General features: G+C 53.9%; 55 protein-coding genes (2 of these 55 running past the window's edge). 26 read left to right on the forward strand and 29 right to left on the reverse strand.

Going from position 1 to position 56,740, the window contains the following annotated elements; all coding sequences use genetic code 11:
- The 4 genes from HNV11_RS17325 to HNV11_RS17340 form a co-directional block, all read left to right on the forward strand.
- Positions 1 to 858, forward strand: partial view of a FecR family protein gene (locus HNV11_RS17325; protein ID WP_171740854.1) — the 3' portion only. Its footprint begins 195 nt before the window's first position; the window shows 858 of its 1,053 coding nt (coding positions 196–1,053); its start codon lies off the left edge, out of view; its stop codon occupies positions 856 to 858.
- 65 nt (positions 859 to 923) lie between these two features.
- A complete protein-coding gene (locus tag HNV11_RS17330) occupies positions 924 to 4,379 on the forward strand; it encodes a SusC/RagA family TonB-linked outer membrane protein (protein ID WP_171740855.1) in 3,456 nt (1,151 codons plus the stop codon).
- 45 nt (positions 4,380 to 4,424) lie between these two features.
- Positions 4,425 to 6,005: a RagB/SusD family nutrient uptake outer membrane protein gene (locus HNV11_RS17335; RefSeq protein WP_171740856.1), complete on the forward strand. Its 1,581-nt coding sequence runs from the start codon at positions 4,425 to 4,427 to the stop codon at positions 6,003 to 6,005.
- Between the two features lie 102 nt (positions 6,006 to 6,107).
- Positions 6,108 to 7,181, forward strand: coding sequence for a glycoside hydrolase family 43 protein (locus HNV11_RS17340; RefSeq protein WP_171740857.1), 1,074 nt, complete (start codon positions 6,108 to 6,110; stop codon positions 7,179 to 7,181).
- Positions 7,182 to 7,251: 70 nt separating this feature from the next.
- Here the strand turns inward: HNV11_RS17340 and HNV11_RS17345 are convergent, their stop codons facing one another.
- From HNV11_RS17345 to bshA, 3 genes are all read right to left on the reverse strand, one after another.
- The gene (locus tag HNV11_RS17345; protein WP_171740858.1) at positions 7,252 to 7,899 is read right to left on the reverse strand and encodes a sterol desaturase family protein; all 648 of its coding nucleotides are present in this window, start codon (positions 7,897 to 7,899) and stop codon (positions 7,252 to 7,254) included.
- 93 nt (positions 7,900 to 7,992) lie between these two features.
- Positions 7,993 to 9,330: an NAD(P)/FAD-dependent oxidoreductase gene (locus tag HNV11_RS17350; RefSeq protein WP_171740859.1), complete on the reverse strand. Its 1,338-nt coding sequence runs from the start codon at positions 9,328 to 9,330 to the stop codon at positions 7,993 to 7,995.
- Positions 9,331 to 9,449: 119 nt separating this feature from the next.
- Entirely contained in the window at positions 9,450 to 10,589 is a 1,140-nt protein-coding gene (gene bshA, locus HNV11_RS17355; protein WP_171740860.1) for an N-acetyl-alpha-D-glucosaminyl L-malate synthase BshA, read from the reverse strand.
- A gap of 245 nt (positions 10,590 to 10,834) precedes the next feature.
- Here bshA and HNV11_RS17360 point away from each other — a divergent pair, with 245 nt between their 5' ends.
- The 3 genes from HNV11_RS17360 to HNV11_RS17370 all read left to right on the forward strand — a co-directional run bounded on the left by HNV11_RS17360 (position 10,835) and on the right by HNV11_RS17370 (position 13,609).
- Entirely contained in the window at positions 10,835 to 12,094 is a 1,260-nt protein-coding gene (locus HNV11_RS17360) for a DUF6786 family protein (RefSeq protein ID WP_171740861.1), read from the forward strand.
- A 109-nt stretch (positions 12,095 to 12,203) separates the two neighbouring features.
- Positions 12,204 to 13,079: a geranylgeranylglycerol-phosphate geranylgeranyltransferase gene (locus HNV11_RS17365; protein WP_171742226.1), complete on the forward strand. Its 876-nt coding sequence runs from the start codon at positions 12,204 to 12,206 to the stop codon at positions 13,077 to 13,079.
- Positions 13,080 to 13,228: 149 nt separating this feature from the next.
- Positions 13,229 to 13,609: a MerC domain-containing protein gene (locus tag HNV11_RS17370; RefSeq protein ID WP_171740862.1), complete on the forward strand. Its 381-nt coding sequence runs from the start codon at positions 13,229 to 13,231 to the stop codon at positions 13,607 to 13,609.
- Positions 13,610 to 13,614: 5 nt separating this feature from the next.
- On the opposite strand, the gene HNV11_RS17375 is transcribed toward HNV11_RS17370, so the two are convergent.
- From HNV11_RS17375 to HNV11_RS17400, 6 genes are all read right to left on the reverse strand, one after another.
- Positions 13,615 to 14,706 (reverse strand): cytochrome-c peroxidase, encoded by a 1,092-nt coding sequence (locus HNV11_RS17375; protein WP_171740863.1) that lies wholly within the window; start codon positions 14,704 to 14,706, stop codon positions 13,615 to 13,617.
- 3 nt (positions 14,707 to 14,709) lie between these two features.
- A complete protein-coding gene (locus tag HNV11_RS17380) occupies positions 14,710 to 15,549 on the reverse strand; it encodes an MbnP family protein (RefSeq protein ID WP_171740864.1) in 840 nt (279 codons plus the stop codon).
- A 27-nt stretch (positions 15,550 to 15,576) separates the two neighbouring features.
- A complete protein-coding gene (locus HNV11_RS17385) occupies positions 15,577 to 15,780 on the reverse strand; it encodes a hypothetical protein (protein WP_171740865.1) in 204 nt (67 codons plus the stop codon).
- Positions 15,781 to 15,855: 75 nt separating this feature from the next.
- On the reverse strand, positions 15,856 to 17,088 hold the full coding sequence (locus HNV11_RS17390) for an exo-alpha-sialidase (RefSeq protein ID WP_171740866.1): 1,233 nt from the start codon (positions 17,086 to 17,088) through the stop codon (positions 15,856 to 15,858).
- 4 nt (positions 17,089 to 17,092) lie between these two features.
- Positions 17,093 to 19,465 carry a TonB-dependent receptor gene (locus tag HNV11_RS17395; RefSeq protein ID WP_171740867.1) on the reverse strand — a complete coding sequence of 791 codons (2,373 nt, stop codon included), beginning with the start codon at positions 19,463 to 19,465 and terminating at the stop codon, positions 17,093 to 17,095.
- A gap of 141 nt (positions 19,466 to 19,606) precedes the next feature.
- On the reverse strand, positions 19,607 to 19,984 hold the full coding sequence (locus HNV11_RS17400; RefSeq protein ID WP_171740868.1) for a hypothetical protein: 378 nt from the start codon (positions 19,982 to 19,984) through the stop codon (positions 19,607 to 19,609).
- Positions 19,985 to 20,052: 68 nt separating this feature from the next.
- On the opposite strand from HNV11_RS17400, the gene HNV11_RS17405 reads away from it, so the two are divergent.
- Positions 20,053 to 21,003, forward strand: coding sequence for a cation diffusion facilitator family transporter (locus HNV11_RS17405; RefSeq protein WP_171740869.1), 951 nt, complete (start codon positions 20,053 to 20,055; stop codon positions 21,001 to 21,003).
- Between the two features lie 31 nt (positions 21,004 to 21,034).
- On the opposite strand, the gene HNV11_RS17410 is transcribed toward HNV11_RS17405, so the two are convergent.
- Both HNV11_RS17410 and HNV11_RS17415 read right to left on the reverse strand, forming a co-directional pair.
- A complete protein-coding gene (locus tag HNV11_RS17410; RefSeq protein ID WP_171740870.1) occupies positions 21,035 to 21,355 on the reverse strand; it encodes an antibiotic biosynthesis monooxygenase family protein in 321 nt (106 codons plus the stop codon).
- Between the two features lie 65 nt (positions 21,356 to 21,420).
- A complete protein-coding gene (locus HNV11_RS17415) occupies positions 21,421 to 22,218 on the reverse strand; it encodes an SDR family oxidoreductase (protein ID WP_171740871.1) in 798 nt (265 codons plus the stop codon).
- A 121-nt stretch (positions 22,219 to 22,339) separates the two neighbouring features.
- On the opposite strand from HNV11_RS17415, the gene HNV11_RS17420 reads away from it, so the two are divergent.
- The 4 genes from HNV11_RS17420 (at position 22,340) to HNV11_RS17435 (ending at position 26,552) form a co-directional block, all read left to right on the forward strand.
- Complete coding sequence (locus HNV11_RS17420; RefSeq protein ID WP_171740872.1) at positions 22,340 to 24,127, forward strand: family 43 glycosylhydrolase; 1,788 nt, start codon at positions 22,340 to 22,342, stop codon at positions 24,125 to 24,127.
- Between the two features lie 12 nt (positions 24,128 to 24,139).
- Positions 24,140 to 24,631 (forward strand): GNAT family N-acetyltransferase, encoded by a 492-nt coding sequence (locus HNV11_RS17425; RefSeq protein WP_171740873.1) that lies wholly within the window; start codon positions 24,140 to 24,142, stop codon positions 24,629 to 24,631.
- A gap of 63 nt (positions 24,632 to 24,694) precedes the next feature.
- Positions 24,695 to 25,936 (forward strand): MFS transporter, encoded by a 1,242-nt coding sequence (locus tag HNV11_RS17430; RefSeq protein ID WP_171740874.1) that lies wholly within the window; start codon positions 24,695 to 24,697, stop codon positions 25,934 to 25,936.
- Between the two features lie 82 nt (positions 25,937 to 26,018).
- The gene (locus tag HNV11_RS17435) at positions 26,019 to 26,552 is read left to right on the forward strand and encodes a hypothetical protein (RefSeq protein ID WP_171740875.1); all 534 of its coding nucleotides are present in this window, start codon (positions 26,019 to 26,021) and stop codon (positions 26,550 to 26,552) included.
- 4 nt (positions 26,553 to 26,556) lie between these two features.
- Here the strand turns inward: HNV11_RS17435 and HNV11_RS17440 are convergent, their stop codons facing one another.
- The 3 genes from HNV11_RS17440 to HNV11_RS17445 all read right to left on the reverse strand — a co-directional run bounded on the left by HNV11_RS17440 (position 26,557) and on the right by HNV11_RS17445 (position 30,802).
- Positions 26,557 to 30,078: a carboxypeptidase regulatory-like domain-containing protein gene (locus tag HNV11_RS17440; RefSeq protein WP_240163528.1), complete on the reverse strand. Its 3,522-nt coding sequence runs from the start codon at positions 30,076 to 30,078 to the stop codon at positions 26,557 to 26,559.
- A gap of 250 nt (positions 30,079 to 30,328) precedes the next feature.
- Entirely contained in the window at positions 30,329 to 30,457 is a 129-nt protein-coding gene (locus HNV11_RS24095) for a hypothetical protein (protein ID WP_262889948.1), read from the reverse strand.
- A gap of 51 nt (positions 30,458 to 30,508) precedes the next feature.
- Positions 30,509 to 30,802, reverse strand: coding sequence for a putative quinol monooxygenase (locus HNV11_RS17445; protein ID WP_171740877.1), 294 nt, complete (start codon positions 30,800 to 30,802; stop codon positions 30,509 to 30,511).
- 109 nt (positions 30,803 to 30,911) lie between these two features.
- Here HNV11_RS17445 and HNV11_RS17450 point away from each other — a divergent pair, with 109 nt between their 5' ends.
- Positions 30,912 to 31,883 carry an aldo/keto reductase gene (locus tag HNV11_RS17450; RefSeq protein WP_171740878.1) on the forward strand — a complete coding sequence of 324 codons (972 nt, stop codon included), beginning with the start codon at positions 30,912 to 30,914 and terminating at the stop codon, positions 31,881 to 31,883.
- Here HNV11_RS17450 and HNV11_RS17455 read toward each other — a convergent pair.
- Positions 31,795 to 32,661, reverse strand: coding sequence for a sterol desaturase family protein (locus HNV11_RS17455; RefSeq protein WP_171740879.1), 867 nt, complete (start codon positions 32,659 to 32,661; stop codon positions 31,795 to 31,797). The two genes, HNV11_RS17450 and HNV11_RS17455, sit on opposite strands and share 89 nt — an antisense overlap.
- Positions 32,662 to 32,880: 219 nt before the next feature.
- Positions 32,881 to 33,588, reverse strand: coding sequence for an SDR family oxidoreductase (locus HNV11_RS17460; RefSeq protein ID WP_171740880.1), 708 nt, complete (start codon positions 33,586 to 33,588; stop codon positions 32,881 to 32,883).
- A gap of 93 nt (positions 33,589 to 33,681) precedes the next feature.
- Between HNV11_RS17460 and HNV11_RS17465 the strand changes: the two genes are divergently transcribed.
- Together HNV11_RS17465 and HNV11_RS17470 are read left to right on the forward strand one after the other, a co-directional pair.
- On the forward strand, positions 33,682 to 34,629 hold the full coding sequence (locus HNV11_RS17465; protein WP_240163530.1) for a tryptophan 2,3-dioxygenase family protein: 948 nt from the start codon (positions 33,682 to 33,684) through the stop codon (positions 34,627 to 34,629).
- A 57-nt stretch (positions 34,630 to 34,686) separates the two neighbouring features.
- Positions 34,687 to 35,874: an ATP-binding protein gene (locus HNV11_RS17470; RefSeq protein ID WP_171740881.1), complete on the forward strand. Its 1,188-nt coding sequence runs from the start codon at positions 34,687 to 34,689 to the stop codon at positions 35,872 to 35,874.
- Between the two features lie 13 nt (positions 35,875 to 35,887).
- Here HNV11_RS17470 and HNV11_RS17475 read toward each other — a convergent pair whose 3' ends face one another.
- Both HNV11_RS17475 and HNV11_RS17480 read right to left on the reverse strand, forming a co-directional pair.
- Complete coding sequence (locus tag HNV11_RS17475; protein ID WP_171740882.1) at positions 35,888 to 36,412, reverse strand: YdeI/OmpD-associated family protein; 525 nt, start codon at positions 36,410 to 36,412, stop codon at positions 35,888 to 35,890.
- Positions 36,413 to 36,427: 15 nt separating this feature from the next.
- Entirely contained in the window at positions 36,428 to 37,453 is a 1,026-nt protein-coding gene (locus HNV11_RS17480; protein WP_171740883.1) for a helix-turn-helix transcriptional regulator, read from the reverse strand.
- A 140-nt stretch (positions 37,454 to 37,593) separates the two neighbouring features.
- On the opposite strand from HNV11_RS17480, the gene HNV11_RS17485 reads away from it, so the two are divergent.
- The 7 genes from HNV11_RS17485 (at position 37,594) to HNV11_RS17515 (ending at position 41,961) form a co-directional block, all read left to right on the forward strand.
- The gene (locus tag HNV11_RS17485; protein ID WP_171740884.1) at positions 37,594 to 38,025 is read left to right on the forward strand and encodes a pPIWI_RE_Z domain-containing protein; all 432 of its coding nucleotides are present in this window, start codon (positions 37,594 to 37,596) and stop codon (positions 38,023 to 38,025) included.
- A gap of 300 nt (positions 38,026 to 38,325) precedes the next feature.
- A complete protein-coding gene (locus HNV11_RS17490; RefSeq protein ID WP_240163532.1) occupies positions 38,326 to 38,577 on the forward strand; it encodes a hypothetical protein in 252 nt (83 codons plus the stop codon).
- A 125-nt stretch (positions 38,578 to 38,702) separates the two neighbouring features.
- Entirely contained in the window at positions 38,703 to 39,164 is a 462-nt protein-coding gene (locus HNV11_RS17495) for a pPIWI_RE_Z domain-containing protein (protein WP_171740885.1), read from the forward strand.
- A gap of 25 nt (positions 39,165 to 39,189) precedes the next feature.
- A complete protein-coding gene (locus tag HNV11_RS17500) occupies positions 39,190 to 39,540 on the forward strand; it encodes a VOC family protein (RefSeq protein WP_171740886.1) in 351 nt (116 codons plus the stop codon).
- A gap of 111 nt (positions 39,541 to 39,651) precedes the next feature.
- Entirely contained in the window at positions 39,652 to 39,900 is a 249-nt protein-coding gene (locus HNV11_RS17505; protein ID WP_171740887.1) for a DUF433 domain-containing protein, read from the forward strand.
- Complete coding sequence (locus tag HNV11_RS17510; protein ID WP_171740888.1) at positions 39,897 to 40,253, forward strand: DUF5615 family PIN-like protein; 357 nt, start codon at positions 39,897 to 39,899, stop codon at positions 40,251 to 40,253. The genes HNV11_RS17505 and HNV11_RS17510 overlap by 4 nt, the downstream gene beginning before the upstream one ends.
- An 85-nt stretch (positions 40,254 to 40,338) precedes the next feature.
- Positions 40,339 to 41,961 carry an amidase gene (locus HNV11_RS17515; protein ID WP_171740889.1) on the forward strand — a complete coding sequence of 541 codons (1,623 nt, stop codon included), beginning with the start codon at positions 40,339 to 40,341 and terminating at the stop codon, positions 41,959 to 41,961.
- Between the two features lie 90 nt (positions 41,962 to 42,051).
- Here the strand turns inward: HNV11_RS17515 and HNV11_RS17520 are convergent, their stop codons facing one another.
- A complete protein-coding gene (locus HNV11_RS17520) occupies positions 42,052 to 42,378 on the reverse strand; it encodes a type II toxin-antitoxin system VapC family toxin (RefSeq protein ID WP_240163534.1) in 327 nt (108 codons plus the stop codon).
- Positions 42,379 to 42,387: 9 nt separating this feature from the next.
- Positions 42,388 to 42,606: a hypothetical protein gene (locus tag HNV11_RS17525; protein ID WP_171740890.1), complete on the reverse strand. Its 219-nt coding sequence runs from the start codon at positions 42,604 to 42,606 to the stop codon at positions 42,388 to 42,390.
- A 271-nt stretch (positions 42,607 to 42,877) separates the two neighbouring features.
- On the opposite strand from HNV11_RS17525, the gene HNV11_RS17530 reads away from it, so the two are divergent.
- Both HNV11_RS17530 and HNV11_RS17535 read left to right on the forward strand, forming a co-directional pair.
- Positions 42,878 to 43,810: an HNH endonuclease gene (locus HNV11_RS17530; protein WP_171740891.1), complete on the forward strand. Its 933-nt coding sequence runs from the start codon at positions 42,878 to 42,880 to the stop codon at positions 43,808 to 43,810.
- A 273-nt stretch (positions 43,811 to 44,083) separates the two neighbouring features.
- Entirely contained in the window at positions 44,084 to 44,419 is a 336-nt protein-coding gene (locus HNV11_RS17535; RefSeq protein WP_171740892.1) for a nucleotidyltransferase domain-containing protein, read from the forward strand.
- Between the two features lie 98 nt (positions 44,420 to 44,517).
- On the opposite strand, the gene HNV11_RS17540 is transcribed toward HNV11_RS17535, so the two are convergent.
- From HNV11_RS17540 to HNV11_RS17560, 5 genes are all read right to left on the reverse strand, one after another.
- Positions 44,518 to 45,057 carry a Uma2 family endonuclease gene (locus tag HNV11_RS17540; RefSeq protein WP_240163537.1) on the reverse strand — a complete coding sequence of 180 codons (540 nt, stop codon included), beginning with the start codon at positions 45,055 to 45,057 and terminating at the stop codon, positions 44,518 to 44,520.
- A 59-nt stretch (positions 45,058 to 45,116) separates the two neighbouring features.
- Positions 45,117 to 46,985, reverse strand: coding sequence for an SLC5 family protein (locus tag HNV11_RS17545; RefSeq protein ID WP_171740894.1), 1,869 nt, complete (start codon positions 46,983 to 46,985; stop codon positions 45,117 to 45,119).
- 19 nt (positions 46,986 to 47,004) lie between these two features.
- A complete protein-coding gene (locus tag HNV11_RS17550) occupies positions 47,005 to 47,343 on the reverse strand; it encodes a YrdB family protein (protein ID WP_171740895.1) in 339 nt (112 codons plus the stop codon).
- Positions 47,344 to 47,351: 8 nt separating this feature from the next.
- Positions 47,352 to 48,521 (reverse strand): LLM class flavin-dependent oxidoreductase, encoded by a 1,170-nt coding sequence (locus HNV11_RS17555; RefSeq protein WP_171740896.1) that lies wholly within the window; start codon positions 48,519 to 48,521, stop codon positions 47,352 to 47,354.
- 80 nt (positions 48,522 to 48,601) lie between these two features.
- Positions 48,602 to 49,438 (reverse strand): fumarylacetoacetate hydrolase family protein, encoded by an 837-nt coding sequence (locus tag HNV11_RS17560; protein WP_171740897.1) that lies wholly within the window; start codon positions 49,436 to 49,438, stop codon positions 48,602 to 48,604.
- Between the two features lie 94 nt (positions 49,439 to 49,532).
- Between HNV11_RS17560 and recO the strand changes: the two genes are divergently transcribed.
- Positions 49,533 to 50,225, forward strand: a complete 693-nt coding sequence (gene recO / locus HNV11_RS17565; protein ID WP_171740898.1) for a DNA repair protein RecO — start codon at positions 49,533 to 49,535, stop codon at positions 50,223 to 50,225.
- Positions 50,226 to 50,288: 63 nt separating this feature from the next.
- Here the strand turns inward: recO and HNV11_RS17570 are convergent, their stop codons facing one another.
- Both HNV11_RS17570 and HNV11_RS17575 read right to left on the reverse strand, forming a co-directional pair.
- Positions 50,289 to 51,506 (reverse strand): S8 family serine peptidase, encoded by a 1,218-nt coding sequence (locus HNV11_RS17570; RefSeq protein ID WP_171740899.1) that lies wholly within the window; start codon positions 51,504 to 51,506, stop codon positions 50,289 to 50,291.
- Positions 51,507 to 51,743: 237 nt separating this feature from the next.
- Positions 51,744 to 52,955, reverse strand: coding sequence for a S8 family peptidase (locus tag HNV11_RS17575; protein WP_171740900.1), 1,212 nt, complete (start codon positions 52,953 to 52,955; stop codon positions 51,744 to 51,746).
- 419 nt (positions 52,956 to 53,374) lie between these two features.
- Between HNV11_RS17575 and HNV11_RS17580 the strand changes: the two genes are divergently transcribed.
- Positions 53,375 to 54,127 (forward strand): LytR/AlgR family response regulator transcription factor, encoded by a 753-nt coding sequence (locus HNV11_RS17580; RefSeq protein ID WP_171740901.1) that lies wholly within the window; start codon positions 53,375 to 53,377, stop codon positions 54,125 to 54,127.
- 92 nt (positions 54,128 to 54,219) lie between these two features.
- Here HNV11_RS17580 and lptB read toward each other — a convergent pair whose 3' ends face one another.
- Both lptB and recJ read right to left on the reverse strand, forming a co-directional pair.
- On the reverse strand, positions 54,220 to 54,951 hold the full coding sequence (gene lptB, locus HNV11_RS17585; protein ID WP_171740902.1) for an LPS export ABC transporter ATP-binding protein: 732 nt from the start codon (positions 54,949 to 54,951) through the stop codon (positions 54,220 to 54,222).
- A gap of 68 nt (positions 54,952 to 55,019) precedes the next feature.
- Positions 55,020 to 56,740, reverse strand: the 3' portion of a protein-coding gene (recJ, locus tag HNV11_RS17590; protein WP_171740903.1) for a single-stranded-DNA-specific exonuclease RecJ. 22 nt of this gene lie beyond the right edge of the window; 1,721 of the gene's 1,743 nt are visible here — the last part of the coding sequence; its start codon lies beyond the right edge, outside the window; its stop codon occupies positions 55,020 to 55,022.

A 56,740-nucleotide genomic window follows, 5' to 3' on the forward strand; every position in this document is an offset into this window, starting at 1 on the left:
ACCGACGCCAGTCAGCAGCGCATTCAGCAGGTTTTGATGCAGGCTTTCGACGAACGTAACGCTTCGGCAACGCCCGTTCGACCAATGGTTACCCGTCAAGGCTGGCTTGGGCAGCGCTTGTACCGGCGCGTTGCCGCATCGGCAGCGGTCGTGCTGCTGGTTACGGCCGGACTAATCTGGTTTAAATTTTCACCCCATCAGGAACGCGTTCATACGGCTTTTGGCGAAACCCGCACCGTACAACTTCCTGATGGCTCAACGGTCGTGCTGAATGGCAATTCGACGCTCACCTTTGCCAGCAACTGGCCCAGCGATAAACCGCGCGAAGTCTGGCTGGATGGCGAAGCCTTTTTCAACGTCGCCAAAAAACCGCATCGTCGGGGGCACGTAAAGTTCGTTACGCACGCGTCGGGTCTGGACATTACGGTGCTGGGTACGCAGTTCAATGTCCAGACGCGCCGGGGCCAGACGGCCGTTACGCTGGTTGAAGGGCGGGTGCAGCTCAGCAAACCAGATATGCCCTCCGGCCAGATTGTGGAAATGAAACCGGGACAATTTGCCTCAACGCAACCGAACATCCAGCGCGTTGACATTCGGACCGAAAAGCCTCAACTGCATACGTCCTGGGTGCAGCACCAGTTTGCATTTGAAAATACCGCCCTGGGTGAGATTGCCCAGCAGCTTCGCGATACTTATGGCCTTGAAATCATTTTTGAAGACAGCACCTTAGCCAACCGCCGATTTACCGGAAACCTCACCAACCAAAGCATCGAAACTCTGCTCACCACGCTCTCGATTACGTTCGACCTCGCCGTCCGGCAGGACGGCAAACGGGTCGTTCTGGAACATAACCCCTGACATCCTGCACGAAGCTATTTGTCCTGCGAATCCCTGAACCCTATTTACCCAACAACACTTCTTGTATGAAAAACCAGTATATCACCTTTTCCATGCTGCTGGTTGGTGTGGGGGTCTATGCCATTCCGCAGCTATCGGCTGCGCAACTGCTGACCCGCGCTCAAACTAAGTCTGAAAGCTCGACAGACCGACAACCTGCCAGGCTCGCCGACCGAAGTCATAGTAATCGTTCCGTAAAAAAAGCACTCGCCGAACTGGAAAAGCGGTTTAACATCAACTTCGCTTATGACGAGCAACTGCTGGCGGGCCGGAATACGGAGGCTGACTTTACCGGACTGTCGCTCGAACAGGCCCTGACTCATCTGGTCGATTCGCAGGGCTTAGGCTATCGTCAGGTGAACAATAAGCTGTTCGTTATTCAGGCATCGGGTGCAGCTCAGCAAGTCTCAAAAAACCTAGCGGCCGGGAACGCGCTACCGGCCATGGGAACACCAGCGGGCGAATCAGCCGTTCCCTCCGCCGAAGCCCCGCAGGTTCGGCGAATAACCGGCCAGGTCACTGACGAAAATGGCCAGGGACTGCCCGGTGCCAATGTCATCGAAAAAGGCACCAGCACCGGCACCACCACCGACGCCACCGGCAATTTTGTTCTGAACGTGAGCGACGGCGCCACCACGTTAACCGTTTCGAGCGTGGGCTACCTGCGGCAGGACGTTGCCATCGGTAACCAAACGGTTATTAACGTCCAGCTGGCTCCCGACAACCGGACGCTGGACGAAGTCGTTGTCGTTTCCTACGGTACGCAGAAGCGGTCTAACCTGACCGAAGCCGTCAGCATTGTCAATACGGCAGAGGCAAAGAAAGTACAGGCAGCATCGGTCGTTGACCAGATTCAGGGCCGAGCGGCCGGCGTTACGGTAGCCTCAACGGGTGGAGCACCCGGCTCTACGGCCAGCATCAAGATTCGGGGGTCCAGCACTTTCGGTTCGAATCAGGACCCGATCTACATTATCGACGGCGTCATTATCGGCAGCGCATCGTCCGATTTCAACCCAAATGACATCGAGACGGTAACGATCCTGAAAGATGCAGCCGCCACCGCCCTGTACGGCTCGCGGGGCATGAATGGCGCTATCGTCATTACGACCAAACGCGGCAAAGCAGGCAAACCAACGATTGAATACAATGGGTATTACGGTGTCCAGAACATTGCCAGGCGCCTGCCGCTGGCCAGCCGTGACCAATACATCCGTACCTGGACGGCGGCTTACCAGAACGGCAATCTGGCCGTACCTGATTTTGGCGCTGGCGGGTATAATACCGACTGGCAGGAAGAGCTGATCAAACCCGGTGCCATCACCGACCATAACGTCAGCATCTCCGGCGGAATCGACAATGGTGCGAACAAATCGAACTACCGGATTTCGGGGGGCTACTTCTCGCAGGACGGTACGATCCGGGGCCGCAAACCCGACGGAACGGAAGTGAGCCCCTACTTCAAGCGCTACTCGGCCCGGGTCAACGCGGGTACGACACGCGGTAAACTGACGATCAGTGAATCGGCTTACCTGGCGTATACCAACGAACGGCGGGTTATTGGTCAGCCGTTCGACAACGTCATCCGGATGCCGCCCACGATCCCGGTTTTTGATCCCAATAACCTGAGCGGGTATGGCTACGGCAGCGCCAATAACGCCACTTTCGGCACGAACCCCATTGGTCAGCAGGCGAAAGATGACAACCTTGTCAATAGCTACAAACTGCTGGGGAATATATACGGGGAATACGCCATTCTGCCCTGGCTGACGTATCGCCTGAGCGTGGGACTGGACTTCAGCAACTACCAGAACAAATATTTCACCCGCCCTGGTGCGCTCAGCTACAACAGTCCCAGTGCGCCAAACGGGATTCTGGACGACCGTAATGGCCGGTTCTTCAACACCCTGATCGAGAATACGGTAAATGCAAACAAAACCTTCGGCAGACATCAGATCAGTCTCCTGCTCGGCTACACCCGGCAGCGGTTTGATCAGAATGAAATCTACTCGCATACGGAAGGTATCGTTGGGGAATTCTACCAGCAGGGAGCCGGTACGGCCAGCCCACGCACCGATGGTTTCTCCAGGATTTCGGGTATCGTTTCGTATCTCGGCCGGATTAACTACACGTACGACGACCGGTATAATATCCAGGCCAATCTGCGTCGGGATGCGTCCTCGAACTTCCCCAAAGACAATCAGGTGGCTTACTTCCCCTCGGTATCGGCGGCCTGGAATATCAACAAGGAAGCGTTCATGCAGAACAACCCGGTTATTGGCGATCTGCGCCTGCGGGCCAGCTACGGTTCAGTGGGCAACCAGGCAATTGACCCCTATTCGCTTGACCCGACAATCCAGCCTAACCTGAACTATGTCTTGGGCGGTGGTAACGTGATTGTTGCGGGGGCGGCAAACCGGCAGTTGCAGAATTCTAACCTGAAATGGGAAAGCAAAACCACCACGGATGTGGGCGTTGACGCTACGTTTCTGAACGGGAAAATTCAGCTGCAGGCCGATTATTTTTACTCGCTCTCCAAAAACCTGCTACTGCGCGTACCGCTGCCGATTACGGCCGGCAACCAGGGCGATAACCCCTACGACAACCTCGGGAAGATTGAGAATAAGGGGTTTGAACTCAGCCTGACCTACCAGGACAAGAAAGGTGATTTTCGGTACAGCCTCAACGGGCAGCTCACCAGCATCCGAAACAAGGTGCTGCAACTGGTGCCAAGTAACGGAAACCAGCCTCTGTATGGTTACGGCCAGATCACCCGCACGGCCGTTGGTGGCTCGCTGGCGTCTTTCTATGTGCTCCGGCAGAACGGTATTTTCCAGACCCAGGCTGAAATAGACGCGGGCCCGAAGCAGCCGAACGTTACGCCCGGCGATGTACGCTACGTAGATACCAATGGCGATGGTACGATCAACAACGATGATCGCCAGATTGTGGGTACGCCCTTTCCCAAGCTTGAATACGGTGCCAATATTTCCCTGTCGTACAAAAGTTTCGACCTCACGCTTTTCTTCCAGGGCGTGTCGGGGAACGTGCTGTTCAACCGCAGCCGCAACTGGACCGACCGCTTCGACGACGTGCAGAACGTTCGGTCGGACGTAACCTTCTGGACCGGGCCGGGTAGTTCGAACACGACCCCCAAGCCCATCAAAGGCGATCAGACGCTGAACCCCGCTTTCAACACGGATCGGTGGGTGGAAAGTGGCGCCTACGGACGGCTGCGGACAGCGCAGCTCGCCTATAATTTCTCTTCCGCGATGCTGAACCGCCTGAAAATGGGCTCGGCGCGGGTGTATGTGAATGCCCAGAACCTGTTTACCATAACCAACTACTCCGGCTACAACCCAGACGTAGTTGGGGATGTAGGGAGCGGACAGCAGAACCAGAGTAACTTCATCGGACGCGGCATCGACCAGGGTAATTACCCGGTACCCCGCGTTATCAGCGCCGGTCTGCAACTGAGTTTCTGAGCGGTTAACTAAATCATTCCGTCCATTGTACAATACGACTTTACCATGAATACGAAAACACTGGTACTCTCCAGTCTACTAACCGGGGGCGTCCTGTTCAGTTGCAACGAAAGCAAACTGCTCGATCAGGTCAACCCTAACCAGGCCTCGACGGCGACCTTCTGGAAAACCTCCGATGACGCCATCAAGGGACTTAACGCGGCTTACAGTGGCATGCAGGATCGCCGGTTCTCGCTCTGGATTCGCTTTTTGACAGACCTTAGTTCCGATGAAGGCTATAGCCAGAGCCCCTGGACCGACCTGGGCAACCTGAGCAAGTTCATCGTAACGGACTATAATATTCCCATGAACCGGGAATCGTTTGAAGCGGCTTACCAGGGTATCTATCGCACCAGCCAGGTGCTGGAGAACGTGCCCAATATCCAGATGGACGCTACCCTGCAAAAGCGGATACTGGCCGAAGCCAAAGTGATCCGGGCGTATTTTTATTACAACATGGCCAACATCTGGGGCAATGTGCCACTGGTACTTACCTCCCAGACGCTGGGCGATCGGCCCAAGCAGTCAACGCAGGCTGAGGTATTTGCGCAGGTGATTAAAGACTGCCAGGAAGCCGCCGTTGACCTGCCCGAAAGCTACTCGGGTCAGGACGTAGGGCGGCTGCACAAGTATAGCGCCATTGCCCTGATGGGTAAAACTTACATGCAGCAACGCAAATGGACCGAAGCGGCCGCTGCCTTCAAGCAGATCATCGACAAGACACCGACGCGCTTTGACCTGGTTCCGGATTTCAAAGACAACTTTACGACCCTGCTGGAGAACAATAAAGAGTCGCTGTTCGAAATCCAGTATTACGACGAAAACGAGAGTAAAGTGGGTGGCGCTGTCAACTACGACGTTGCGGGAGGGTCGGAGTCCTCCGAGCGGGCGCAGTTCTTTGGTTTACGGAACACCAACGGTTTCAGCAAAGGCGGCTGGTGCGATGGACAACCTACCAAATGGCTTTACAACGAGTTTCTGAAGGAGAAAGACAAAAGCGGTAAGGTTGACTATCGGCTTGATTACACCATATTTTACGGTGGCAGTACGCTCAAACCGCACGGCTATAGCTATGCGGACCTGACAAAGCTGGCGGCCGGCAGCGACTATCTGCCCGACCGGGATCGGTTCTGGATTAAGTACACGAACTACTACCAGGCAACGGATAGTTATTTCTCGGGTATTAACGACCGGGTCATTCGCTTAGCCGACGTGTACCTGCTTTACGCGGAAGCCCTGAACGAACTCGGTCAGACGGCGCAGGGAATCCCATTTGCCAACAAAGTCCGGGCGCGGGTCAACATGAACGAGTTGCCCCTCACGTTGACGCAGGCCGCTTTCCGCGAGCAGCTCCGCCACGACCGCGTGGTTGAACTGGCCGGCGAAACTCAGCGCTTCTGGGATATGAAGCGCTACGGTATCCTCGGTCCCGAACTGGCCGGACCCGATGCCGGTAAAAAGCCGGCTAACCTTTCTGATTTTGATACGGATTTTACAACCTATCAAAAAGGCAAGAGCGAGTTGTATCCGATTCCACTGTACGAAACGGATGCGAACCCTAATATTAAACAGAATCCGGGCTGGTAATAACCAGAGACCCGCCCAGAGTGAAGTTCTCCACTACAATTAGGTTGGTATTGCCCAAAGCCGGCCCCACCAGAGGGCCGGCTTTTTTAACTTACCCGACGCATGAAAAATTCGTCTTTAGTCGTTGGCTGGCTCATCCTTTCGTTGCTGGTCGGACCAGTAGCCTGCCGGAAAACACCTAGTTCGGGCTCGGTTGTCGGCCCTGCGTCCGGCCCAATCGTCGACACAGCGACGCGCTTCCAGAATCCCCTGCTGGGGTCAGGCCCCGATCCGTGGGTTATTTATCAGGACGGTTTCTATTACGTCACCCACACTACCGGCAACAACCTTAGGCTGTATAAAACCGCTAAAATGAGTCGGCTAGCCACGGCGCAGAGTAAGGTCGTCTGGTCACCACCGGCTTCCCCAGCCACCCGCGACATCTGGGCGCCCGAACTGCACCGGGTGAATGGCAAGTGGTATCTCTACTACGCTGCCGTTGTAGCACCGGCCAGTACGCATCGGATGTGGGTACTCGAAAACGAAGCGGCCGACCCGCTAACCGGAACCTGGATTCCTAAAGGGCAGGTGCAGCTAGCTGACGACCGGTGGGCCATTGACGGAACCCTTATCCAGTTGCAAAGCGGTCTGTATTTCGCCTGGTCGGGCTGGGAGAACGCCAGCGCTAACGGCAAACAGAACATATATCTCAGCCGGATGAAAGACCCCTGGACGGCGGAGGGCCCGCGTCTGCGCCTGTCCACGCCTGAATACGACTGGGAGAAACAGGGCTCTCCTTACGTCAACGAAGGCCCCGAATTCCTTCTGCACGACAACCGGTTGTTTCTGGTGTACTCGGCCAGTCATTGTAGTACCGATGCGTATGCGCTCGGTATGCTCACTGCTGATGTCAACGCCGATCTGATGAATGCGGCTTCATGGACTAAATCGGCCCAGCCGGTATTTGGTCCGAGCGCAGCGAACGGAACCTATGGCGTGGGGCATAACGGTTTCTTCACCACCCCCGATGGAACAGAAAACTGGCTAATTTACCACGCCAACCCACAGGCCGGCCAGGGCTGCGGTGACCGGCGCTCCCCACGCATGCAGCGGTTTACGTGGAAGGCCGATGGCTCACCCGATTTTGGTAAACCGGCGCCTTTAACAGAGTTATTGAAGCGCCCGAGCGGAGAATGAAACCAGAAACTTACGGCAACAAAAAGTCCCGACACGCTGCGTGTCGGGACTTTTTGTTGCCGCAGAAAATCTATTTCTGAAACGATCCGAATATGTAATCCCAGAACGGTGACGATACGCCATAGTTGCTCTCCGGATTCTTGTAATGGTGAACGCTATGGTTAATCCACAGTTGCTTAAAGAAATTTTTCGGGGGAGCATAGGCATGCACAATGAAGTGCGTAGCCAGGTAACCCGAGTAACCCACCAGGAAGCCGGGGAAGAAAGCATACGCAGCTTCACCCATCAGCAGGAAGAACATCCCGAAAAAGAAACCAGCTACCACAATAGCCAGCGCCGGGGGCATGGCCAGCCGGGTTTTATCTTTCGGATACTCGTGGTGCACGCCATGAAACGTGTACTGAATCTTAGCACGCTTCGGCGTCGACGGCGTCAGGTGATACAGATACCGGTGCAGTACGTATTCAAAAAGCGAGAAAACCAGCAAACCTGCCACAAACAGGGTACCAATTGTACTCGTTGCCATGTCTGTATACGTGAATGCATACCAGCCCAGGAAGACCGATAAGATCAGCCACATCGAAATTGGCACCATAATGTGCGTCCGCGATAAAGCTTCCAGGATGGGGTTATCAAACAGTTGTTTGGTACCACTGTTTTTAGGCCGGGTCTTACCGTGACCGGCCATTGTTCTCAGTTTGTCAGTTGTTTCTTCCATAAAGCAGAATTCTTGACAGAATAATAGCAGGGGCGAAATTACAACGAAAATTTCATCGTTCGGCCCAGATAGTAAAATTGGTTTACTATATTCTTACGTTTTACTAACCTCCAGTTGGTCGGAAAGTTTTTCCTGCATCGCCGAGAAGTTGCCCACCGGCAGTTTTTGACGGATGATCAGCCGCAGCGAGTTGTTATAGGTCAGGTAGTTAAACATCCAGTTCAGAAAGATAGCCGCCCGGTTTTTTACCCCAACGATAGCGATTAAGTGAACGAATAACCACGTCAGCCACGCGAAAAATCCCTGAAATTTTAAAAAAGGTAAATCCACCACGGCCAAACCGCGACCAATGGTTGCCATGGTGCCCAGATCACGATAGGTGAATTCTTTCAGCGTTTCGTTGTGTACCAGGCGCTGCAGGTTTCTGGCCAGCAATTTCCCCTGCTGAATGGCGGGCTGAGCCACCTGCGGATGACCATTCGGCCATTTTTCTTCCGTCATCAGGGCTACGTCGCCAATGGCAAACACGTTGGTGAGTCCCTGCACCTGATTGTACCGATTGACTAGAATTCGTCCCCCGCGACCGATCACGTCGGGCGGCAAACCCGCCAGCGGACTGGCCTTAACCCCGGCCGCCCAGATCAGGTTATTCGTGCGCAGTGTCGATCCGTCGTTCATGGTCACAATGCGTCCGTCAAAGTCCTTCACGCGGGTGTTCAGTCGAACAATAACGCCCAGATCCAGAAGATATTTCAACGAATGTTCCTGCGATTGAACTGACATCGGCCCCAGCAGTTCGCCCCCGGATTCGATCAGGTAGATGTCCATCATCTTGAAGTCCAGCTCAGGGTAGTCGCTGGGCAGTACCGTCCGGCGCATTTCGGCCAGCGTTCCGCAGAGTTCAACCCCTGTTGGCCCCCCACCCACGACTACGACATCCATCAGGCCCTCGCGTTCCTCGGCCGTTTCGACGCTCAGCGCGTCCTCGAAGTTCTGCAGCATCCGATTACGTAACGCAATGGCTTCCGAAACCGATTTCATTGGCAGCGCTTTCTCGATGATATTCTGCTGATTAAAAAAATTCGTGTCGGCTCCGGTAGCGATAACCAGGTAGTCGTATGAAATCGGTCCCAGTTCGGTATCGACCGTTTTCTCAAGCGGCCGCACCCCCGTAACCGTCGTAATGCGAATGTGAACGTTTTTGCAGTTACCAAACACGGCCCGCAGCGGAAACAGGATAGAATTGGCTTCCAGGCCAGCCGTTGCCACCTGATAATACAGCGGCTGAAATTCGTGGTAATTGTGCTTGTTGATCAGCACGACCTGAAATTCCTTCATCCGCGACAGGCGTCGGGCCAGTTTCAGTCCACCAAAGCCCGCGCCGACAATAACCACGCGCTTCCGATCTGTTTGGGGTATGTTTGGGTTCATCGATATCTGATTTGGGGTCCTGTGAGTGTATAGCCTGAGGTTTTCACCGGGTTGACTGATGCATGAACCATCATGCTATGAACTCGTAAACCGCAAACCTTCCGTAAGGTTCTATAACCTTACGATACTAACGGCCGCGATTCCTGCAATACCCGCTCATAATACGCTTCGTAGCGGGGCAGAATCCGGGACAGTTCAAACTCTCTGGCACGGGAGAGGGCGTTTGCCTTAAAGGTTGGCAGGTTCGCATCCTCCAGCACATACAGGGCATTTTTGACCATATCCTGCACGTCGCCAACGGGGCTCAGAAAACCCGTAACGCCCTGAATGTTCAGTTCGGGCAAACCGCCCGCGTTCGACGAAATGACGGGCACTTCGCAGGCCATCGCTTCGAGCGCGGCCAGACCAAAACTTTCGTTTTCGGACGGCATCACGAACAGATCCGCCACCGACAGTACCTCTTCTACGGCGTCCAGCTTCCCCAGAAACCGCACCTGATCGTAGATGCCCAGATCGCGCACGAGCCGCTCGATACGGGCCCGTTCGGGACCGTCGCCCACGAGCAGAAGCTTGGCGGGAATCTGCTGCTGAACGTGATAGAACATCATTACGGCGTCGTCAATGCGTTTAACGCGCCGGAAATTTGACGTATGCACAATCAGTTTTTCACCGTTCGGACAGATAGCTTTTTTAAAATGCTCTTTCTGCTGGCGTCTGAACCGGTCTAGGTCCACAAAATTCGGAATGACCTCAATCTCGCGGTGTACGTTAAAATGGGCGTAGGTGTCCTGCCGCAGATTCTCCGACACAGACGTAACGCCATCCGACTCGTTGATGCTGAACGTAACGACGGGTTCATAGGAAGCGTCTTTGCCCACCAGCGTAATATCCGTACCGTGAAGCGTCGTGACCACCGGCACCGCCCTGCCCTGCGAGCGCAGGATCATCTTGGCCATATAAGCCGCCGACGCGTGCGGAATGGCGTAATGAACGTGCAGTAAGTCAACGTTTTCGTTCAGCACCACATTGACCATCTCGCTGGTCAGCGCCGACTCGTAGGGCGCGTACTGAAAGAGCGGATACGACGGAATTTTTACTTCGTGGTAATAAACGTTTTCGTTGAAGAAATCGAGCCGGGGCGGCTGCTGGTACGTAATGAAGTGTATCTGGTGGCCGTTTTTGGCCAATGCTTTACCGAGTTCGGTGGCAACAACGCCACTGCCCCCGAAGGTCGGGTAGCACACAATGCCGATTTTCATGCGGGATGCCCCTGCGGGCTGGAAACGGTTTGTTGCTCAACAACAAATGAAGGTAAAAAGAATCCCAACCAACCAGAATTACTAGCACCCGGAACGAACGGGCAGTCACAACCGGGCCATTCAGGCCCGGAGAGTAGGCCACATCCCCCCGTGCCTTTTCGGCGTTGAGAGCCCCCGCTAAGGGCCTGTTTTGGCAGCAGGACGTTGCTGCTGTTCCTTGCCCACTCTTTTACGCCCTGCCCTGCATGTCTCTTAATCATTATCGTTGTTTCCTTTCGGCAATTGTCTGCGCGTTCATCGGCCTGCTGGCTGGCTGCGCAAATCACGAATCGGGTCAGACCGCAGCGTCTGCCACCGGACGGAAGACTTTCGGCGATGCGCTCTCGTTCCTTTCAAAACATAAGGAGGTAATTGTTCTGACCGCGCCCGACAATGATTCGGCGCAGGTAGTCGTGGTTGGCGCGTATCAGGGCCGGGTCATGACCAGCACGGCCAACGGGGCAGGCGGCACCAGCTACGGCTGGGTTAACGACAAACTCATTGCCGCCAGTCGTTACGAGCCGCACATGAACGCCTTTGGTGGCGAAGACCGGATCTGGCTTTCGCCCGAGGGCGGGCAGTTTTCGATCTATTTTAAACCGGGCGCACCGTTCGATTTTGACCACTGGCAAACACCGGCCATCATTGATACGGTCAGCTATAAACTGGTCAGCAAGAATAAGTCCGAGGCTCGGTTCAGTCAGACCGCTACGCTCTACAACCATTCCGGCACCCGCTTCGACATTGGCATTGACCGGCAGGTGCGGGTTTTATCGCAGACGCAGATCAGTCGGTTGCTGGGCGTCAATTCGCTCGAAGGGCTGAAGGTAGTTGGCTACGAAACCGAAAACACGGTCCGCAATCGGGGTGACGACTGGCAGCGGGACAAAGGCGTGCTGGGCATCTGGATTCTGGGTATGTTTATTCCAGCACCCCAGACTACCATCATTGCCCCGTTTACAAAACAACGGACGGCTGCGCTGCAATTGACCGACAACTATTTCGGCAAAATACCGTCCGAAAGGCTGCGCGTGCAGGATTCCGTTGTACTGCTCCGAGCGGATGGGAAATTCCGCAGTAAAATCGGGATTGCACCCGCATCGGCCCGACCGGTGGCGGGCAGTTACGATCCTGATAAAGGCATTCTGACGCTGGTACAGTTTGATCTTGACCCGGCGGGCGACTACCTGAAATCGTCCTGGGAAATGCACAAACAACCCTACCGGGGCGATGCGCTCAACGCTTACAACGACGGCCCGTTAGCCGATGGCAGTCAGATGGGCCCATTCTATGAACTGGAGTCTAACTCGGCGGTACGTCCTTTGAAACGGGGTGAAGCCCTCGTTCACCATCACCGTACGTTTCATATCGAGGGCGACAGGAATGCCCTGCATCGTCTGACCAGAACTGTACTGGGCGTTGACCTAAACCAGTTGCCGACCTGGCCGGACGCTAACCGGCCATAAAGCTACCGCTGGCATCACCATTAGCTGGTTTGATGTAGGCTTATTACGCGAACGGCTCCAGACACCTACCGACGATTGACGGAAACGCGTATTTTTGCAAAAAAACGCCATGGTCGCGCGGCAGACTATACCCTTTTCAGCATTTGTTATCGGCTTTCTGCGGCTTATCCGTGTGCAGAACCTGCTGATCGTTGTGCTGACGCAGTTTCTCGCCCGCATCTTCCTGGTTGGTCCCAAAGCCGAATGGCCGCTGATTCTGGTCGACCCAACGATCTGGCTGCTGTCGCTCTCAACCGTCTGCATTGCGGCAGCGGGCTACATCATCAACGATTACTTCGACATCAAGATCGACCTCATCAATAAACCCCAGCGGGTGGTGATCGGGCGTTACCTGAAGCGCCGGGTAGCAATGGGTACCCACCAGTTGCTGAACGTAATTGGCTGCCTGATTGGCCTGTACCTGAGCAAATGGGTGTTTGTAGCCGATGTCGTATCGGTTTCGTTACTGTGGTTCTACTCGGCGCAGTTCAAACGGCAACCCGTTATCGGCAACGTCGTTATCTCCCTGCTAACGGCCCTGTCGCTCATTGTGCTGGCTGTTTATTACCGCCAGAATGCCGATATGCTGCTGATCTACGCCCTGTTTTCGTTTGGCATTTCGCTGGTTCGCGAAATTATTAAAGACATGCAGGACGTTCGGGGCGACGCCCGCTTCGGCTGCCGGACGCTGCCCATTGTCTGGGGCCTGCGCCGAACAAAATACCTGCTTTACGTGCTCATCGCGTTGTTTATCATGAGTATGTTCCTGATCGCCGATGCGCTCGGTAACCCCCGGCTCGGCTGGATTTTCCTGATCCTGCTGATTCCAATTACCTGGCTGACCTACCGGCTTGTTTACGCCGATACCCGGCGCGACTTCGGCTACCTCAGTACACTCTGCAAACTCATTATGCTCATGGGGGTTCTGAGTATGATCTGGGCCTGATTACGGTATAATTCCTGCTGGCTCTTCGGAGTTTTCTGACCTTTGTCTAAGTCGAAAGCGACAAAAAATTAAAATTCGCAACTTTGTTGCAAAAATGTCGGTTAAGAGAAGGTACGATTGTCGAACAGGTCGTATTTTTGTGCTTACCCATGAAGACAGATTTCCTCTCCCGTAAAGCTGATTACATCGGTATCACCGGCTCGGTGTTGTGCATTCTTCATTGCCTCATTACACCTGTGTTGCTGATGACAACCGCCTTGTTTCAGGACGAAAAATGGCGTCTGGGCTATCTGAGCCTGGATTATATCTTCATTGGTATCAACATCGTAGCCGTTTATTTTGCTACGCGTCATCAGGCTTCGCCCGTCATTAAAAAGGCGCTCTGGGGCTTTCTGAGCCTGTTCACTATTGCGCTTTTGCTGGAAGATTCGGCTCCCCTGTTTGAATACATGGCCTATGCAGCCTCGGCGGGTCTGGTGCTAACCCACCTCGTCAATATTCGCCAGCACCGGTTAAGCCACGCGCATTAGTCCAGCTACGGAGCCAGCCGGGGATCCCGGACGTAGTCGAAGTCGGTCAGGGTGCGCAGGAACGCAATAATCTGTTTCTTTTCGGTATCGGTCAGCGGAATGCCCGGCTTGCCGTTCGTCTGCAGAGCCGGATCGAGTTCGGGTACATTCTGCACCCCTCCGTTGGCGTAATGGCTCAACACCTGCTCAAGGGTTCCGTAGCGGCCGTCGTGCATATACGGACTGGTGCGGTCAATATTCCGCAGACTTGGCACTTTAAACAAGTACTTATCTTCTGTCCGGAGCGTCACCAGCGAGCGGCCTTCGTCCTGATTACTAGCGCGGCTCAGGCCGTTATTCCGGAACTGCTGATTGGTAAATAGTTCGCCGGAGTGGCAGGTAGCGCATTTCTGCTGAAACAGGTTCATTCCCGCCAGCTCATCGGCCGTCAGGTCGCCCCCCGATTCTTTCCGGACGTATTTGTCGTAGCGGCTGTTGGCCGACACCATCGTCAGCATAAACTGCGACAGGACTTTCAGCAGTCGTTCTGTTGTAATGGAATCGGTGCCGTAAGCGGCTTTGAAGAGGGCGGGATAGGTCGGGCTTTTCGCCAGATTTTCTTTCAGCGCGCTCAGCGTATGCCCCATCTCAACCGGGTTCGTAATGGGTGCAATCGGCACAAGGTCCAGATCCGATACGCCCCCATCCCAGAAAAACTGACGGTAGAACGCCAGATTCTGCAGGCCGATATTGTTCCGCGTCCCGATTTTATCGTTAATGCCGTGACTGAGCGCGTGATCGGTATGGGCAAAAGCCGACCCCTGAATGTGGCAGAACGCGCAACTGATGGTGCTGTTGACCGACAGCATATCGTCATAAAACAACCGTTTCCCCAACGCGACGCCTTCGACCGTCATCGGGTTTTTCGTAAAATCATAAACCGGGTCCGGGAAGTTGGCGGGCTTTTTCCAGACGTAAGGGGTGGTTTTGTACGGTACTGGCTGCGGCTCGTCGGGCTTCGTTGGGTCGCCACCGCCCGACTGGCCAGTATGGCAGGACGCCACCGCGCCGAACAGAGCTGCGCTCAATACCAATCCGATCAGGCCCCAGTGACGCATAGGTTAGTTAACCGCGGTTGTCACGGCGTTTTTGTAGCGAATCATATGGGCGTAGTTGTCGGCCACGTCCTTCGATGCAGGCGAAACCATGATCTCCGGACTTTTAGCAATGCTCAGCGGAACCGGCCCATCGAATACGTTCAGCACATCGGTTTGAAGCGTTACGTCAGGCATTCGACTGGCCGATACCTCTACAACATCACCACCAAACGGCAGCGTTACGGTCTTCAGGTTGTTGATCGTGCGCGTATCGCGTCCGCCGAAGAAACCAATATGGTACCGAAACGTGCGCTGGCCGGCGGCATCCGCCGGGGCTGCGGGCGACGTCCCTTCCAGCTTCATAAAGATATATCCCGAATTCCATGACCAGTACATGCCGTTCGCGCCGATATGATCGCCCGCCGGATCGAGGACGCCCGTCCGACGGCTTATGTCCATCGTACTGCGCAGGCTATCTACGCCAATCACGAACGTTACGGCCTTGTAGCTGCCAATGGGTACGTTACGGAGCCGGATCTTCTGCGACGCGGGCTGACTCTCCTGGATCAGGAAATAGCTGCTGTCCTGCGGAACCACGTATTCGCTGCCGTCGGTACGCGTCAGCCTGATATTGCTGATAAAATAGTTGAACATCGTTGGCGTAAACGACTCACCGGATGCGTTGCGGTAGGTTCCGCTGTTGAGCCGGAGGTCTTCGCTGCCCGCTACATTGTCGAACGTCAGGCCGAAGCTGCCGGTCAGGATGGGGTCAAATGAGGTATCCGGATCGGGCGTATCGCAGGCCACGATGGCCCAGCCCAGAATCAGCGCCGATAAACAGGCGAACGGAAACGTTAACTTCATAACCAGTTTTTCTTTTCAGGAATCATTCTAGCCTATCCGATTTCGGGCGTACAGCGCAATCAGGATTACGATCGTGCCGCTCACCCCCATCAGGAACAGCCAGACCAGCGCGTTGGTTGCGCTGAACGGCTGCTGCATAAACTCATTAACGAGGCCCACTACCGTACCGATGAAAATGCCAGTCATGCTGACAAAAATAAATTGAACAATGGGCGGCAGTCGACGAAGCATAGCAGGTATACGGATAACGAACCCGCAGCGATTCTATTTTCAGCCTTAGCCATTCCAGACCATAAGTTAATCTGCTTACTGAATTTCGCTCAGTTGTACCGTAATGACCGCCTTCTGCTCACCGGTTACCTGCTCATAGGCGATCAGCAATCCGTGTCTGGTGAACAGCACTGCCGGGTAGGTGGCATTGACGGTTTCGGGCGTCAGGTATTTTATGGGGCCGGATTTCAGCCCAACGAATGACTGCATCCCAATGCGGTGTTTAAACGTTCCCATCTGGTTGGAACCGTCGGTTGAGATCGCTTCGTCCCATACCCAGACCAGTTTCTCACCAGCGGCTGCGACCTGCGGATGCCGGGCACGGGCCGACAGATGATCAGCGACCAACTGCTTTGTTCCCAGACGGGCCAGCCGCAGACCAACGGCTTCTTCCTTACCCGAAAACCACGTAACCAGCACGTCGCTGCCCACCTGCGCTACCGACGGCCCCGCGTGCGGACAGGCGTTAACCTGCCAGTTATCGGCGTAAACTGCCTTCGGCTGGGTGAACGTCCGGCCCCCATCCGACGAGACCACGTGGCTAATGTCGCGGGCCGCAATTTCACCGGGTTTTGCCGGGAGCATATCCCGATACGTCAGGTGAATACGCTGCTGAGCATCCACAAACACGTTCGTCCGGCAGCACTGGCAGGCGTTCTCGTCCACAATCAGCTCGTCCGTAAAGCCGCCCCCCGGCTTCGTCTGCATGAATTTTACGGGACGCCCTTCTTTACCCGGCATTTTTTCATCGAGCCAGACAATACCGATTTCACCGTTCGGCAGCCGGGTAATGTCGGCAAACGAATGACTCGTGCCGGGGGCAGTGTTCTGATGAACGGGCCGGGGCTCGGTCCAGGTTCGGCCACCATTGGTAGAAAGAACGTAAAGCAGATCTCCGGCAAAACGTGAGTCGGGCGTTGGGCGCGGCACCTCGAACACCGCCAGCAGCGTACCGTCTTTCTTAGTCGCGATCTTGGGCATCCCTTCGGCATGAACCGAAAAACTGACAGGCGTTTTTACGCGGATTTTCGGGCCAAAAGCGGGACCTGTGCCAGAACCACTGTTACTGTTCATCACTGCGAAGCAGAAACTGGCGTGTTTATCGTCCTGTTTCTCGACCCAGCTCAGCAGCGGATTTCCGGCAGCATCGGTCGTTAGGCGGGGCGTTGCGCCCACAAAATTCGCGTCCGATACGGTCGTTTGCCGAACGGAACTGGGCTCCAGCAGACCTGTCAGACCGGCGAGCAGGAAGGTGATGAGGCTTTTCATAGATTTACTTTCCGGAGAAGTTATATTGGATACCACTCACGACTAATCTTGGGGCGGCTGGCGTAAACGTCGTGCGATCGAGAGGATTATTGCCCCGGGTTGCCTGATAGGCATACAGCTCGTTCGTCAGATTCAGGACGTTGCTGAACAGCTCAATCCCGTTTTTGAACGAGTAACCCGCCCGTAGATTCAACACGCTGATCCCGCGCGCGCCAAAGGCGCCCCGATCGGCATACTCCACGGTATTGATCTGGTTTTGAAAATATGGACTCAGCCGCTGCCACTCCAGCGACAGGCGCAGACCCCTGGCAAACTGCTGAGGCTTATAGGTCACTTCAGTATTGGCAATCCAGCGTGGCGCTTGCGGCATATCGTAGCCGTTTACGTTTTTCAGCACATCTGACTCTTTCGTACTCAGCGAAAAATCAATGAAGCGGTGCGTGGCGTTGGTGCCGCCAAACCTGAGAAACCACGCGGCCGAGGGCTTGTAGGTCAGGCTGTATTCAACGCCCCGGTGCAGGGTCTGCCCCGCCGAGCGATAGTCCGTGGAATTGTCGGGCTGGCGGATACTGAGTAGTTCATTCCGGCCATTCATTTGATAAACGGCCCAGTCGAGATACACCTTCCGGTTCAGCAGCGACGCCCAGCCACCCAGCTCGAAATTGTCGAACTGCGCTGGCTGCAGCGCATAATAGAAGGGTGACTCACCCGGTAGAGCCGCCGGATTTTTACGGAAGATGGCCGTCAGGCCGGGGGGTGAAAAGCCCTGGCTGAAGTTGGCATACACGCCCCGATCGTGGCCCAGATCATACGTCAGACCCACTTTAGGCGTCAGGCGGCTGTAGGCTTTGCTGCCGCTGCTGTTGTCCAGAAAATTCTGGTAGTCAAACGCCATCCGGTCGTAGCGCAGACCCAGCGACGCCCGCAGTCGGGGCAGCGGCTCGAAATCGAGCTGCGTATACGTGCCGAGGTTGTGAATAGACGCATTGTACTGAGCAAGCAATAAATCGGGCCGTTCCTGCACGATTGTATATTTCTCAACGGACTTACGGTCGGGCCGGAGTTGAGCCGCCAGGTCAATCTGATAGGCGCTATAGGTGTTGGGCGAGTTGTCGTACGTAAAGCCCGTCAGCCAGCGCGCATTCAGGGGCCCGAACCGCTGGCTATGCTGCGCCACCACGCCCACGCTATGAAAGCTGTTGTCGTTGATCTCGCCCGTGGCCGTTTCAGCGCCTGACTTCCAGCGAATGCCGTAGTTGGGATTCTGGCCGATGGTGTTATTCCGGTAAAAGGCCGTTACGAACGTCTGCGCTTGGCCATTCCAGTCGTGTTCAAGCGTCAGCCGCGCCCGCGTCGATTCGACTTTTCGGTACGTAAAATTGGTGGTGCTGCTGTACACCCGGCTGTAATAGGCCACACTGTCTACGCTGCCGCCCGTCTGCGAGTCGTAGGTGTTCTGCGAAACCGTTCCGATCAGTCGGGTGCGGGCGGTGAACAGGTATTCGGCACGCGCATTGAGCGACAGTTTATCGTAATCACTGAACGCCTGCCAGCCGTTACGCTGCTTAGCCACGAACCCACCGATATACACGCCAAATTTGGACGTAATGAACCCACCTCCGCCAAACTGCACCCGTTTATAACCATAATTGTCAGCCTGCACACCGATACGCGCTGTGGGCACGGCCGTTGGGCGCTGGGTGATAAAATTGATTGCACCGCCCACGGCCTCGGGGCCGTAGAGGCTGGAAGCCGGTCCTTTCACGACTTCCACCGAGCTAACAGCAAAGATGTTTAGTTCAATCAGCGCATTATGGTTAAAGACGCCCATCGGTCGAATCGGCAGACCATCTTCCAGGTATAAAAAATAGGCGTTGGTGCCGAACGGCTGGCGAATACCCATGCCATGCTGCTCGTTATTGTAATTGGCCATGTACACCCCCGGCGTCTTGTTGATAATCTCGTAGACATTCGTCGGTTTGGTGTCGTTGATGAGCGTTGGCGACAGGCGCGAAATGGCTACGGGAGCTTCGGTACGGAGTTGGGCCTCGCGGCTCGCCGTCACAACGATGGTTTGCAGATTCTGCTCAGCGGGCGTCAGGGCAATGCGGAGTGGTTCAGCCGTTACGTCCACCCGTTTATCGGAGTAGCCAACACTGGTGACGATAAGCTGACGGGCACTGGTCGTTATCGAAAAAGCGCCTTTGTCATCGGTGATCGCACCGGTATTTGTCTCCGGTACACGCAGGGTGGCACCAATAATGGGTTCTTTGGTCTGGGCGTCGAATATCTGCCCTGTGAGGCTGCTCTGTGCTGATGCACACAGGACAGCCATAAGCCATAGCCCGCAGGCTATGAAAAATGTATAGAATCTCATGAAGTTTTAGTCGAATGAATGAACGAAATGCAGCGCCCATGCCCGACCTGAGCAGGTCAGGACGAAAGCGCTGATGGCTGCCGCACTGGCAGTCTGTGCAAACACAGAAAACCAGACCAGCCAGAATCCAGATGTATTCGACTAAAACCGGGGAGGATGAAACAGGCACGCCAGCGGAGCCAGGTAAGCAGACGCGGAGTAGCGCGGAAACGTAACGTTCCGCAGGGCAGTCCAGACGGGATTGAATGTAAACGGCAGGTCTGCCTGGCAAAACAACTGAAGTACCGGCAGGTTCTGTACCCGTTCGGTGGTTTCTTTGTCCTGCCTGTCCTGTTGCGCTTTCAACTGTTTAGCGAGGTAGCATTGCCCGTCGCAGTGCAGTTCGGGCTTGTCGCGGTTTTCGCACAGGACACGGGCTATGTAATCCCGGTTGACCTGGTAATAGGCAATAGTTCCCCACGGGCTGACAATCGGCAGCAGCGTTGCAAACAGCAGTAGGACAACAATTGCGTTACGCATAAACAAACTTTACCCGGCAAAGGTATAGCCTAAACAAATTGGTTAGCCCCGTAATTTTGTCAAAAACGATGTCGCATCACCACGATCATACGCATAGCCACGGCCATCATCATCACGGGCCTGCTGTTCTGACTAATGTCAACCGGGCACTCATTATCGGTGCGGTACTCAACACGATCTATGTGGTGGTTGAGTTTGGTCTAGGCTTTTATTATAATTCGCTGGCTCTGATTGCCGATGCGGGCCATAACCTCAGCGACGTAGCAAGCCTGCTGCTTTCGCTGCTGGCTTTCCGGCTCGCCCGGGTTCGTAATACAACCAATTACACCTATGGTTACCGTAAAAGCACGGTTCTGGCCTCGCTGACTAACGCCGTCATTCTGCTGGTTACCATTGGCGCTATTCTATGGGAAAGTATTCAGCGGTTCCGCCACCCGGAGCCGGTTCCGGGCGGACCCGTAGCGTGGGTGGCCGGACTGGGGCTGGTTGTTAATACGGTGTCGGCCCTGCTCTTTTTCCGCGACAAAGACCACGATCTGAACATTCGGGGGGCGTACCTGCACCTGATGGCCGATGCGCTGGTTTCGCTGGGGGTCGTCGTGGCGGGTATCGTGATTACGTACACTAACTGGACCTGGCTCGACCCAGCCATTGGGCTGGTTGTTGCCGGGGTGATTCTAGGCTCAACCTGGCGACTGCTGTCCGACAGTGTCCGGCTGTCGCTCGACGGCGTTCCGGCGGGCATTGATCTGGAAGCCGTACTCACCGACCTGCGGACCGTAAAAGGCGTTCGGGATGTGCATCACGTTCACGTCTGGGCGATGAGCACGACCGAAAATGCCCTGACGGCCCACCTCGTGCTGGCCCCCGACCTCAGCGACGCACAGATCAGCGATCTAAAACACGACGCCCGGCACCGGCTCGAACACCACACCATCCGCCACGCGACCCTCGAAACAGAGGTCGTTGCCGAAACGGATTGTCCGGCGAAAGAATGTATCAATTTTTTCGGAACCTGACTATATGCCGTAACCGGGTTTCATTTATACATTACAGCCGATCGAAGGCATAATCCCGCTCGACTTTGCAGATGCGGGTTTTGTAAGCTTCATACCAGTGCTGGCGTCCTCGTTGCTGGGCAATCTGGTGTTCGGCCTGCTGCTTCCAGGCCCGAATCGCGTCGAGACTTTCCCAGTAAGACACGGTTATACCCAGCTCATCGCGCGCCGACTCGACTCCCAGAAAACCCGGCTGGTCGCGGGCCAGTTCGATCATGCGTGCGGCCGTATCGCCGTAACCGTCGGCTAAGTCGGTTCGCACAGATGTAAAAATAACCGCGTAATAAGGCGGCTCGGGCGTTTTAGCAATCATTGTCAGGTTCCAAGCGTTCGGGCAGAAAGATACGCATTCTCTCCGCCCGAACGTTTTCGAACAAATTACCCCATCAGCAGCGACTCGGCGCCGTCAATCCAGATGGGCGTGCCGGTAATGTGGCTGGAGCGGTCCGAAGCCAGAAACAGCACCAGATCAGCCACCTGTTGGCTGCTACCCGGTTTTCCGTCAGTTAAGGGAATTTTGCCCTCCGGAAATTCTACGGGCTCTTTCTCCTGCTCAATGTCACGCTTTTCGGTACTTTCTTCGATTCTCGTATCGATAGCCCCCGGGCACACTACGTTGACACGGATGCGGTGTTTCGCTAATTCCAGAGCAGCCATTTTGGTGAAGGCCACCTGCGCGGCTTTGGTTGACGAATAGGCAATCGCGCCCGTATTGCTGAAAATCCGGGTGCCGTTGACGGATGCCGTAATGATAATCGAACCACCCTGCCGCTTAAGCATCGGAACCGCATACTTCACCGTCAGGAACGTACCGGTCAGGTTGATGTTGATGGTTTTGTTCCATTCTTCCGGCTCCAGTTCGTCGATGGGCGCCCACACGCCGTTAATCCCGGCATTGGCAAAGACGACATCCAGCCGACCGTATTGCTGCTCGACTTCGGCATATACCTTCTGCATATCCTCGGGGCTGGAAATATCGGCCGGAATGGCGATTCCCTTGCCCCCGGCTTTTTTAATTTCCTCGACGGTCTGATTGATTTCGTCTTCCGTTCGGCTGATGGCGATTACATTGGCCCCTTCCTGAGCCAGCAGTATAGCCGCGGCTTTCCCAATTCCCGATCCGGCGCCTGTAACCAGCGCCACTTTGCCATCCATTTCCCTGCGTTGAGTCTGCATCAATTCTAAAAGTTAATGATGAATAGAATGACCAACTTCCTTCGCCGAATTTTGTTAAAAGCTGGTCAGTCGGGTAACTGTAAAATCGGAATTATCTTTAGCCGTCAAACGACCTATTCCTATGCGCCCAGCCTTGTTTTTGATCTTACTCTTTGCGCTTTCGGCCCCGTTCTGCATGGCCCAGCAGCGCACTTACTGCAACCCGATGGACATCAGCTACCGGTATAACTTCGAGCAGCTGAACGAGCAGATTTCCTACCGCTCCGGCGCCGATCCGGTGATTATCAACCACAAGAGCGAGTACTACCTGTTCGTAACGATTCAGGGCGGCTGGTGGCATTCGAAAGACCTCGTCAACTGGAAATATATCGTGCCCGATAAGTGGCCTATGGAGGATATGTGCGCCCCGGCGGCCCTGTCGGTGCGCGATACGCTGTATCTGTTTCAGAGCACCTTCGAGCAGCGGCCCATCTTCATTTCCACCGAACCCGAAAAAGGCAAACTCAAGTTTTATAATCGCTGGCTGCCGCGCCTGCCCAAAGACATCGGCCCCTGGGACCCGGCCCTGTTTCATGACCCCGATACCGACAAATGGTTCATGTACTGGGGTTCGTCGAACGTCTATCCCATCTTCGGGGCCGAACTGGATAAAAGCCGGAACCTGACGTATGCGGGCAACAACCCGGCTCAGGCCTACAAGGCGATGTTCTGGCTCGATCCTTACAAGCACGGCTGGGAACGCTTCGGTCCGAACCACTCCGACCCGTTCAAACCTTTTACGGAAGGCGCCTGGATGACCAAGCATAACGGAAAATACTACCTGCAATACGGCGCGCCCGGCACCGAATACAACGTGTATGGCAATGGCACCTATGTCGGAAAGGACCCGCTGGGGCCGTTTGAATACGCGCCCTACAACCCGGTCGCCTACAAACCCGGCGGTTTCGCGACGGGCTGCGGTCACGGCAATACGTTCCAGGACAACTTTGGTAATTACTGGAATACGGGCACGACCTGGATCGGCTACAACTGGGGCATGGAACGTCGGATTGTAATGAACCCCGCGGGCTTCGATAAAGACGACCAGATGTTTGCTAACACCCGCTTCGGCGATTTTCCGCACTATCTGCCCACCAGGAAATGGAACCCGGCCTCCGGGATGAACAGCGATGAACTGTTTACGGGCTGGATGCTCCTCTCCTACCGCAAACCCGCCGTTGCCTCGTCGACGCTCGACACACTGACGGCCGATAAGGTAACCGACGAGAACCCACGCACCTTCTGGGTAGCCAGACAGAATAAACCCGGCGAAACGCTGACGCTGGACCTCGGCGCTGAACGCGACGTAAAGGCTGTGCAGGTTGACTACATCGACTATAAACAAACAATCTACGACTCCGACTCGACGGTCTATACGCAGTTTAAAATCCTGACCTCGACCGATAATAAAACGTGGACGGTCGTGGCCGACCTGACCAAAGAGCCCAAACGCGACCGGGCCTGCGCCTATGTAGAGCTGAGCAAACCGACCCGCGCCCGTTACGTTCGCTACGAGCACGTTTATGTAGCCGGGCCGACGCTGGCGATCAACGCCTTCCGGGTGTTCGGCAACGGGATGGGCAAAGCACCCGCCACCCCCGCGATACTGACCGCCAAACGCCAGAAGGATCAGCGTAACGCCGATCTGAGCTGGTCGAAAGTGTCCGGCGCCGTGGGCTACAACATCCGCTGGGGCATCGCTCCGGACAAACTCTACCAGACCTATCAATTCTGGAACGACGAGCCCAGTACGTTCGAGCTACGGGCGCTGAACGTGGGCGTGCCGTATTACTTCGCCATCGAAGCGTTCGATGAGAACGGCGTATCGATTCTGAGCAAGGTAGTAGGCGACGGATCGGTTAAACAGTAATCTGAACTAGCGATGACTTTTACGTTCCGCAATGACCAGACGGAGCAGTTCCTGGCGATTCTGCGCGAGGTTGGCCAGTGGCTCGTCGATAATGACCGGACGATGTGGGAACTGGATACGCTGACCGCCGACAATCTGGTGGACGAGTACACGCGTGACAACTGTTACGTCCTGTATGCCAATGGCGAACCGGCAGCGACCTTCATTCTCCAGTGGGCCGACCCGCTGTATTATCCGGATGTTCCGGCGAACACGGCCGGACTGATTCATAAGGTAGCCATCCGACGCCGGTTCAGCGGCCAGAACCTGTTTCAGCCTATGCTGGATTTCTGCCAGCAGCGCTGTCTGGAACGCGGCATCCACGAAATTCAGCTCGAAACCGACGCCACGCGGCCGGCGCTGCTCCGTTTCTATGAGCGCTATGGTTTTCAGCCCACCTACCAGAAATCAATTGAAGAGTTTGGCACAACCTACGACTGCCAGTTTTACGTTCTCCGGTTCTGAGCGAACTGGGTAGCTTTTAGCCGAATAAAGTGAGACTTTTGCAGCCCTGTAATCACTTCATCCATGCCGCAACCCAAAACCGGCCGAGACAACCGGCTGGCGCTTATCTACACTATCATCCTGATCGACGTTATTGTGGGTTCGGCGGTGGGGCCAATCCTGCCGGAGTTCGTTAAAGGGCTGCAGCGGCCGCAGGTATGGCTGGCAGCCGGTACGGCGCTGTTCCTGGGGATTCAGCTTTTTTCGGCTCCGCTCCTTGGCAAGTTATCCGACGGGTATGGTCGCCGACCGATTTTCATTGTCTCGGCTGTGGGTACGTTCCTCGCCGATCTGCTACTGTTGCCGGTGCGGGTTGGGTTTTACTTCGCTAACCGCCTGAGCGACGGCACGACCAATGGAATGTATGCGACGGTCCGCTCGGCTATTACGGACATTTCGCCGAAAGAAAAGCTGTTCAAAAACCTGGGCATCGAAGGCGCCATTATCTCACTGGGATTTGTCATCGGACCGGCGGCTTCGGGTCTGCTGCTTACTGCCTTCGACGTGGTGCAGGGCGAGCAGGCGCGGTTTGTGGCCGGAATGGCGGTTTGCCTGTCGGGACTGAACATGCTGCTGAGCTGGACGATTGGTGAAACTCACCCCAACCCACCAGGCGTCGAACCGGCCGAACTGCGCCGGGAACTCGCCAACTCGCTCAACGTTCACACCCTCTGGTCGCGCCTGACGGTCAAAGACAGGCAGCACTCAGGTCTGAAACGTCTGGTGCTGATGCAGCTCGCGCTGACCCTCGGCACGGGTTATTACAATTACTTTGTTCCCTTCGTGAGCCTGGGGCGGCTACAGATGGATGCCAGATCCATTTCGTACCTGTTCATGTACTTCGGGGGCTTGAGCATTGTGATCAATTACGTCTTCTATACCTACCTCGCCGACCGGATTAACCAGCGCAAAGCTATTGTTTGGTTCGCCATCTTAGGGGCTCCGGTCCTCGCAGGTTATGGCCTGACCGGCACGTCGCGGGTTTGGTTTTACGTCCTGACGACCATCGACTGTTTGACGCTTTCACTGATTCAGGGATTGATTGAGGGGCTGATGGCCCAGCGAACTACTGACGACGACCGGGGCGAAGTTTTCGGGATTAATCAGGCCCTGCAGGGACTGGCCAGTTTTACCACGACGCTTGTATTCGGAGCGTTATCACTGGTTGATCTGCGGCTTCCGTTTGGGTGGTTCGCGTGCTGCTTGGCGATGGTCGCCTGGCTGGCGACGCGTCCGGAAAAGATTCCAAAACCCCAGACCGTCTGAGTAGTCTGACGGGTTTGGAATGGAGTAACTTTCGCGGGATTTTGTCTTTTAGTTTCTCCAACCGAGATCGTCCGAAGACGCTATGCGCGCTGCCTCCCTGCTTGTCTGTTTAGGCCTGTTAGTTCTGTCTGAATGTCAGCCGCGTGAGCAACCCGAACCAGTCCAGTACAACGTACCGGCCGAAGTTGAGCCCTATATCCTGTCGTTTCGGAACGAAGCCGCCAAACGGAGCTACCCGGTTTCGACCGCCAATCTGATTGTCTCGTTTGGAGCGCTGCCGCATACCGACGAATGTGGTCAATGCCAGCTACAAAGCGGCAAAACACCCCGTATTACGCTGAGTACCGCTGCCTCCTGCTGGCAGCAGCTCAGCGCGAACGAGCGCGAATGTCTGGTTTTCCACGAGCTGGGTCATTGTCTGCTGAGCCGCATCCACAAAACAGACCGGTTTCCGGATGGTACGTATGTCAGCCTGATGAATCCCGATAATACCGGCGTGTATGCTACCTGCCGCTATCCCATCAACGAGAACGACTGCGACAAGCGCCCCCGACGTACCTATTACGTCGATGAATTGTTCAACCCCGCTACGCCGAAGCCGGCTTGGGCCAGGTAGAGCTTCACTGCACCCGGACCAGCGAAACTTTCGTGACGGGACGCCCTTCGATGGTTACGCCCTGCAGGGTTATGCGTAGAATCCGCACTACGTCCGATAATGGGAATAGCAGTTGGGTCTTCCCGTTGGCGTCCGTCTGAATGAGTGGTTTCCAGTACAGAACATCCCGGCGATCAACCCGCGCCAGTACGTCCGGATTCATATCGCCGGGTTGATCATAGCGTGGTACGTAAAACTCCCGCTGTACCGATGGATAGCCAATGAGTTGAAGCGGGATCGACCCGGCTTTGGGTTTCCTGTCGGACTGAGCAGTGCGCCAGCTTTTCGTGTAAAAGGCAATCACGCCGTTGGCACCCCGAACGCCGTAGATACCGGCCGAACCAGCGTTTTTCAACAACTCCGCCCGTTCAATATCGGCCGGATTGAACGTCAGCAGAGCCGTTCCGGGTTCACCCTGGACCGGTATGCCATCCATTAAAAACAGCGGCTCCGTGCTGCCCATAACGCTGCTGACACCCCGAACCAGCACCCGGTAGCCGGACTCACCCTGTAAGACGTTCACGCCCGCCAGCCGCCCCCGAATCATTTCGTACAGGTTAGCGTACTGGCCGGTTGTTCCATCAAACATGATGGTTGCGTCGGCTGTATTATGCAAGCTTCTCCGCTGAATATCATCGGGACGCTCTTCGCGCTTGCGCGCCCGAACAACTACCTCTTTCAGGAGCTTCGCCGTTTTGTCTCGGTACCCATCGGGATCGGCTTCCTGCCGGATGCGGGCGGCTTCCAGCTGCGCCTGTAGAGCCCCCCAGTTCACGGCTGTATCGGCCCCGACTTTCGGCCACGTAAGGCCAGCGCGTTCGAGCACGATTCGGGCGCTGCCGGTCGGCAGATTTTTAAAGTCACGGTCTGTCAACTGGGCGATCAGCGACAGTGTGTCGGCAATGGCCAGCCCCGCCAGCCGGAAACGTCCGTGCTCATTAGCGCCGGCCGAGCGCACAAACGACTGACCAGCCGCGGTGGAAGCCAGCATAATCTGCACACCGGGCATGGGTTGATTTTTACTGTCCAGTATCCGGCCAATGACCGACACGCCCCCCAGCAAATCGGTACTCGGCGTACCGCTCACCCGGCGCCAGCCCTGCGTCAGGAGCAGATCATCCAGCGCCCGGCGCGTCTCTGGCGTTGTATTTTCCAGATAGAAATTCGGCTGTTCAACCCGCCCGCGCAGCTCACCGGTCAGCAGCAGATGCGTCTGGATAGTAGCTCCTGCGGGATCGTCGGGAATCTGTCCCGCATCGGTGATTGAGGCCGACAACGTTGCCACAGCCGGCAGACCATCGTCGGTCAGCGTCAGGTTGACGGTCACCAACTCGCGGGGCTGGTAACGCGCTTTGTTAATGGACAGTAAAATCTGCACGGGAGGCAGCCGTTCGGGAATGAACACCAGCCGTTCGGCCTGCGGACGCGCGGCAGCATCGTACAGCGTTACCTGAACCAGACCCACCGGCAGCGATGCCACGGGCAGACTCACCTGCGCTACCCCGTTTTGTAACAGAAGTTTTAACCGTTCGACTAACTGCCCCCGGTGCTGAAACAGAATATAAGCCGAATCCGGCTGCGGGCGGACCGCTTCGGCAACGCGGAGGATCAACCGGCTGGTGTCGCTCACCATGTCGGCCGAAAGCGTCAGGCCGTTGGGCACAACGGCGGGCAACGGCACCAACTGCTGCTGACCGGTCTGGTTAATTTCGGCGTAATAGTTCCGGCCGGTCTGGGGCGTCAGGACAAGGCTGCCCATGCCGAGCGGATTCGTGGTAAATCGCCCCGCTTCGGTGCCTATATCGTCCACCAACCGACCCGATACCGGTTTTCCCCGGCCATCCGGCCCAATCACCTTAACGCCTAGCCGCGACGACAGACCAGCTACCCAGCGTCCGCCTTCGGGCAGGACCTGCACATCCAGAGGCTGCCGGGCGGTATCAGTCGCGGCTACCGTCGAATTGTGCACCAGATTATACACCGCCACCGATCGCTCAAAGGCAGGCCGGTGCTGCCCCTCGTCCTCATCGGTATACGCCCGAAGCCGATACTGACCCGAACTCAGCGAATCGGACAAACGGAAGTTGCCAACGGCGCGACCGTTTATTACGTGCAGCCACTGATGTTGCACCAGCTTACCCGATGGTGCCAGCAGATCGACCTGTATGGCGGTTTCGCCCACGGGCAGGCGCTGGGTGGGTGCATCGAGCAGATACGCACTCAGCCACATCCGGTCGCCAGTGGCGTAGAATGGCTTATCAATATGCACGAACAGCGTCGGTGCGAGCGTACGGAATCGTTCGGTAAAGGCGGTTGCGATACGGCCCAGCCGCGCATCGGGCAGCAACAGCTTGCCCTGCAGAGTCCGGGGCGCATTGGCGGCCAGATCAGTACCGGGCCGCAGACCGCCAGTTTCCGTGGGCTTCCAGTCGGCGGGCAACAGCGTCGATAGCCGGTCATCGGCGAGTGATCCTTTGACTTCCATGCCATTGGGCGACGTAATCCAACCTTCGGTCGTAACCTGCATGGCTCGATTGGGCAGCATGATCTGGGAATACGCATAGCGGGCGTCGCGGTAGGGCGAAAAACCCGACGACGCGCCAGTGAAGAAGACAACCAGCGGCATTATCGACACGAGCTGCCGCTCGAAGGAAAGTTTACCGGGCCGAATCAGCGCGCTGTCGATTGGCAGCAGGTGTTTGTGTTGTTTGATCGCATCATATAGCGTCGCCGGGGTTCCAATGGTTGTAATCGGCTTGGATACGTCTTCCCGATACACCAGAAAGCCTTCCTGCTCATACGTACCCGCGATCAGACTGGCCATCAGGTGACGTATCGACCCCCGATAGGCGCGCATCCGGTTGCGGACAAACCGACTGGCCTGCCGCTCATCGGTAGCGGGTAGTTCTTCGAAACGGGTCGAACCGGCGTAGTACACGCCCTGCAGCGACCCCTTAAAATAAAGCAGGTCGTAGTAAAGCCGGTAGCCTAAGGCCTGGTTTTCAATCACAAGCGGTTCGGCCGCGCTCGCAAGCAGATGACCATCCTCTTCGGTAAAGCTGAGCGCGTGACTGTTCGTGATCAGGCACTGACCGCCAAACGGCTCACCAAATAATTGCTGCCGGAACCGCCGAAGCTGCCGCTGCCAGACGCGATCTTTGCTTTTGGCCTTCACCGTTACGCCCGCCAGCGCCCGATTATCCGGCTTGAGCCGAAAGCTGATGCTTCGGGGTTGTGGACTGTCAATCCGGAGTATCTGGCGGGCCGCCTGGTAACCCAGAAACGAAGCCACGACTTCTACTGTGCCGAGCGGCACCTTCGCGAGCGTAAACTGCCCGTTTGCATCGGTGACGGCGCCGTAGGTTGTATTGTTCAGGTAAACATTGGCGAAGGGCAGTGGTTTGCCGGTGGCCGCGTCCAGCACCTGCCCCGTAAGCGTAACCGTTGGCGTCTGGCCACAGGCGAATTGGACAAGTCCTATACTCATCCAACTTAGGAATAAGCAAATGAGCAAAGGTTGGCAGCGCATACCGAATAACGGGCTAATTACCTGATTCCTAAAGGTGGCCAAAGTACTGATTTTACCTATTCTACAACCAGACAATGCGCTTTTGGTAGCGGCTTTTCGAGCATGGATTCGCTCCCAGTTGCCTAACAAAAAGTCTCCGCTCCTGGGCGGAAGCGGGAACACCTTAACGAATTCAGATTATATACTGAAGCAATTAATAGCCGGCGTTTTACTGAAGGCCCCACAACTGCACTTCGTTGATTGGAATCGGCAGAACCGGGATCGGATCCCCTGAATTGGTTGTGATGCTCCGGCTTTGCGCAGCGACCCGAATCTGGTTCAGGATGTCGCAAGTCATTGCTTTCAGGCCAAATAGTCTAAACGTAATAGAGGGATTTCGGCGAACGGACTACAGGACTTCGAGCTGCTCAGCAGAGAATGCCACCGCCCGATCAGCGAATAAAGCTTTGGTTGCCGCCCAGGTTGTGCGGAACAGATCGCTTTGGCGGTAGGTTTCGAGGGCGTCGGCCGAATCCCACAAACTATAGGTCATGCGCACCGATGGCTGGTCGGGATCGCGCAGCAGTTCGAGATGCCGGTTGCCGGGAAAAGCCCGAATGTGCTGCTTGGAGCTATCAAAAATAGCGTGGAATTCGGCAAGCTTTTCTTCCCGAAAGGTCATGCGGACAATGCGAACAAGCATACGTTTGAACTAAGTTTGCGGCTCGTAGTTAGAAATGGGTATGCCTGACAGAAGCACGCCTGGTTGTTCAAACTACGGGTTATAAACCACAAACTACAAACCTTACACCATGAATTACCGCACATTTGGCCGTACAGGCTGGAAAATCTCTGAAATTGGCTATGGCATGTGGGGCCTTGCCGGCTGGACTGGCTCCGACAAGGAGGAAGTTCTTCGGGCGCTGCAGCGCTCTGTTGAACTGGGCTGCAACTTTTTCGATACAGCCTGGGCCTATGGCGACGGCGTCAGCGAAGAGATTCTGGGCCAGCTGTTAAAACAGAATCCCGATAAAAAACTTTATGCCGCTACAAAGATTCCGCCGAAGAATCGCAAATGGCCGTCCAAACCCGACTTTTCCATTGACGATGTATTCCCGGCCGACTATATTGTTGAATACACCGAAAAAAGCCTGAAGAACCTAGGCGTCGAAACCATCGACCTCCAGCAGTTTCACGTCTGGGAAGATGGCTGGGCCGAACGTGAGGAATGGCAGCGGGCCATTGAGCAACTTACCGAGCAGGGTAAAGTGACGGCCTGGGGTGTTTCGGTCAACCGCTGGGAACCAACCAACTGCCTGAACACCCTGCGCACGGGTAAGATCGATGCCGTGCAGGTCATTTATAATATCTTCGACCAGAATCCCGAAGACGAACTGTTCCCCCTCTGCCGCGAACAGAATATTGGCGTAATTGCCCGCGTTCCTTTCGACGAAGGCACCCTGACCGGTACGTTCACGAAAGAAACGACTTTCCCCGACAATGACTGGCGCTCAACCTACTTCGTACCCGAAAACCTGAACAGTAGCGTAGAGCACGCTAATGCTCTGAAACCCCTTGTTCCGCAGGGGATGACAATGCCTGAAATGGCGCTGCGGTTCATCCTGAGCAATCCCGATGTGCATACCACCATACCCGGCATGCGCCAGATCCGGAACGTAGAAGCGAACACCGCCGTTAGCGACGGGCGCGGTCTTCTGCCCGAACTGTTGCAGGAGCTGAAAGGCCACCGCTGGGATCGGACACCAACCGAGTGGTCGCAGTAGCCAACGCAGCAACCCGACTGGTGTCCGGTCGGGTTGCTTTTGCGTATGCATCGTCATAGTCCGGGCGCAGCGTCCCCATCATTCGGTCCCAAAAGGTAAAGTACAGCCCATAGTTCCCATCAAAGTGTTTGTGGTGCTGATTGTGGTTCACCGACGTGCTGATCCAGCGTCCAAGCTTGGTATTTTGAAAATTAGCGGGTAAGATCTCATAGCCCAGATGTATATATACGTCGTGCAGGACTGAAAACGTAAAAAAGAGCATCACCGCCGACCAGTGTACCGGCAGCGAAAACGTAATCAGCAGAAGAATCGCAGATTCGAAAAGGGCTTCCAGCGGATGAAACGCATAGGCAGCCCAGGGCGATGGGTTTGTTGAGCGATGATGCACCAGATGCAGGAATCGGAATACCCGGGGGTGATGAATGAACCGGTGCATCCAGTAAAAGTAGGTATCATGCAGCACCAGCATATAGACTAGGGTAAACAGGTAGTAGCCCAGGCTGTACTCGTGGCGATCCAGATACACCCGGTTCACCGGCACCAGCACCGTCAGCGATAAAACGGCAACGGTAGCCATAATAACGATCGACTGAGCCGAATACAGGATCTCGCGTTTATAATCCCCGGCCCTGGGGTCTTTCGACTGAATCTTACGTCCCTTAAACCGCCCCTTCCAGAGCCAATAGAATAGTCCATAAGCTACGCCCGTAGCCAGCGCATATTTAAGCCCAACTGCAAAAATCGCCGATAACCACTGCTGGATCGTTATTGTCCCCATGCCTTCCTTAAGTTAGCCGTATTATTTCAACTATCCGTGAATGTAAAACAGGGAATTGGTTCTAGCTCAGACTATGCGGTTTTTCTTTGCTTACCCTGTAGCATACGGTTATGAAATTGACTAAGTGGACTTTATAAATGATGATGAATGATAAATGAAGAATGATGTTATTCTCTATGAGAGACGAATCACTCCTCGTTTATCATTCATCATTAACGCTTAGTACTCCTGCTCCAGCGGGTGAACCATGAACTCATCGATGACGACGTGTGCGGGGCGGCTGACAATGAACAGCATCGACTCGGCCATATCTTCTTCTTTGAGCCAGTTCTTCGATGTTTCGTGACCGTGGCCCTTGTCGTGGAAATGCGAATCCACCAGGCCCGAATACACCCCCGTTACTTTAATCCCAAACGGGCGCACTTCTTTACGTAAGGCCCCCATGAACGCTTCCTGGGCATATTTGCTGGCCGTATAAAGTGACCCTCCCGCAAACGTCCGCTTGGCGACGTCTGAGGCTACGACCACAATATGCCCCGATCCCTGCGCTTTCAGGTTGGGCAGAGCGGCTTTCGTCAGCACAAACGTTCCTTTTACGTTCGTTGCCATGAGGGCATCCCATTCCTCAACGGTGATTTCATCCACGTTCTTGAAAACGCCATAGCCCGCGTTGTTGATCACCACGTCGATCCGGCCAAAGCGATCAAGAGCCGTGTTCACCACCGCCTGCATATCGGTTTCGCTGGCTACGTCACCGGCCACCGCCACAATTTTGCCGTCTCCTTCGTTTTCTAATTGGTTCAGGTCGTCGGCGTTGCGGGCAGTGGCCACCACGTTCGCGCCGTTCCGGGCCAGCAACAGGGCGGTAGCGCGGCCAATTCCCCGCGACGCACCAGAAATAATGATTGTTTTGTTTTCTAAAGACATTGTCTGAAAATTTACCCGCTTCGGCGGCCTTGCGCAAAGATCGCAAAGAAATTTAAGCGCCCCCTATTTAACCCATTAATGCCTTGACTCAACATGACTACGCCTGATTCGTTAGCCGATAAACTCAACCAACTGGAGCGCAAATTTGCCGCCATGGGTCAGGATATGGCCTCTTACCTTGAAGGTCTGCTTCAGGCCGATTACCTGACCTATTGGGATTACGTCCATCTGGAAACGCTGCTGTCGTTACAGACGCCCAAAACGGCCTACCCCGACGAACTGGTGTTTATTACGTACCACCAGATTACGGAGTTATACTTCAAGCTGATTCTGCACGAGATTAACCAGATCGCCAACGCCCAGCCGTTAACGGCCGACTTTTTCGAAGCCCGAATGCAGCGCGTGAACCGGTATTTCGGTCTGCTGGAGCAATCGTTTGGCGTAATGATTACGGGTATGGAGCGCGAGCAGTTTCTGAAGTTTCGCATGGCCCTGCTGCCGTCGAGCGGCTTTCAGTCGGTGCAGTTTCGGGAGATTGAAATCCTTTCAACCGACTTTAGCAACCTGGTAGTTTCGGAGGAGCCAATCACCCACGATACGCCGATTACCGATCTGTATGAGTCGATCTACTGGAAGCGGGGCGCTACCGAACTGGCCACCCAGCAAAAAACGCTGACGCTTCGCCAGTTTGATAAACAATACAGTTCGCGGCTGATCCGGCTGGCCGAGGAGTATCAATCTAAAAACCTGTACCAGCGCTTTAAGGAACTGGAAAATGCCGGAACCGCAACCGACGGGTTGGTTACGTCCCTACGCGAATACGACTGGAGCGTGAATGTCCGCTGGAAGCTGGTGCACCTGCGCTCGGCGGTGCAATACCTGCATAAAGAACCGGAAGATATTAAAGCAACGGGTGGCACCAACTGGCAGACGTATCTTCCCCCTGTTCAGCAGCAGCGCGTATTCTTCCCCAGCCTATGGTCAACCGCCGAGTTGCAGAACTGGGGCCAGTCAAGCCGACTACCGAGTAACCAAAATTAATATAGTTAAAATTTACTCAATATAATTCTTAATTTTACTCAATACGCTGAGTAAAATATGTTCGAACGAAAAGAGCTTTCTCAATTAAGGAACCGCATAGCTGAGCCACGGCGTTTCATACAGGTTATTATGGGTCCGCGTCAGATTGGCAAGACTACCTTGGTCAGACAATTAGCAAAATTGCTAACCATGCCTGTTCATTACGTCTCGGCTGATGGCATCGGGGCAGCCAACAGCGTCTGGGTAGAGCAGCAATGGGAAACAGCCCGGTTTCTGTTACGAAATACAGGTGGTTCTGAAGGAGTCCTGATTATTGATGAGATACAAAAAATTGATGACTGGGCAGAAGTAGTTAAAGCACAGTGGGATAAAGATACCTTCGATGAACGGCCCCTGAAGCTGATTCTGTTAGGATCGGCGCGGCTACTTCTTCAACGAGGGTTGAGCGAATCGCTGGCTGGTCGCTTTGAAACCATTCAACTGACCCACTGGACGTTACATGAAATGGAAACGGCTTTTGGCCTGACACCGGATCAATACGTCTGGTTTGGTGGCTACCCTGGTGCAGCTTCGTTAATCAACGACGAATCCCGCTGGCGAGAATATGTTCTGAACGCTCTTATCGAAACGACGCTTTCAAAAGATATCCTGATGCTAACCCGCGTTGATAAACCAGCTCTGCTTCGGCAGTTGTTTGAGTTGGGGTGTAGCTACTCCGGACAGATTTTATCGTACACAAAACTGCTCGGTCAATTACAGGATGCAGGAAACACAACAACGCTTACTCATTACACGCAGCTCCTCGACTCGGCCGGACTGCTCAGCGGTCTTGACAAATATACGATTGACAAAGCCCGACAACGCGGGTCTATTCCCAAATGGCAGGTACAAAATTCTGCTTTATTCTCAAGCTTCGCGCCGGTGACATTTGAGCAGGTTCGGTCAACACCAGCCGAATGGGGCCGCTGGGTAGAAACTGCCGTAGGTGCACATTTATGCAGAGCAGCCCGTCTGGGCGAAGTTGATTTATTTTATTGGCGAGACGGTAATGACGAAGTTGATTTTGTCATTCGACGCGGGCGTCAGATCGCTGGGTTTGAAATCAAAAGTGGCCGTTCACAAAAGGCTCCGGGCATGGCGGCTTTCCAGCGTAAAACCAATGCCGATAAAGTTCTGCTTGTCGGCAACAGTGGCATTCCCTGGGAAGAGTTTCTGCGAACCGACGTAAAGCTACTCTTTGACTAACTAGCCAAATCCTTTACTCTTTACGGCTCTTAAAATGACGGATCATTTCGCCATAGCCCATGCCTAAGGCTAACCCCGTTACGGCCTGGGTGATACGTTTGGTTTTGGTTTCAACCGTTTTGGCGTCTTCAATCCAGTTACTGAAATAATTCTGGTGCCCTTTGCTGAGCTGATTGAAAAAGGTCAGCGCCTTCGGGTCGTCTTCCAGACACGCCATCAGATCGGCCGATAGGGGCATGGGCGCATCATCCAGTTCGAGCGTAACCTGTACGGTAGCGCCCTTTTCTTTACGTATGCCCCGGCGCATGACGGCGTTGACGCCCATGATGAACGCGCTATCTGCACTGCCCGCCTGCCCCATCGGGATCAAAGCAACCCGCTCAAGGACGTACTCATCCAGCTTTCCTTTTACACGGAACGAAGTTTTCTGGCCGGGCCTGAGGGCTTCGGTTACGGTAATCGGAATCTCAATATACGTCCAGCGGGTTTTCTCGCCGTTGGCGTCGAAGCGTTTGAGCAGGGCGGTAAAGGTAGGCATCGTGTGTTTGGATGATTAATACCGCGCCAGCGTAGCCCGCAGCGATTCGGTCAGTTCCTGCACCAGACTTTGTGGCTGCAGCACCTTCAGGTGATCGCCATAACTCCGCAGATGCATCAGCAGATCGCGGTTGGGAGCGAGCCGCAGCCGCACAATACATTCGGTGTCGGTATCGCTGATGACCTCCTGCGTCTGATGAATCGGCTTTGCTTTTACGTACCGACCGAACAGGGGCGAAAACGACAGCACAATTTCTTCGACGGGCCCGCTGCTGTCGGTGATGCCGTAGATGTGCTCGAACAACTCGCTGACGTTGGTCAGAATAGCGGACGGCACGTCGCAGGGATCGTCCAGCATTTCCAGCTCACTCATGCGGTCGAGCGCGAAGGTTTTTTCGCGACCGCTGGCCGCGTCGTAGCCGATTACGTACCAGCTATCCCAGACTTCACGTAATAAAATCGGGTGCAGAATCCGCAGTTTTGGCCGTTCCTCGTCGGGCGTGGGGTTCTCGTGTTTACTGTATCGGAAAGCCACCTGCCGGTTCTGGTTGACGGCCCGAATCAGCACCGGTACGTACTGCCGGTTACCACCCAGAATTTTCTCCTCGACATACACAACCCGGCGCGTAGTACCCGTGGCGACACCAGCATCTCGCTTCACCTCACGGATGATGTCCAGGCTCTGCCGCACCCGCTGCAGGGCGTTGTCCAGTTCATTCGCGACCGAAGCGCCCTGCGTTGCCGCCAGCACCTCGCTGGCCTGCTCCATAGCCTCCATATCGTCGGGGGTGAGCATCAGCTTCAGGAGCCTGAACTGCGGGTTGGTGTAGTAGTAGCCGTTACGTCGCTTGCAGTAGGCAATGGGCGCGTCGTGGTCTTCGCGCAGTCGTTGAATGTCTTTTTCCAGCGACGAAATGGACCGAATGCCGCATTTGTCCTGGCAAAGTTCAAACAGACGCTGCTTGGAATACTGACGCGGATACCGGCTGATGATCTCATCGATCAGGCGGTAGCGCTGGAAGGCCGAACGGGTAATAGGCATAGGGCGAAATTGTCAGGACATAACTGGTGATTGATGCCGCTAAGCTACTGACAAAATATTTTTCACAAAAAAGAAGGACGGAAAAAGATTACGTTTTCCCCGGTAGAACTTTGTTCTGTGAATTTTAAACAACGATACAAATGAACACGCTCTTTCAACCCAAGCCACAGAACGAATTTCGGACCCTGTATCCGGCTGCTCAGCGGTCCGCCAGACGCGCAACGCTGTCAGCTCAGCAACTCCTGGACATTGAACTAGGGCTGTTTCTGCTCTCGCAGCTTTTGCCCACGGCCCCACCCGATGCCTTGCCGAATCTGCTGACCGACACTAACACGTCCTTCCTCGACCGCCCAACCTGGACACCCAAACAACTTCGTCTGCTGAACCGGGGACGGGCTATGCTGAGCCATATTCAGCAGAACAGTGTATGGAACGCCATGCTGGATGCCTACGTAACGGTTCCCGAGCGGCTCCAGGCGTATGACATCAGCAGCGACCGCAGTCGATTCAGCGAAAAAACCGTTGGTTTTTTCCGGAATCGGATTCTTACGCTTCGCCAGACCGTCGCCTAAACCACTGACAGGCATCTGTATAGACCACTACTACCGGCTAACACTGAACATATCGACTGAACTGATTCTGGTTACTCGTCGGGAAACCCCCGTTTTATGCGATGCGCACGAACGATACTGATCTATTCCCTATCCAGTACGGTCGGGATGGCGGCACGCACCGTTCGACGGCTTGTCCGATGGCGTAACACCCTACAACAGTTCGTGCGCAACAGGCACAGACCGACCTGAATCAGTCTCATCAATAAAAAACCCGGTGCCCGCCGTTGCCGAATTTGGTACAGGATTCAACAGATAACAATGATGAATACATCTCTGAAGCCGCTTACGTCATCCGCTGTTCTGCGGGCGGCCACCACGTTAATTTTAGCCGAAGGCGGCACAAGCAGCTTAATCGTGAAGCAATTTCTGCTTAATCAGGGCTATCAGGCTTATGAAGCGGAGGTAGCCAGGTGTTTGTTTCTGCTGGCTTTACAGGAAGGCTGGACCATTCAGGATAACGGTCTGTTTCGGGTGTATTACTTCCCTACCCCCGGCACGTCGCCCCAATAGGCCGTCGCCTGAACAGGCGACGAAAAAAAGTTTTACGCCTAAAGAACAACGTAAAAAATTTACGTTCTCAGGGTATCATCTTTGACATGAACAACGGCCCTGACGAACACTAAATAACAAGACTAATGAACACTGCATTAACGTCCGCCTATCCCACCGTACGCCCGGCCCTGTCCAGCCTTCTGCGCTGGCAGGAGCCGCTGGCGACCCGGCTGCGTCACCGTCATACGCTGCCCGGCATGGTGGCGAACCGACTCCTCAATGTAGAGCTGGGCTTGTACCTGCTGGCGGAGTTGCTGCCCCTGTGCCCGCCCCTCTCCCTCCCCGACCTGCTCAACGGTCTGGGTGCCGCCTACAAACAGCGACCAATCTGGTCGCCCCGTCAGCACCGGGCGCTAAGCCAGGCCCGAATCCTGCTGGCTCCTTACCGCGACCGCACCGTCTGGTACAAGGCGCTGGACAAATACGCCACGCTGTCGCCGGAAGTACGGGCGTTTTCAATCAGCGTGCGGGGCGGCTGGAACCCTCAGGTTAGCGGCTACGTCCTCCGCGAACGGATGCAGTTGTTTCAGGGCGCGCTGGCGTAACGATCAGCCAATAATCTCTATTATCATGAAGTTTCTCTCGATCGAGCCATTTGTGCCCTCTGGCAATGATTTTGAAGGGTCAAAGCAGTTGTTTCAGGCGTTAGGCTTCCACTCAAATTGGGACGCTGGCGATTACGTTGGCTTTGAGCGGGACGGTTGCAAGTTCATTCTGCAGAAGTATGACAATGTCGCGTTTGCCGAAAACCTGATGCTCAGTGTACGGATCAGCAATGCCGACGAATTCTGGCGGGACGTAACGGATAAACAACTTTCTCAAATATTCGGTATCCGGATCAGCAAACCGATCGATCAGCCCTATGGCCGGGAAGTGAACCTTATCGATCTGGCCGGCGTATGCTGGCATTTTGTGGAATAAGGCTATCGTGCCTCCACGCGTAGCTAGTGAACAGAATGCCCTGCGGGTGCTCGTTAAGCAGGTTTACAATGTTCGTAACACATTTGCTACCTTTGTAAAAATACGTGTTACATGAACTGGCAGGAGTATATAGTTGCAGATGAAGAGGTCTTGTCGGGAAAGCCAACCATTAAAGGAACGAGACTATCCGTTGAATTCCTGTTGGAACGGCTGGCCGACGGCTGGACTGAACAGGATCTGCTGGATAACTATCCGCGTTTAACCAGGGAAGCGCTACAGGCCATGTTTGCTTTTGTTCATGCTAACGTAAAAGATAATCTGTTGCTGTTTCCTCCTCACAATTTGCGTCGGGCTTCATGAAATTTCTGGCCGACGAAAACTTCCCGATTACTTCCTTTCGCATTCTACAAACGGCAGGCTATGACATCAAACACGTCGCGTTCGATATGCCAAGTATCGCCGACGTAGATATTGCTGAGCTTGCGATTGCCGAACAACGAATCATTCTCACCTTCGATGGCGATTACGGCACCCTAATATTCAAATTCGGCTACCGCCCACCCGGTGTCATCTACTTTCGTCTGGTCAATATAACCGCCGACGAACCCGCTTACATCCTGATTAACATACTGAAAGAGGGATACTTGATCGACAACATGCATACGGTTGTTGAGAACGACAAGATTCGTCAGCGTCGGATATCTCAGGGATAGTGAGGCTTTTGGTAATGCTCTAAATGTAAAAGCATCTTAACTTAAGGCCAGCTTACAGAATCAGTGTATCATTTACCCGCCTTTTATGAACAGACGGAGCTTCATCAAGCATAGTTCAGTCGTTTCCGTATCAGCCACTTCATTGGCCGCAGCCTCCTGCTCTTCTCCCAAAGAAGCCGAAGCAACCGACAATTCCAGACCATTTGACGACCAGTTCGAACTAAACGAATTTACTGTTTCCGACCTGCAACAAAAGATGCAGTCGGGCGAGTACACGTCCGAAGCCCTTACCAAACTCTACCTCGACCGTATCGAGGCCATCGACAAAAAAGGCCCCGGCCTGAACGCCGTGATTGAAGTCAACCCCGACGCGGTGACGATTGCCAAAGCGATGGATCAGGAGCGCAAGGACGGTAAGGTGCGCGGCTCCATGCATGGCATTCCGGTACTCATAAAAGATAATATCGACACCGGCGACCAGATGATGACCACCGCGGGTTCGCTGGCCCTGGAAGGCCATAAAGCCGCCAAGGACGCATTTATTGTCGCTCAACTACGGAGGGCCGGAGCCGTCATATTGGGCAAAACAAACCTGAGTGAATGGGCCAACTTCCGATCAACCCGCTCCACCAGTGGCTGGAGCAGCCGGGGTGGACAAACGCGCAACCCGTATGTACTGGACCGGAATCCAAGCGGTTCCAGTTCAGGGTCCGGCTCGGCGGCATCGGCCAACCTGTGCGCCGTGGCGGTCGGTACCGAAACCGATGGCTCCATCATAGCCCCCGCATCGCATTGTGGTCTGGTTGGTCTTAAGCCAACCGTCGGGCTGGTCAGCCGGAGCGGCATCATTCCCATCTCGCACACACAGGACACCGCCGGACCAATGACGCGAACCGTAACCGATGCCGCCATTTTGTTGGGTGCGCTGGTGGGTGTTGACCCGTCCGATGCCGTTACGCTCGAAAGTCGAGACAAAAGCGTGACCGACTACACCCAATTTCTGAAAGCAGATGCGTTACAAGGCAAGCGCATCGGGATAGAGAAAGCTTTTTTGAAAGGGCATGAAGGCGTCGTCGGTCTCTACAAAGAAGCCATAGCGGTATTGAAGAAACAGGGCGCTACGGTCGTCGAGATTGAGCTGATGAAGGGGCTTGGCGAGACGGGCGGAGCCGAGTTTACGGTCTTGCAATATGAGTTTAAAGACGGCGTAAACCGCTACCTGTCAACAGCCAACGCGCGGGTTAAGTCCTTATCTGACGTAATTACCTTTAATAAGGAGAACGAAGCCAAAGCCATGCCCTTCTTTAAACAGGAAACCCTCGAAAGCAGCGAAGCTAAAGGCGATTTGACGAGTAAAGAATACACCGATGCGCTCGCCAAAACGCGAACCTGGGGCAAACGCATCGACCAGTTGATGACGGCAAACAAGCTGGACGCCATCGGCGGGACCAGCATTGGCTTTGCGGGTTGCATCGACCTCATCAACGGCGACTACGACACCGGCTTTTATTTCTGCCCACCAGCCGCTATGGCCGGTTACCCCCACTTAACCATCCCGATGGGTAACGTGCACGGCCTTCCAGTAGGCTTGTCCCTTATCGCCGGTGCGTATCAGGAAGAGCAGTTATTTGCCATAGGCTACGCCTACGAGCAAGCATCGAGGAAACGAACGCGGCCTAGATTTGTGAAATCGTTGATTCCGGGGTGATTAGCACAGTTAAGTTTTACCAGATGATCGTTACCCGGTCTGTGTAATAACCGAAGTGTTCATCAGCGCTAATTAGAGGAATTTGTTCTGCTAATGCCGTTGCCAGCAACAACCGATCGAACGGGTCACGACGGACCGTGGGTCACGATGGTCTGCTTGCAACGGAATATCATTGTATCGGGCAATGTGTCGGGTTGAAAGCGGCAACAATTCAAAGCCGTCGCGTTTTAGCTGCTCAACCAATTCGTCTGTCGTAATGGGCAAATCAGGTAGTTTATTGACCTTCTGCTTAATCGCAATTTCCAATAAACTGACGACGCTAACGTAAATAGTGCCATCCTGGAGAGCATGCCGAGCCGAAGTTGAAAGCTTCGCTGGGCTGACCAGCGACCAAACAAAAACCTGTGTGTCGATCAAATAATCCCATTACATGTAATCCGCGAGATCATCGAGTGGCTCGTTAAAGTCATCGGGTAAACTATACTTACCGTTCCAGCTACCCAGCCGTACTCCTTTACCAGTCGCTTTTGGTCGTTTATCATTTTCCAGAAAAGTGACAATCACAGGTACATCATGATCAATAGGTGGGACTTCGTCTAAGATGATCGTCCCGTTTCGATAGGTTCCCGAAAGCGTTGTCAGCATTGTATTGTCCGTTTCTTTCTCAAATTTACTAAAAGCTAACTGACTTGCATGCAAAGTACTAGTGGGCCTGTTGACTGGCTTCTCCCTCATCGCTGGTGCCTATCAGGAAGGGCCGTTACTCGCTATGGGCTACGCCTACGAGCAAGCATCGAAGAAGCAGGTTCAGCCGAGATTTTTGAAATCGCTGATTTCAGGGTGATAAATGATAGATAGTTTTAAAAGCGGCTTTTACGGTTATGGGGTTTTACATTAAGTTGCTTATATTAAGCGGATGGAGTATTATTTAGGCGTGACCGATTGGCGTTGGTATAATTATTTGAGCAGCCGTACCCCAGAAGATGTTAATTTTTGGCAACCTGGAGGTAAGATTGCATTCCGAGCGCTTAAACCAGGTGGTGCATTTCTGTTTAAACTAAAGCATCCCTATAATGCTATTGGAGGGGTCGGTTTTTTTACCGCTCAAAGCCAACTTCCACTTTCATTAGCTTGGGATGCCTTCCAGTTACATAATGGATTTGACTCAATAGACCAGTTTCGAGCCGTAATTCAGACATACCGTAAAACCTCCGAGCGAAATCCAACCATTGGTTGTATTGCCTTAACCAATCCTATATTTTTCCGTAGGGAAGACTGGATACCCGTGCCTGAGAATTGGGCTAATAGTATTGTACAAGGTAAAAAATATAGCACGAGTACCAGCGTAGGAGCAAGTTTGTGGAAACGAGTTGAGACAAGGCTTGCTAGCTATCTCATAACAACTCCTACAAAGCAAGAGTCATTTTTAGTAGAGGATGAGGGACCACATTATGGGAACTCTGTGTTAAGAAAAGTACGAATTGGACAGGGCGCTTTCCGACTTTCGGTTATCGATGCTTACCAAAAACGATGCGCAATTACCGGTGAGAAAACATTACCTGTGCTGGAAGCCGCTCATATTAAGCCATTTTCAGAATCGGGCCCAAACCAAATAGCTAACGGTATGTTACTACGTTCGGACATGCACAAATTATTCGATGACGGCTATATAACAGTTACGCCTGATTACAGGGTTGAGGTAAGTAAACGAATTAAAGAAGAGTTTAGTAATGGTCGTGAGTATTACCAATATCATGGTAAACAGCTAGTCATTTTGCCTGAGCTAGACTTTAATAAGCCTTCAACAATTTTCCTTGATTATCATAACAGCACAATCTTCCGTTCATAGCGCAGCCGTTATACATATTTAAGATAATAAGTTAAGTTCGTCAACGGTATCGCGCTATACACAAAGTGCACCAACCTTTATTAATCCACCAGCTAGTTGTTTTGCTCCGCTTTAGCAGATCAAACAGGTCGCGCTCCTCATCCGTCAGGCAGCGAGGCACCAACCAAGCCTTGATTTGTATACGCTGGCTCATTAGCTATAGAATATAAATAAGCCAACATGCCTGCTTGTTGCAGAGATTAGGGAAAATAGTCCAAAACAGTACTTTTTGGTATGCAAGACCCGATTAATCCGGCTATTGAATCTATCGTTCGTGAATTCAAAGCGGCTCTGCAACATCTCTACGGCGAGCGGTTACGGGAGGTAATTCTCTTTGGCTCATATGCCCGTGGGGACTATGATGAGGAGTCCGACATCGATTTGCTGGTAGTGCTTAATGATAAAGAGGTCAACGCGATCAATGAAGTATTCAAGCTAAGCGACCTTACGTTACAGTTTGTTTTACAATATGGCAAAGCCGTCTCAGTACTGCCCGTAGCGAGTCAAAAGTATCGAAGCTCGTTGATGCCTGTGTACCAGAATGCTCGTCGCGAAGGGCTACATATATGAAAGAACTTGTGCAGAAATACTTTGACCATATTGAGTCGGTCAGAAGCATAAATTATATCTGCAAGACTTAATTTATTTTACGTTCAGCGTTTCAAAAACTATTGAGCGAACATATCAGCCACGGCAAATTGCAACTCGGGCACAACGGGAGCGGCCGAAATTATATCCTGGCCTTTGTAGGCTTTTGATTCGTCGGGTGAGGTGTAGGCAAAGATTTTCTGCCGTTTGGGAGCGATATACCAGACCAGTTGGGTGCCACCGTCGAAGTAATCCTGTAGCTTATCCAGCACGTCCTCGTACGATTCGGAATCAGATAGAATTTCAATCGCAAATAACGTGTTTACCCGCTCACCCCGACGAATTGCCTGATGCTGATTAGCAGTGACATACAGTAAGTCAGGCACGCGCTTCCTGGCACCGTCCACGTATGAATCGCCTTCAGGCATCAATGTATGCCCTGATTGAAAGAGCTGCGTTTTGATGAATTGTCTTCTTAAAAAATCGGCGATGTAAAATTCATCTTGTTTCATGGCGGGTTTAGGAATGATGCGGCCCCGCACAAATTCATAACTCCCTTCGTGCGGGTGCTGACGCTCCCACTGCTCAAACTCATCAACTGTCTGCAGGTGGGTAGGCATAGCGGAGTTAGCTGGCGTTGCGATCATAACGGGTACTTTGACTTTTGTCATTAACGAATCTACGCAAAATAATACAACACCCCTACGCTGACGGATGTTAGCAGACCAGCCCAGAGAAGGTCATTATTGAATGATGAATGATGAACGGTAAGCGATGAACGTACTGTAGCTTCGCCCTTTCGCTCCGGTTCGGCGTCCCGATTCACCCTTTCACTCTTTAGGAAAAGTCCGAACGTAGCTAAAGCCGCCCAGATGGCGACGCTTTGGGGGGAGAAGCCTCCCAGAAAAACCAGCCCGATAAATACGGCCTGCACCAGCAGGAATAAGCCAACGACCCGGGCTAATTGCCCCGCATTAATGTCGACGCGCAACCGCTCGAAGCCTTCGGGCCGGAGGTTCGGGAAGACGGTTCGGCTAAGCGAGATGAGCGTCGTCAGGGTTAGCAGAAACGTCAGAAACACGCGGTGCATGAAGTTGAGCTTCTCGCCAAATACGGACGCTACGTCTGGGTTTGTACCGAGGAAACTGTTGTAGATGAACTCGGTCAGCAGACCGTAGAACGGAGCCGCAGCCATGGCGACGACAGCCGCCCGCGCCGATGCGCCCCGCCAGAGGACGCCTACAAAAAAAGCGACCATGATGCCCGGCGTAAAGTAGGACAGCTGCGCCGAGACTTTCAGCATGAAGTTGTTGGTGCGGTCGGGTGTATACGTCCATAGCGCGAGGCCGATACTGGCCACGACCATCACCAGAATCATCAGCCGGCCGAAGCGCACGATCTGTTTGTCAGTAGCCTTCGGGTTGACGTATTTTTGGTACACATCGACTGTCAGCAAGGTCGTAGCTGCGTTCATCATCGAATCGACCGACGAGAACGTAGCGGCCGTGAGTCCCGCCAGAATCATCCCGACCAAGCCCGTTCCGTGCGGAATCACAGTTTCGACCAGTTTCAGAAACGCATTGTCGGAGTTGAAGTCCATGCCCCCGCCAACGGTAGCCGCTAAGCGACTCTGGAAGAGGTAGTACGCAGCGACACCGGCCGAGATGCTGAAAAACGGAATGGTCAATTTCAGAAAGCCGCTGGCAATAATGCCTTTACGAGCGTCGCTGTCGGAGTTAGCGGCCAGGACGCGCTGCACCAGAAACTGGTTGGTTGAGAAGTTAAAGCAGTGTTGCAGCAGCAGACCCGTAAAGACACCCGTCCACGGCAGGTTCGGATGATTGCTGGGCAGGTAGAGGTGCATTTTCTGCAACTCGCGGGGTTGAGCCGCGTCGAGGTGCAGGAGTCCCGTAAAGCCGCCGATTTCGGGCTGACTCAAGGTAAAATAGGCAACGGCCGTACCGGCCGCGAGCATCATAATGGTCTGGATGGTATCGGTCACGACGATGGACTCCATGCCGCCCCAGATCGTATAGGAGCAGGTAATCAGGCCAATCAGCAGCAGGCCGGTCGCATAGGACATATCAAAACCGGTTCCCCCAAACAGCCATTGGAGGGTGATGCTGCCGACGTAAAACGCGCCAACCAGCTGCACCAGAATGATCAGGATCAGCAGAATGGTATAGAGCAGCCGCGCTTTGTCGTTGTAGCGAACTTCGAGGTACTGCGACAGCGTGAACACGTCCAGTCGACGGTAGGATGTCAGGAACACAAAGCACAGCAGCAGAATGGCCGGAAACACAATCTCGTAATGCGCCTGCACGAACCCAATCGAATAGCCGATGCCCAGCATCCCGATCAGGTGAAACGAACTGACGTTCGTCCCAAACACCGATCCGGCCACGGCCCACCAGCGAATGTTCCGGCCCGCCAGAAAGTAGTCTTCAGCGGTCTTTTTCCGTAGGGCAATAATAATCCCGGCCGATGGCATAATCGCCAGCATCAACACAAGAACAACAATATCGATGGTTTGAAGTTGGCTTAACATGAATAGAGAGTGAAATAGGCTACTGCTTAAGCCACAAAGCGATGACTTCGCTTAGTAGTACAAACGCCATAAATATACCGGCCGGCGTTTGATGGCCCGCTTTAAACCATAGGAAAGCGGTAGTGCTAAACATTGCCAGTTTGAATACAGTCAGGTAGGGAAACGGAAGGCGATGATCTGACTTTGGCGCAGCAAAATATCCCCATAAGACGATAGCGATGAGCGGTAGTCCAATAGCCAGCGCATATTTCCAACCTATGCTCCTACCGGTCTGATAGCCGAAAGCACCCAGCATGTAGAGCATGCACAGCTCCAGCGAAAAGGCCAGCACCTGATTAATCAGCTTTATGATTGTCATAACAGGGTTTAGTAGGCTAACTGACTATACGTCAACGGGGTTGCGGGTGTTTCGGTTGGTCTACGGCTCTGCACATCGCCCAGGCGGACATTAGGCAGATGCGGTAAAACCAGTTTACCGAAGTATTCACATTCTTCGATGAGTGGATAGCCCGAGAAAATGAACGCCCGGATACCCATGTCCATATAGCGGTTGAGTTGTGCGATAATCTGCTCCGGCGTGCCAACCAGCGCACCGCCCGCCCCCGACCGCGCCCGGCCGATACCAGTCCAGAGAATGGGCTCGACAAAGCCGTCTTCGTCGGCTTCTTTACGCATCTCGTCCTGTCGCAGAACGCCCAGCGATTTACCGTCCTGGGTGCGTTGCTTAAGCGCTTCGGCCTGCTGCGCGTCGAATTTGCTCATCAGCAGCCGGGTATACGCCCGCGCTTCGGCTTCGGTTTCGCGCACCACTACGTGAATACGAAGCCCAAAGTCGATGGTCCGGCCATGGCGGTCCGCCCGCGCCGATACATCCTGCATGGTGGCATAAAGGCTTTCCTCTTTCTCAGGCCACATCAGAAATACGTCGCAGTGCCGGGCGCAGACCTCACGCGCGCCATCGGCAATACCGCCGAAATAGAGCAGCGGACCACCATTTTGCTGATAGGATTTTACGGGTTCAGCAGGCATATTTAGCTGACCGTAAACCGGTCCATCGTGTACGATACGGTCACCAGTCCAGCCCTGCCGGAGAATCTCAATGGTTTCGGTGCAACGCTGGTAGCGCGTAGGTCCATCCTCTTTGTAGCCGGGCAAATCAGAATTAATGATGTTAATAGTCAAACGACCTTCGAGCAGGTGATCGAGCGTACTGATGGCCCGCGCCAGCATGGGCGGATGAAACTCGCCCGTCCGGATTGCCACCAGTAAACTGATGTCGTGAGTCAACTGCGCCACGGCCGAGGCAAAGGCAATCGGCTCCTGCCCTACCACGTATGACGTTGGCAGGAGGATATTCTTGAATCCCTGCCGCTCGGCGGTCAGTAGAATGTCGCGGCAGTGTTCAAAACTACTCCGCCGGGTCGGGTCAAGCTGGCCCAGAAACTCGGTATCGCCCCCGCACAGATCGCAGAACCAGGCGATTTCGGCCACACGGTCGCTGGTGCGGACGGGAACAGATGTAATGGTTTGAAGCATCGGTTTACGTAAAAAGAAGAAAGCACCTTCGCGATAAGATGCTTCCCGGTGTTAGAATTTAAAATACGGCCGAACCGAACTCAACTGACTGTGTTCGTCAACGTGCCAATGCCGCCGATAGTAATGCTGATTTCATCGCCCGATTGCAGCGTAAAGCTATCGGGCGGAACAATGCCCGTGCCGGTCATCAGGTAACAGCCATAGGGGAATGAGCACTCCCGAAACAGGAACGATACCAATTCGGTATGTTGCCGCTTCATCTGATCAATGCCGATGCTACTCGTAAATACAGTCTGCTCATCCCGTCTTATCTCCAGCTCAATCTGGGTATCGGGGTCTATCGGCGTTTCGGGTACATACAGACAGGGGCCCAGGGCCGCGCTGCCGTCGTAGGTTTTAGCCTGGGGCAGATACAGCGGATTCTCGCCTTCGATACTCCGCGAACTCATATCATTGCCGCAGGTGTAGCCGACAATCCTGCCCGACGACGTAATGAAGAGCGTGAGTTCTGGCTCGGGTACGTCCCAGGTAGAGTCCTGCCGAATGCGAACGCCACCGCCCGGCCCGACAACGCGCTCGGGCGTCGATTTGAAGAAAAGCTCCGGACGTTCGGCGTCGTAAACCCGGTCGTAGAAATTATCGCCACCCGACTTTTTCGACTCCTCCATGCGGGCATTTCGGCTGCGGAGATACGTAACCCCGGACGCCCACACCTCCTGCCGACCGATAGGGGCCAGCAAGCCGGTTTCGGTCCAGGATCGATATTCGCCTGAGGCTTCCGACGAGGCTACCATCTGCTGCAGCCGGGCAAACAGATTATCCTGATTAACGAGTTGGTCCCATTCTCTGGTTTCGGCGCGGTAGAATCCGTCCTCATGCTCGATCACAATGCCGGACTGGGTTTTATAAAGTTTCATGTGTAGATCGGGTTTATCGGCCAATAATAACGGAATTAGGCGACTTTTACCCCTAAAAAAATGTTATCTTAGTCGATTCACTACGTCCCCATCCATGCTGCAAAAAACCCGGGGCATCGCGCTCAGCTATATCCGTTACCGCGAAACATCGATCATTGCCCGCGTTTATACCGAAGAATTTGGCCTGCAGAACTACATTATCAATAGCGTTCGCACGGCCAAAAGCAAAAACAACCGCATCGCGCTGTTTCAGCCGCTGACGCTGCTCGATATGGTGGTGTATTACAAAGACGACCGCGATCTGAGCCGACTGTCGGAGGTCAAAACAAGCCACCCCTTTCAGAGCCTGCCGTTCGACGTTGCCAAGTCGACGATGGCGATGTTCGTCATGGAGTTACTCAACAAGGTGCTGAAAGAAGAAGCTGGCAACCCGATTTTGTTCCGGTTTCTGGTCGATTCGGTGCTGTTTCTGGAGGAAGCAAGAACGAATTATGAAAACTTTCACCTCGCGTTTCTGCTGAAGCTGTCGTTCTTCCTAGGCTTTGGTCCGGAGTCGGCCCGCGAATTTGAGAGTCAGCTTCGTGAGAACGCCTATCCCTTCCTGCCCGACAATGAAATGGAGACGGCCCTGAACACCCTGTTACGTCAGCCCATCGGCACGCCTATCAAGCTGGCCCGCGCGGCCCGTAACGAGCTGCTCGACGCGCTGGTAGCCTACTACCAGATTCACATCGACACCATCGGCGAAGTAAAATCGCTGCCTGTTCTGCGCGAAGTATTGGGATAGAATATATACACAACAGCCTCTCCGTGTCCGGCGGAGAGGCTGTTGCATACTGAGGTGATCAGACTATAACTGCCCGTTCGACCACTTCAGAGCCGCAATCTTATCCGGGTTACCATCCGGATCATTATGCACCGTACCACTGGTATAAATCTTGCCACCATTGACCAGCATGATACCCGCTACGTGTGGTGCCGCCATCGACGTACCACTTAGGTAGCCATAATAACCACCTGGGAAGGTTGACAACACATCTACACCGGGTGCAGCAAAATCAATCGGCGGGTTACCCCAGTTTGAGAACCAGGCAAAGTTATCATTGATGTCCATAGCTGAGATCGTTACGATATTGGGCCCATTAGCCCGTGCCGGCGAGAAGTAATTCGCATTAGAGTAAGAATTCCCGGCAGCCAGCGAGAAACGAATTCCTTTTTTGGACACTCTTACAACGGCATTATCCACTGGTTGATAGGCTCCTCCACCTAAACTCATATTAGCTACATCACCCGCTTTGCCTTTCGTGCCGACATAATCAATACCAGCAATTACGTCTGACCAGTAACCAGAGCCATAGTAATCCAGGACCTTCACGGCCACGACTTTGGCTCCAGCCGCGACGCCTACCACGCCAAAGTCGTTGTTCCTGGCCGCTACTGTGCCCGCTACGTGCGTGCCATGATAGTGATCATCATCGCCCGAGGATGTATACCACACAAACCCCCGGCTGTTAGCCACGTCCACATTCAGGTCTGGATGATCATAGTCAACGCCAGTGTCGATGATCCAGGCCCGGCGGGTTGGCGTAATGTAGTTAACAAACCCACCAATACGGGTGATACCCCAGGGTATGGTCTGCGTGGACTGGGCACTTACGTTCTTGGTCGTCGGGCTCAGAGTAACTACACCATCTGACGTAACAGCTTCAACCGAAGGCAGCGCCCGCAGAAAGGTGGCTTCCTCTTCGGTTAACGGGAGGGCAAATCCACGCAGAGCATACGTGTAGATGCGCTCGGCCCGCTGAGCAATCCCAGCATTTATACGCTGGGAGATAAAGCTGCGCATGGCTGCCAGCCGACCTTCATAGTTATCATTGTCGTCCGGAAAGAGCCGGTCCAGATCCGCGCTTTCCTTAAAGGTGACGATGAAGCGGTTGCTGGCAGCCCGGGCTGAGGAGGCTGAGCGGGGCGAGGGCTCCTGTTTAACCAGATCATTGGGCTGGCAGGCGGCTGCCAGCAGAAGCGGCAGCGCAAGGGCGACGAACGCGGATTTTGTAGATTGGAACATGATGAGGAGGATTGGTTAGAATTGACACTGACTTTTGTACCTACACCGCCTGATGTCAGGCGCTAAACGGTACGTCAAAAGTGCATTTCCTCCTCATGCCGCGTTTATCTTGGTCAACGAACAAGACTATTTGGAGGTTAAGCAGCAATATTTAAGGAACAAATTAGCCATCGGTAGATAAACATAACAGCCTCTCCGCCAAGCACGGAGAGGCTGTTATATACAGAGTCAACCAGGTTACAATTGCCCGCTCGACCATTTCAGGGCCGCAATCTTGTCCGGGTTGCCATCCGGATCGCCATGCACCGTACCGCTGGTATAAATCTTGCCGCCGTTGACCAGCATGATCCCCGCTGCATGCGGAGCCGCCATCGATGTGCCGCTCAGATAGCCGTAAGTGCCATTAGGCAATGTGGATAACACATTTACGCCCGGTGCAGCAAAGTCAACGGGCGGATTACCCCAGTTTGAGGAACTAGCCAATACATCATTTATGTTCATAGACGAAATTGTCACGATGTTGGGTCCGTTGGCCCGTGCCGGCGAGAAGTAATTCGCGTTAGCGGCTGAATTTCCCGCAGCCAGCGAAAACCGAACGCCACACATCTGAGACACCCGTTTAACTGCATCGTCCAAGGGCTGATAGGCTGGTCCACCTAAACTCATGTTAGCGACATCGCCTTCTTTGCCTTTGACACCCACGTAATCAACACCAGCAATGACCTCAGAATACGAGCCGGAGCCGCTGTAATCTAACACCTTTACGGCTACCACCTTTGCCCCTGCCGCTACACCGACTACGCCAAAGTCGTTGTTCTTGGCCGCCACCGTACCGGCTACGTGTGTGCCGTGATAGTGATCATCATCGCCCGAGGATGGATACCAGACAAACCCCCGGCTGTTGGCCACATCCACATTTAGGTCCGGATGGTCAAAGTCAATGCCCGTATCAATGATCCAGGCCCGGCGCGTGGGGGTTATGTAGTTCTTAAAACCGCCAATGCGGGTAATGCCCCAGGGTATGGTCTGGGTGGCCTGTACACTCACATTCTGCGTCATCGGCCCAAGTGCAACGGTTATGTCGGGGGTTACCGATTCAACCAACGGCAGCGCTCGTAGGTAAGTGGCTTCCTGCTCACTCAATGACAGCGCAAAGCCACGCAGGGCGTAGGTATAGATGCGCTCAGCTCGCTGAGCAATGCCACTGCTAATCCGCTGGGCGATGAAGCCGCGCATCTTAGCCAGTCGTCCGTCATAGTCATCGTTGTCATTAGGAAAGAGTTGATCCAGGTCTGCGCTTTCCTTAAAGGTGACGATGAAGCGGTTGCTGGCAGCCCGGGCTGAGGAGGCTGAGCGGGGCGAGGGCTCCTGTTTAACCAGGTCATTGGGCTGGCAGGCGGCTGCCAGCAGAAGCGGCAGCATAAGAGCAATTTTTGTAGGCTGGAACATGATGTAGATTGGTTAAATGTGACACTTGACTGGTTTACGTATATTGTCTGACGTTACACATCAGGCTTAGCGTCAAAAGTGCCTCATTTTACCTCACTCCGTCCGACTTTGTCAATGAACAAGAATATTTTAAGGTTAAATAGAAATAAATAGGGACGTAATTAGCTAACGGTAGATTAACCAACCCATAAAGACTTTACCTTTGAGGTGCTCAATAGAAGTCTTTAATCAAGAATGAGCTAGTCTATAGTAATTCTAATCGCAAAAAATAGATACAAATCGTTTATAGAAATAGCAATAAATGATTAGATCATCAGTTACTCCCGTATAACTGCCTACGGTGAACGCAGTGCCTGATTAACACTGCGCTATTGTCTTTTGCTCTGCCCGAGTTCCAATCCACCCATATTCTCCTCCCCATGAACTATCAACAAATTTGTCTACTGATTATCGACGATGATGAGCAAGCTGCTTTGGACTTAAAGTTAGCGGTCGATAGCCCACGGCACATAGTGATCGGTATAGCCACGACAATGGCAAAGGCTCTGGCTATTTTTGAGCATCAGCGCGTAGACATAGTGCTCGTAAGCAGTTCGTCGAACAGCCATAACGGCGTTCGTATAGCGCGGCAATTAGACGCCCTCCGGGCAATACCCGTTCTAATTCTGACTGATCAGCCTGTAACTGGACCGATAGATTCTGACCTCACGGCTACTTATCTCGTCAAATCCGTTTCTGCTGAGACAGTACGTGCAGCCATTGATAAAGCATTAACTCAGTTCAATCAGCGATTATCGGTCTGGATACAGCACCCATCAGCTACGAATCCCGAATCTTCCCGAGAAACCATTCTACAGGCAAACGACCAGCTTTTCATTAAGCAGAACTACCAGTTCATCCGTTTACCCCTGGCCGAATTAATCTACCTGGAAGCTGACGCCAGTTATACGACCTTAGTGACAACCACCCGGAAGTATGTGCTACGCCTAACCCTGCATGCCTTGTTAAAGCGGCTCTCCTGGCCTTCGCTTGTGCGCGTACACCGCTCCTATGCCGTCAACGTAAACCGGATTGATTTTTTCAGTAGTGATGAGGTTAATCTGTGCGGGCAGAGTATCCCCCTGGGCCGCTCGTACAAAGACGAGTTTTTACAACAATTCATGGTTCGCTGAAAACGAAGCAACGATTCCATAAAACTCTAAAATCGATCCGCGGGTAGCAACATTCTCTGACGTTACTACTCGCGGACATCGGTCTATACGCTTTATACTTTTCGCTTAAGTTCGAAATGCTGACCTAAATACAGCCGTCGAACCTGTTCGTCGTTAGCGAGTTCTTCGGCCGAGCCCTGCTTCAGAATCTTGCCTTCAAACAGCAGATAGGCCCGGTCGGTGATGGACAGCGTTTCGTTGACGTTATGATCGGTAATAAGGATACCGATGTTGCGGTGTTTGAGCTTGGCCACAATGCTCTGGATATCTTCTACGGCAATCGGGTCGACGCCCGCGAAAGGTTCATCCAGCAGAATAAATTTCGGGTCTACCGCCAGCGCGCGGGCAATTTCAGTGCGTCGGCGTTCTCCCCCCGACAAGACCTTGCCTTTGCTCTTACGGACGTGGGTCAGGCTAAACTCGTCGAGCAGTTCTTCTACTTTTTCTTTCTGCTGTTTTTTGGGCAGGTCCGTCATTTCGAGCACGGCCAGCACGTTTTCCTCGACCGACAGATCACGGAATACCGAGGCTTCCTGCGCCAGATAGCCCAGGCCGAGCCGCGCCCGTTTATACATCGGCAGATCCGTTACGTCGATGTCGTCGATAAACACCTTACCGCTGTTGGGTTTTACCAGACCAACGGCCATATAGAACGAAGTCGTTTTGCCAGCCCCGTTCGGCCCAAGCAAGCCCACAATTTCGCCCTGGGACACCTGGTAGGAAACGTTGTTATTGACCAGCCGCGCCCCGTATTTCTTGATTAAGTTTTCGGTTCTTAAGATCATAAATAGCTCAGTTACTCAGCCGGTTAGTTAGCACCGCTATTCGGCTAACCCGCTCACGAACTGAAAAGCTAACTGCATTTTATATCCTTCAACATCAATTGCAGCGAAACGTTTCCGTTGAAGAAATTCTGTTCGACCTGATAGCAGATTGAAAACGGCTCGCGGGGGCGTAACTGTTTGGCCATATGGGCAAAACCAAAGCCAACCGCCTGGAGTGTGTGCCCAGACCGGCCCTGCTGCACATAGATTTTCAGGTGCTTTTCTTTCATAATAATTGGCTCACCCACCAGATAGACATCCTCCGTCATGAACGTCGGTTGCATGTTGTGCGGTCCAAAGGGCCCCATCTGCTTCAGAATCCGCACCAGCTTGTCATTGATCTCGCTGAAGTCCATCGGCATATCAATGTCTACCAACGGCGTCAGGTGTTCTTCTTTGATCCGGCGCGAAACCACCTCTTCGAATTTTTGGCGAAAGGCGTCGATATTATCCACCGCCATCGTCATGCCAGCCGCAAAGGTGTGCCCGCCAAACTGTTCGAGCAGGTCGGCGCACTCTTCAATGGCTTCGTACACGTCAAACCCCGGCACCGACCGCGCCGAGCCAGCGGCTTTGTCGTGCGACTGCGTCAGGATGATGGTTGGCCGGTGAAAATGTTCAATGCAGCGCGACGCAACGATTCCAATTACGCCCTTATGCCAGTTGGCGTCGTAGAGAACGGTCGATTTCGCGTTCAGCAGTGTCTCGCTATTCCGGATCATCTCCAGTGCCTGCTCGGTAATGCTGCTGTCAAAGTTTCGGCGGTCGTTATTGTGTTTATTGATCGCCATTGCAAACTCGTCGGCTTCTTCTTCCAGTTCCGCCAGCAGCAGTTGTACGGCTGCCTTCGCGTGCTGAATCCGGCCGGCCGCATTAATCCGTGGTCCCAGTCCGAACACGACGTTCGTAATATCGAGCTCGCTTCTGAAGCCGGCTATTTTAATTAACGCTTTCAGGCCGGTGCGGGGTTGGCTGTTAAGATATTTTAACCCGTAATAGGCCAGAACGCGGTTCTCGCCCGTCACCGGTACAATGTCCGACGCGATGCTGACCACCACCAGATCCAGATACGGGTACAGCTGCTCCAGCGGAATTTCCTTACGCAGGCAAAAGGCCTGAAGGAGTTTAAAGCCTACGCCACAGCCGCTCAGCTCCTTATACGAATAAGCGCAGTCCTCGCGTTTGGGGTCCAGAACAGCCGCAGCTTCGGGCAGTTCAGCACCGGGGCGGTGGTGATCGCAGATGATGAAATCGACACCCAGCGCTTTCGCTTCGGCTACGCGTTCAATGGATTTGATGCCGCAGTCGAGGGCAATGATCAGCGTAAACCCGTTTGCCGCTGCCCACTCAATCCCCTGACGCGAAATACCGTAACCCTCCGAATAGCGATCTGGGATATAATAATCTATCTTAGCGTGATAGTTCTTTAGAAAGCCGTAAACCAGTGCCACCGAGGTTGTACCGTCTACGTCATAGTCGCCGTAGATGAGTATCTTCTCCTCGCGCCCGGGCAGCATAGCCTTTTCCAGACGTTTAATGGCCCGGTCCATGTCCTTCATGCCGAAGGGGTTGTGCAGATGACCGATTTCGGGCCGGAAGAACTGGCGAGCCTCTTCAAACGAAGTAATGCCGCGCTGAACGAGCAGACTCGCCAGAAACGGACTCACGTTGAGCGACTGCGTCAGCGACGCAATAGCCGCCCGCTGCTGCGTCGAATCCGGGAAGGGTTTGGAAATCCATCGTTTAGGGG

The organism is Spirosoma taeanense (assembly GCF_013127955.1).
In the GTDB taxonomy this organism is placed as follows: Bacteria; Bacteroidota; Bacteroidia; order Cytophagales; family Spirosomataceae; genus Spirosoma; species Spirosoma taeanense.

Bases quoted from the DNA above. Each gene is read 5' to 3' on its own strand.
- HNV11_RS17330 (WP_171740855.1), top strand. From the start codon at position 924: ATGAAAAACCAGTATATCACCTTTTCCATGCTGCTGGTTGGTGTGGGG.
- HNV11_RS17335 (WP_171740856.1), top strand. From the start codon at position 4,425: ATGAATACGAAAACACTGGTACTCTCCAGTCTACTAACCGGGGGCGTC.
- HNV11_RS17340 (WP_171740857.1), top strand. From the start codon at position 6,108: ATGAAAAATTCGTCTTTAGTCGTTGGCTGGCTCATCCTTTCGTTGCTG.
- HNV11_RS17345 (WP_171740858.1), bottom strand. From the start codon at position 7,899: ATGGAAGAAACAACTGACAAACTGAGAACAATGGCCGGTCACGGTAAG.
- HNV11_RS17350 (WP_171740859.1), bottom strand. From the start codon at position 9,330: ATGAACCCAAACATACCCCAAACAGATCGGAAGCGCGTGGTTATTGTC.
- bshA (WP_171740860.1), bottom strand. From the start codon at position 10,589: ATGAAAATCGGCATTGTGTGCTACCCGACCTTCGGGGGCAGTGGCGTT.
- HNV11_RS17360 (WP_171740861.1), top strand. From the start codon at position 10,835: ATGTCTCTTAATCATTATCGTTGTTTCCTTTCGGCAATTGTCTGCGCG.
- HNV11_RS17365 (WP_171742226.1), top strand. From the start codon at position 12,204: ATGGTCGCGCGGCAGACTATACCCTTTTCAGCATTTGTTATCGGCTTT.
- HNV11_RS17370 (WP_171740862.1), top strand. From the start codon at position 13,229: ATGAAGACAGATTTCCTCTCCCGTAAAGCTGATTACATCGGTATCACC.
- HNV11_RS17375 (WP_171740863.1), bottom strand. From the start codon at position 14,706: ATGCGTCACTGGGGCCTGATCGGATTGGTATTGAGCGCAGCTCTGTTC.
- HNV11_RS17380 (WP_171740864.1), bottom strand. From the start codon at position 15,549: ATGAAGTTAACGTTTCCGTTCGCCTGTTTATCGGCGCTGATTCTGGGC.
- HNV11_RS17385 (WP_171740865.1), bottom strand. From the start codon at position 15,780: ATGCTTCGTCGACTGCCGCCCATTGTTCAATTTATTTTTGTCAGCATG.
- HNV11_RS17390 (WP_171740866.1), bottom strand. From the start codon at position 17,088: ATGAAAAGCCTCATCACCTTCCTGCTCGCCGGTCTGACAGGTCTGCTG.
- HNV11_RS17395 (WP_171740867.1), bottom strand. From the start codon at position 19,465: ATGAGATTCTATACATTTTTCATAGCCTGCGGGCTATGGCTTATGGCT.
- HNV11_RS17400 (WP_171740868.1), bottom strand. From the start codon at position 19,984: ATGCGTAACGCAATTGTTGTCCTACTGCTGTTTGCAACGCTGCTGCCG.
- HNV11_RS17405 (WP_171740869.1), top strand. From the start codon at position 20,053: ATGTCGCATCACCACGATCATACGCATAGCCACGGCCATCATCATCAC.
- HNV11_RS17410 (WP_171740870.1), bottom strand. From the start codon at position 21,355: ATGATTGCTAAAACGCCCGAGCCGCCTTATTACGCGGTTATTTTTACA.
- HNV11_RS17415 (WP_171740871.1), bottom strand. From the start codon at position 22,218: ATGCAGACTCAACGCAGGGAAATGGATGGCAAAGTGGCGCTGGTTACA.
- HNV11_RS17420 (WP_171740872.1), top strand. From the start codon at position 22,340: ATGCGCCCAGCCTTGTTTTTGATCTTACTCTTTGCGCTTTCGGCCCCG.
- HNV11_RS17425 (WP_171740873.1), top strand. From the start codon at position 24,140: ATGACTTTTACGTTCCGCAATGACCAGACGGAGCAGTTCCTGGCGATT.
- HNV11_RS17430 (WP_171740874.1), top strand. From the start codon at position 24,695: ATGCCGCAACCCAAAACCGGCCGAGACAACCGGCTGGCGCTTATCTAC.
- HNV11_RS17435 (WP_171740875.1), top strand. From the start codon at position 26,019: ATGCGCGCTGCCTCCCTGCTTGTCTGTTTAGGCCTGTTAGTTCTGTCT.
- HNV11_RS17440 (WP_240163528.1), bottom strand. From the start codon at position 30,078: ATGAGTATAGGACTTGTCCAATTCGCCTGTGGCCAGACGCCAACGGTT.
- HNV11_RS24095 (WP_262889948.1), bottom strand. From the start codon at position 30,457: ATGACTTGCGACATCCTGAACCAGATTCGGGTCGCTGCGCAAAGCCGG.
- HNV11_RS17445 (WP_171740877.1), bottom strand. From the start codon at position 30,802: ATGCTTGTTCGCATTGTCCGCATGACCTTTCGGGAAGAAAAGCTTGCC.
- HNV11_RS17450 (WP_171740878.1), top strand. From the start codon at position 30,912: ATGAATTACCGCACATTTGGCCGTACAGGCTGGAAAATCTCTGAAATT.
- HNV11_RS17455 (WP_171740879.1), bottom strand. From the start codon at position 32,661: ATGGGGACAATAACGATCCAGCAGTGGTTATCGGCGATTTTTGCAGTT.
- HNV11_RS17460 (WP_171740880.1), bottom strand. From the start codon at position 33,588: ATGTCTTTAGAAAACAAAACAATCATTATTTCTGGTGCGTCGCGGGGA.
- HNV11_RS17465 (WP_240163530.1), top strand. From the start codon at position 33,682: ATGACTACGCCTGATTCGTTAGCCGATAAACTCAACCAACTGGAGCGC.
- HNV11_RS17470 (WP_171740881.1), top strand. From the start codon at position 34,687: ATGTTCGAACGAAAAGAGCTTTCTCAATTAAGGAACCGCATAGCTGAG.
- HNV11_RS17475 (WP_171740882.1), bottom strand. From the start codon at position 36,412: ATGCCTACCTTTACCGCCCTGCTCAAACGCTTCGACGCCAACGGCGAG.
- HNV11_RS17480 (WP_171740883.1), bottom strand. From the start codon at position 37,453: ATGCCTATTACCCGTTCGGCCTTCCAGCGCTACCGCCTGATCGATGAG.
- HNV11_RS17485 (WP_171740884.1), top strand. From the start codon at position 37,594: ATGAACACGCTCTTTCAACCCAAGCCACAGAACGAATTTCGGACCCTG.
- HNV11_RS17490 (WP_240163532.1), top strand. From the start codon at position 38,326: ATGATGAATACATCTCTGAAGCCGCTTACGTCATCCGCTGTTCTGCGG.
- HNV11_RS17495 (WP_171740885.1), top strand. From the start codon at position 38,703: ATGAACACTGCATTAACGTCCGCCTATCCCACCGTACGCCCGGCCCTG.
- HNV11_RS17500 (WP_171740886.1), top strand. From the start codon at position 39,190: ATGAAGTTTCTCTCGATCGAGCCATTTGTGCCCTCTGGCAATGATTTT.
- HNV11_RS17505 (WP_171740887.1), top strand. From the start codon at position 39,652: ATGAACTGGCAGGAGTATATAGTTGCAGATGAAGAGGTCTTGTCGGGA.
- HNV11_RS17510 (WP_171740888.1), top strand. From the start codon at position 39,897: ATGAAATTTCTGGCCGACGAAAACTTCCCGATTACTTCCTTTCGCATT.
- HNV11_RS17515 (WP_171740889.1), top strand. From the start codon at position 40,339: ATGAACAGACGGAGCTTCATCAAGCATAGTTCAGTCGTTTCCGTATCA.
- HNV11_RS17525 (WP_171740890.1), bottom strand. From the start codon at position 42,606: ATGCTGACAACGCTTTCGGGAACCTATCGAAACGGGACGATCATCTTA.
- HNV11_RS17530 (WP_171740891.1), top strand. From the start codon at position 42,878: ATGGAGTATTATTTAGGCGTGACCGATTGGCGTTGGTATAATTATTTG.
- HNV11_RS17535 (WP_171740892.1), top strand. From the start codon at position 44,084: ATGCAAGACCCGATTAATCCGGCTATTGAATCTATCGTTCGTGAATTC.
- HNV11_RS17540 (WP_240163537.1), bottom strand. From the start codon at position 45,057: ATGCCTACCCACCTGCAGACAGTTGATGAGTTTGAGCAGTGGGAGCGT.
- HNV11_RS17545 (WP_171740894.1), bottom strand. From the start codon at position 46,985: ATGTTAAGCCAACTTCAAACCATCGATATTGTTGTTCTTGTGTTGATG.
- HNV11_RS17550 (WP_171740895.1), bottom strand. From the start codon at position 47,343: ATGACAATCATAAAGCTGATTAATCAGGTGCTGGCCTTTTCGCTGGAG.
- HNV11_RS17555 (WP_171740896.1), bottom strand. From the start codon at position 48,521: ATGCTTCAAACCATTACATCTGTTCCCGTCCGCACCAGCGACCGTGTG.
- HNV11_RS17560 (WP_171740897.1), bottom strand. From the start codon at position 49,438: ATGAAACTTTATAAAACCCAGTCCGGCATTGTGATCGAGCATGAGGAC.
- recO (WP_171740898.1), top strand. From the start codon at position 49,533: ATGCTGCAAAAAACCCGGGGCATCGCGCTCAGCTATATCCGTTACCGC.
- HNV11_RS17570 (WP_171740899.1), bottom strand. From the start codon at position 51,506: ATGTTCCAATCTACAAAATCCGCGTTCGTCGCCCTTGCGCTGCCGCTT.
- HNV11_RS17575 (WP_171740900.1), bottom strand. From the start codon at position 52,955: ATGTTCCAGCCTACAAAAATTGCTCTTATGCTGCCGCTTCTGCTGGCA.
- HNV11_RS17580 (WP_171740901.1), top strand. From the start codon at position 53,375: ATGAACTATCAACAAATTTGTCTACTGATTATCGACGATGATGAGCAA.
- lptB (WP_171740902.1), bottom strand. From the start codon at position 54,951: ATGATCTTAAGAACCGAAAACTTAATCAAGAAATACGGGGCGCGGCTG.